General features: G+C 72.1%; 53 protein-coding genes (2 of these 53 running past the window's edge). 4 read left to right on the forward strand and 49 right to left on the reverse strand.

The window, feature by feature from the left end:
- From ABD297_RS07270 to efp, 28 genes are all read right to left on the reverse strand, one after another.
- Positions 1-246: the 5' portion of a DUF7847 domain-containing protein gene (locus tag ABD297_RS07270; protein ID WP_344254170.1), read on the reverse strand. 1,050 nt of this gene lie to the left of the window's left edge; the window shows 246 of its 1,296 coding nt (coding positions 1-246); its start codon is at positions 244-246; its stop codon lies beyond the left edge, outside the window.
- Between the two features lie 247 nt (positions 247-493).
- A complete protein-coding gene (locus ABD297_RS07275; RefSeq protein WP_344254171.1) occupies positions 494-1,054 on the reverse strand; it encodes a P-loop nucleotide/nucleoside kinase family protein in 561 nt (186 codons plus the stop codon).
- A 19-nt stretch (positions 1,055-1,073) separates the two neighbouring features.
- Positions 1,074-1,994, reverse strand: coding sequence for a GNAT family N-acetyltransferase (locus tag ABD297_RS07280; RefSeq protein ID WP_344254172.1), 921 nt, complete (start codon positions 1,992-1,994; stop codon positions 1,074-1,076).
- A 63-nt stretch (positions 1,995-2,057) separates the two neighbouring features.
- Positions 2,058-2,714 carry a ribulose-phosphate 3-epimerase gene (gene rpe / locus ABD297_RS07285; protein ID WP_344254173.1) on the reverse strand — a complete coding sequence of 219 codons (657 nt, stop codon included), beginning with the start codon at positions 2,712-2,714 and terminating at the stop codon, positions 2,058-2,060.
- A 29-nt stretch (positions 2,715-2,743) separates the two neighbouring features.
- A complete protein-coding gene (locus tag ABD297_RS07290) occupies positions 2,744-3,520 on the reverse strand; it encodes a class I SAM-dependent DNA methyltransferase (protein ID WP_344254174.1) in 777 nt (258 codons plus the stop codon).
- 80 nt (positions 3,521-3,600) lie between these two features.
- On the reverse strand, positions 3,601-5,148 hold the full coding sequence (locus tag ABD297_RS07295) for an RsmB/NOP family class I SAM-dependent RNA methyltransferase (RefSeq protein WP_344254176.1): 1,548 nt from the start codon (positions 5,146-5,148) through the stop codon (positions 3,601-3,603).
- Positions 5,141-6,088 carry a methionyl-tRNA formyltransferase gene (gene fmt, locus ABD297_RS07300; protein ID WP_344254178.1) on the reverse strand — a complete coding sequence of 316 codons (948 nt, stop codon included), beginning with the start codon at positions 6,086-6,088 and terminating at the stop codon, positions 5,141-5,143. Before fmt ends, ABD297_RS07295 begins: the two co-directional genes overlap by 8 nt.
- A gap of 1 nt (position 6,089) precedes the next feature.
- Positions 6,090-6,635 carry a peptide deformylase gene (def, locus tag ABD297_RS07305; RefSeq protein ID WP_344254179.1) on the reverse strand — a complete coding sequence of 182 codons (546 nt, stop codon included), beginning with the start codon at positions 6,633-6,635 and terminating at the stop codon, positions 6,090-6,092.
- A gap of 42 nt (positions 6,636-6,677) precedes the next feature.
- Positions 6,678-7,952: an MFS transporter gene (locus tag ABD297_RS07310; protein ID WP_344254180.1), complete on the reverse strand. Its 1,275-nt coding sequence runs from the start codon at positions 7,950-7,952 to the stop codon at positions 6,678-6,680.
- The gene (locus ABD297_RS07315) at positions 7,949-8,500 is read right to left on the reverse strand and encodes an ArsR/SmtB family transcription factor (RefSeq protein ID WP_344254181.1); all 552 of its coding nucleotides are present in this window, start codon (positions 8,498-8,500) and stop codon (positions 7,949-7,951) included. The genes ABD297_RS07310 and ABD297_RS07315 overlap by 4 nt, the downstream gene beginning before the upstream one ends.
- Positions 8,501-8,613: 113 nt before the next feature.
- Positions 8,614-9,873 (reverse strand): saccharopine dehydrogenase family protein, encoded by a 1,260-nt coding sequence (locus tag ABD297_RS07320; RefSeq protein ID WP_344254182.1) that lies wholly within the window; start codon positions 9,871-9,873, stop codon positions 8,614-8,616.
- Positions 9,874-9,915: 42 nt separating this feature from the next.
- Complete coding sequence (locus ABD297_RS07325; protein WP_344254183.1) at positions 9,916-11,958, reverse strand: primosomal protein N' family DNA-binding protein; 2,043 nt, start codon at positions 11,956-11,958, stop codon at positions 9,916-9,918.
- 16 nt (positions 11,959-11,974) lie between these two features.
- Positions 11,975-13,198 (reverse strand): methionine adenosyltransferase, encoded by a 1,224-nt coding sequence (gene metK, locus ABD297_RS07330; RefSeq protein ID WP_344254184.1) that lies wholly within the window; start codon positions 13,196-13,198, stop codon positions 11,975-11,977.
- 94 nt (positions 13,199-13,292) lie between these two features.
- Positions 13,293-14,531 carry a bifunctional phosphopantothenoylcysteine decarboxylase/phosphopantothenate--cysteine ligase CoaBC gene (coaBC, locus tag ABD297_RS07335; RefSeq protein WP_344254185.1) on the reverse strand — a complete coding sequence of 413 codons (1,239 nt, stop codon included), beginning with the start codon at positions 14,529-14,531 and terminating at the stop codon, positions 13,293-13,295.
- A gap of 26 nt (positions 14,532-14,557) precedes the next feature.
- Positions 14,558-14,821, reverse strand: a complete 264-nt coding sequence (gene rpoZ / locus ABD297_RS07340; RefSeq protein WP_030201887.1) for a DNA-directed RNA polymerase subunit omega — start codon at positions 14,819-14,821, stop codon at positions 14,558-14,560.
- Between the two features lie 101 nt (positions 14,822-14,922).
- A complete protein-coding gene (gene gmk, locus ABD297_RS07345) occupies positions 14,923-15,498 on the reverse strand; it encodes a guanylate kinase (RefSeq protein ID WP_425581146.1) in 576 nt (191 codons plus the stop codon).
- Between the two features lie 53 nt (positions 15,499-15,551).
- The gene (gene mihF, locus ABD297_RS07350; protein WP_030201881.1) at positions 15,552-15,869 is read right to left on the reverse strand and encodes an integration host factor, actinobacterial type; all 318 of its coding nucleotides are present in this window, start codon (positions 15,867-15,869) and stop codon (positions 15,552-15,554) included.
- A gap of 185 nt (positions 15,870-16,054) precedes the next feature.
- A complete protein-coding gene (locus tag ABD297_RS07355; protein WP_344254186.1) occupies positions 16,055-16,438 on the reverse strand; it encodes a hypothetical protein in 384 nt (127 codons plus the stop codon).
- 137 nt (positions 16,439-16,575) lie between these two features.
- Positions 16,576-17,418, reverse strand: coding sequence for an orotidine-5'-phosphate decarboxylase (pyrF, locus tag ABD297_RS07360; RefSeq protein ID WP_344254187.1), 843 nt, complete (start codon positions 17,416-17,418; stop codon positions 16,576-16,578).
- Between the two features lie 28 nt (positions 17,419-17,446).
- Positions 17,447-18,457, reverse strand: a complete 1,011-nt coding sequence (locus ABD297_RS07365; protein ID WP_344254188.1) for a dihydroorotate dehydrogenase — start codon at positions 18,455-18,457, stop codon at positions 17,447-17,449.
- Entirely contained in the window at positions 18,457-19,347 is an 891-nt protein-coding gene (locus ABD297_RS07370) for a dihydroorotate dehydrogenase electron transfer subunit (protein ID WP_344254189.1), read from the reverse strand. Before ABD297_RS07370 ends, ABD297_RS07365 begins: the two co-directional genes overlap by 1 nt.
- A complete protein-coding gene (gene carB, locus ABD297_RS07375; protein ID WP_344254191.1) occupies positions 19,344-22,676 on the reverse strand; it encodes a carbamoyl-phosphate synthase large subunit in 3,333 nt (1,110 codons plus the stop codon). The genes ABD297_RS07370 and carB overlap by 4 nt, the downstream gene beginning before the upstream one ends.
- A complete protein-coding gene (carA, locus tag ABD297_RS07380; RefSeq protein ID WP_344254192.1) occupies positions 22,676-23,872 on the reverse strand; it encodes a glutamine-hydrolyzing carbamoyl-phosphate synthase small subunit in 1,197 nt (398 codons plus the stop codon). The genes carB and carA overlap by 1 nt, the downstream gene beginning before the upstream one ends.
- A gap of 20 nt (positions 23,873-23,892) precedes the next feature.
- Entirely contained in the window at positions 23,893-25,230 is a 1,338-nt protein-coding gene (locus ABD297_RS07385) for a dihydroorotase (RefSeq protein ID WP_344254193.1), read from the reverse strand.
- Entirely contained in the window at positions 25,227-26,219 is a 993-nt protein-coding gene (locus tag ABD297_RS07390; RefSeq protein WP_344254194.1) for an aspartate carbamoyltransferase catalytic subunit, read from the reverse strand. The genes ABD297_RS07385 and ABD297_RS07390 overlap by 4 nt, the downstream gene beginning before the upstream one ends.
- Positions 26,216-26,740, reverse strand: a complete 525-nt coding sequence (gene pyrR / locus ABD297_RS07395; RefSeq protein ID WP_344254196.1) for a bifunctional pyr operon transcriptional regulator/uracil phosphoribosyltransferase PyrR — start codon at positions 26,738-26,740, stop codon at positions 26,216-26,218. The genes ABD297_RS07390 and pyrR overlap by 4 nt, the downstream gene beginning before the upstream one ends.
- 283 nt (positions 26,741-27,023) lie before the next feature.
- Entirely contained in the window at positions 27,024-27,437 is a 414-nt protein-coding gene (nusB, locus tag ABD297_RS07400; protein WP_147067836.1) for a transcription antitermination factor NusB, read from the reverse strand.
- Between the two features lie 16 nt (positions 27,438-27,453).
- Positions 27,454-28,017 (reverse strand): elongation factor P, encoded by a 564-nt coding sequence (gene efp / locus ABD297_RS07405; RefSeq protein ID WP_344254197.1) that lies wholly within the window; start codon positions 28,015-28,017, stop codon positions 27,454-27,456.
- A gap of 275 nt (positions 28,018-28,292) precedes the next feature.
- Between efp and ABD297_RS07410 the strand changes: the two genes are divergently transcribed.
- A complete protein-coding gene (locus ABD297_RS07410; protein WP_344254198.1) occupies positions 28,293-30,347 on the forward strand; it encodes a HelD family protein in 2,055 nt (684 codons plus the stop codon).
- Between the two features lie 35 nt (positions 30,348-30,382).
- On the opposite strand, the gene ABD297_RS07415 is transcribed toward ABD297_RS07410, so the two are convergent.
- The 16 genes from ABD297_RS07415 to ABD297_RS07490 all read right to left on the reverse strand — a co-directional run bounded on the left by ABD297_RS07415 (position 30,383) and on the right by ABD297_RS07490 (position 48,535).
- Positions 30,383-30,676, reverse strand: coding sequence for a hypothetical protein (locus tag ABD297_RS07415; protein ID WP_344254199.1), 294 nt, complete (start codon positions 30,674-30,676; stop codon positions 30,383-30,385).
- Between the two features lie 161 nt (positions 30,677-30,837).
- Positions 30,838-31,275 (reverse strand): type II 3-dehydroquinate dehydratase, encoded by a 438-nt coding sequence (aroQ, locus tag ABD297_RS07420; RefSeq protein ID WP_344254200.1) that lies wholly within the window; start codon positions 31,273-31,275, stop codon positions 30,838-30,840.
- A 27-nt stretch (positions 31,276-31,302) separates the two neighbouring features.
- The gene (gene aroB / locus ABD297_RS07425) at positions 31,303-32,424 is read right to left on the reverse strand and encodes a 3-dehydroquinate synthase (RefSeq protein ID WP_344254202.1); all 1,122 of its coding nucleotides are present in this window, start codon (positions 32,422-32,424) and stop codon (positions 31,303-31,305) included.
- The gene (locus ABD297_RS07430; RefSeq protein ID WP_344254203.1) at positions 32,421-32,951 is read right to left on the reverse strand and encodes a shikimate kinase; all 531 of its coding nucleotides are present in this window, start codon (positions 32,949-32,951) and stop codon (positions 32,421-32,423) included. Before ABD297_RS07430 ends, aroB begins: the two co-directional genes overlap by 4 nt.
- The gene (gene aroC / locus ABD297_RS07435) at positions 32,945-34,165 is read right to left on the reverse strand and encodes a chorismate synthase (RefSeq protein WP_344254204.1); all 1,221 of its coding nucleotides are present in this window, start codon (positions 34,163-34,165) and stop codon (positions 32,945-32,947) included. The genes ABD297_RS07430 and aroC overlap by 7 nt, the downstream gene beginning before the upstream one ends.
- Before the next feature lie 125 nt (positions 34,166-34,290).
- Positions 34,291-34,992: a prepilin peptidase gene (locus ABD297_RS07440; protein ID WP_344254205.1), complete on the reverse strand. Its 702-nt coding sequence runs from the start codon at positions 34,990-34,992 to the stop codon at positions 34,291-34,293.
- Positions 34,993-35,000: 8 nt separating this feature from the next.
- Positions 35,001-35,930 carry a shikimate dehydrogenase gene (locus ABD297_RS07445; RefSeq protein WP_344254206.1) on the reverse strand — a complete coding sequence of 310 codons (930 nt, stop codon included), beginning with the start codon at positions 35,928-35,930 and terminating at the stop codon, positions 35,001-35,003.
- Positions 35,924-37,192 carry an endolytic transglycosylase MltG gene (mltG, locus tag ABD297_RS07450; RefSeq protein WP_344254207.1) on the reverse strand — a complete coding sequence of 423 codons (1,269 nt, stop codon included), beginning with the start codon at positions 37,190-37,192 and terminating at the stop codon, positions 35,924-35,926. Before mltG ends, ABD297_RS07445 begins: the two co-directional genes overlap by 7 nt.
- Positions 37,189-37,695: a Holliday junction resolvase RuvX gene (gene ruvX, locus ABD297_RS07455; protein WP_344254208.1), complete on the reverse strand. Its 507-nt coding sequence runs from the start codon at positions 37,693-37,695 to the stop codon at positions 37,189-37,191. The genes mltG and ruvX overlap by 4 nt, the downstream gene beginning before the upstream one ends.
- A gap of 2 nt (positions 37,696-37,697) precedes the next feature.
- Positions 37,698-40,370, reverse strand: coding sequence for an alanine--tRNA ligase (alaS, locus tag ABD297_RS07460; RefSeq protein ID WP_344254209.1), 2,673 nt, complete (start codon positions 40,368-40,370; stop codon positions 37,698-37,700).
- Between the two features lie 403 nt (positions 40,371-40,773).
- Positions 40,774-41,820 carry an ABC transporter ATP-binding protein gene (locus tag ABD297_RS07465; RefSeq protein ID WP_344254210.1) on the reverse strand — a complete coding sequence of 349 codons (1,047 nt, stop codon included), beginning with the start codon at positions 41,818-41,820 and terminating at the stop codon, positions 40,774-40,776.
- Positions 41,817-42,887: an ABC transporter ATP-binding protein gene (locus tag ABD297_RS07470; RefSeq protein ID WP_344254212.1), complete on the reverse strand. Its 1,071-nt coding sequence runs from the start codon at positions 42,885-42,887 to the stop codon at positions 41,817-41,819. Before ABD297_RS07470 ends, ABD297_RS07465 begins: the two co-directional genes overlap by 4 nt.
- Positions 42,884-43,870 carry an ABC transporter permease gene (locus ABD297_RS07475; protein ID WP_344254213.1) on the reverse strand — a complete coding sequence of 329 codons (987 nt, stop codon included), beginning with the start codon at positions 43,868-43,870 and terminating at the stop codon, positions 42,884-42,886. The genes ABD297_RS07470 and ABD297_RS07475 overlap by 4 nt, the downstream gene beginning before the upstream one ends.
- A 115-nt stretch (positions 43,871-43,985) precedes the next feature.
- The gene (locus ABD297_RS07480) at positions 43,986-45,737 is read right to left on the reverse strand and encodes an ABC transporter substrate-binding protein (protein WP_344254214.1); all 1,752 of its coding nucleotides are present in this window, start codon (positions 45,735-45,737) and stop codon (positions 43,986-43,988) included.
- Between the two features lie 94 nt (positions 45,738-45,831).
- The gene (locus ABD297_RS07485) at positions 45,832-46,758 is read right to left on the reverse strand and encodes an ABC transporter permease (RefSeq protein ID WP_344254215.1); all 927 of its coding nucleotides are present in this window, start codon (positions 46,756-46,758) and stop codon (positions 45,832-45,834) included.
- A gap of 376 nt (positions 46,759-47,134) precedes the next feature.
- Positions 47,135-48,535: a replication-associated recombination protein A gene (locus ABD297_RS07490; protein WP_344254259.1), complete on the reverse strand. Its 1,401-nt coding sequence runs from the start codon at positions 48,533-48,535 to the stop codon at positions 47,135-47,137.
- Between the two features lie 20 nt (positions 48,536-48,555).
- On the opposite strand from ABD297_RS07490, the gene ABD297_RS07495 reads away from it, so the two are divergent.
- Together ABD297_RS07495 and ABD297_RS07500 are read left to right on the forward strand one after the other, a co-directional pair.
- A complete protein-coding gene (locus ABD297_RS07495) occupies positions 48,556-50,751 on the forward strand; it encodes an MMPL family transporter (protein WP_344254216.1) in 2,196 nt (731 codons plus the stop codon).
- Complete coding sequence (locus tag ABD297_RS07500) at positions 50,748-51,512, forward strand: GNAT family N-acetyltransferase (RefSeq protein WP_344254217.1); 765 nt, start codon at positions 50,748-50,750, stop codon at positions 51,510-51,512. Before ABD297_RS07495 ends, ABD297_RS07500 begins: the two co-directional genes overlap by 4 nt.
- A 64-nt stretch (positions 51,513-51,576) precedes the next feature.
- On the opposite strand, the gene ABD297_RS07505 is transcribed toward ABD297_RS07500, so the two are convergent.
- The 4 genes from ABD297_RS07505 to aspS all read right to left on the reverse strand — a co-directional run bounded on the left by ABD297_RS07505 (position 51,577) and on the right by aspS (position 56,183).
- Positions 51,577-52,011 carry a VOC family protein gene (locus ABD297_RS07505; RefSeq protein WP_344254219.1) on the reverse strand — a complete coding sequence of 145 codons (435 nt, stop codon included), beginning with the start codon at positions 52,009-52,011 and terminating at the stop codon, positions 51,577-51,579.
- A gap of 9 nt (positions 52,012-52,020) precedes the next feature.
- Positions 52,021-52,473 (reverse strand): helix-turn-helix domain-containing protein, encoded by a 453-nt coding sequence (locus ABD297_RS07510; protein ID WP_344254221.1) that lies wholly within the window; start codon positions 52,471-52,473, stop codon positions 52,021-52,023.
- Positions 52,474-52,490: 17 nt separating this feature from the next.
- A complete protein-coding gene (locus ABD297_RS07515) occupies positions 52,491-54,215 on the reverse strand; it encodes a peptide-N4-asparagine amidase (protein ID WP_344254222.1) in 1,725 nt (574 codons plus the stop codon).
- 138 nt (positions 54,216-54,353) lie between these two features.
- Complete coding sequence (gene aspS / locus ABD297_RS07520; RefSeq protein WP_344254223.1) at positions 54,354-56,183, reverse strand: aspartate--tRNA ligase; 1,830 nt, start codon at positions 56,181-56,183, stop codon at positions 54,354-54,356.
- Positions 56,184-56,311: 128 nt separating this feature from the next.
- Here aspS and ABD297_RS07525 point away from each other — a divergent pair, with 128 nt between their 5' ends.
- Complete coding sequence (locus ABD297_RS07525; protein ID WP_344254224.1) at positions 56,312-57,400, forward strand: acyltransferase family protein; 1,089 nt, start codon at positions 56,312-56,314, stop codon at positions 57,398-57,400.
- A gap of 99 nt (positions 57,401-57,499) precedes the next feature.
- Here the strand turns inward: ABD297_RS07525 and ABD297_RS07530 are convergent, their stop codons facing one another.
- Positions 57,500-57,671, reverse strand: partial view of an MFS transporter gene (locus ABD297_RS07530; protein ID WP_344254225.1) — the final stretch only. 1,325 nt of this gene lie beyond the right edge of the window; only the last 172 of its 1,497 coding nucleotides appear in the window; the start codon falls outside the window, past its right edge; the stop codon is at positions 57,500-57,502.

A 57,671-nucleotide genomic window follows, 5' to 3' on the forward strand; every position in this document is an offset into this window, starting at 1 on the left:
GCCGGTCGGCACCGGGTAGCCGGTTCCGGGCGCCGACGCGTGGGCGGGACCGGGAGGTGGTGGGGGCGGCGCGTCCGAGGTCGGGACGGCGCCGTGTGTCGGGGCGACCGGCGGCCCCCAGCCTGCGTCGGCGGTCGGGTCCGGGTCGCTCGTCGTCCCCATGGCGACGTCACTCAGTGCGTCGCGGCTCGCGTCGTCCGGTGGCGTCGACGCCCCCGGAGCGGTCCACCCCTGCTGGTCGCTCACAGTCTCCGAACCTCCCTGTCGGTCCGCGGCAATCTACCCCGCCCGGGCGCCTCGCGTGGCCATCGGAGCCGCGGTCGTCGCGTCCGTGTCGCCGGGTGCGCCCGACGGGTCGGCAGCACCTGGGCGCTGTCGACGAGAGTATGCCGTGTGCTGCGTTCCCGCCCGTCCTTCGCTCCCGTGGTCGCCGGGGAGCGCCGGCAGGCGGCAGAGCCGGTCGAGGCACCTCGGCGCGACCGGGACGACGCGTTCACCCGACCGATGGCGGCCACCGGCGGCGACGCCAGTCCTCCCACGTCGCGTGCCCGGTGGGCGGGTCGTCGACGGGTTCGCTGCCGTCGAGCTCCCCCGGTGTGGGGACCTCGATGTGGGCCGCCCACTGGGCGAGCTGCTCGTCCGACATGGGCCAGGTCGTGTGCGGGGCGTCGGCCTGGCGCCGATCGCGTCTGCGGCGCTGCTCGGCCGTGGTGAGCTCGACGTAGTGCAGCTCCACCCTCGCCCCGAGGTCGGCGGCCGCCTGGCGCAGCGCCGACCGCTCGTCGCGCCCCCAGAGGCCGAAGTCGATCACGACGTCGGTGCCGAGCTCGAGCGCCCGCAGCCCGATCTCGATGAGCCGTCCCTCGATGACGTCCGATGCCGACGACGGGTTGTCCTGTCCGTAGAGGGCTTTCATCCACTCGTCCTTCGTCAGGCGAAGCGCCCGGCGCTCGGTCTCGAGACGCCGGGCCGTGGTGGTCTTCCCGGTGCACGGCAGGCCCACCATCAGGAACAGCGTCGGTCTCGTCGTGCCGGCTCGCGCTCGACCCGTCATCGCGGATTCCTTCCCTGCCTCAGGCCGGCCGGCGGAAGTCGGTGACGGCGGGCAGCTCGAGGAAGCCCGCGGACGCGTACGTCGCCACGCCGCCGACGTTGCTGCTCGGTGTGCAGACGATCGCGGCGGAGGCGCCCATCTCCCTCAGGGCTGCTGCGGCGGCGACCGAGATGGCCCTTCCGTGCCCCTGCCCCCGGTGGTCACGGTGCACCCCGAGGGGTTCGAGCAGGCCGGGTCGGCCCAAGCCGGCCGACCACACGGTCACGGCGGCCACCGGCGCGCCGTTGCCGTCGTAGCCGACGAGGCAGCGGGCTCGGCGGTACGGGGATCCGGCGGCCATCACCTGCCACGCGGCCCGGGTGAACGTCGAACGCTCGAACGACGCGCGGTGCACCTCGACCCGGACCGACACCGGGTCCGACGGACTCCCGGAAGGCCCGCCGGTCACCTCGGTCGCGTGGGCCGCGTCGGACGGACCGACGACCTCGACGCGGAGCCCGCTGTCCTCCACCGGGTCGGTGAGGTCGCGACTCAGCGGCGTCCACGACTCGTCCGCGACCCAGCCGGCCGCGACCAGCGCCGCTCGCAGGGCGACGCCGGCGCGCGCTTCCACAAACGCCTCGCCCGGGGGGAGCACCCCTCGGGCCGGGTCGGACAGGTCCGCCAGCAGGCGCGAGGCGAAGGGCTCGTCCTCGTCGACGCTCGGCGAGACACCCAGGCGGACGAGGGTGGGACTGTCCAGAAGGCCCACTGCGACGACCTGCCCGTCACGGCGCCACACCCGCAGGTCCTCGGCCAGCCGGCTCGGGCCGACCTTCCAGTTCCACCCGAGGTCACCGGGGTGCAGCTGGACCGGGGCGCCGGGCCGTTGCCACGAGGCCACCGCCTCGGCGACCTCGTCCAGGGTGTCGACGGTGACGGCCTCGAGGGTGACGGACATGCGGTCATTGAACCCCGGGCCCAGGTCGGCGGCCCAAGGGTTTTCGCGCCGCCGACCCGCGCGTCAGTGCTGGTGGCCGGCGGCGAGCGCCCGCAGCTCGTCCACGGCGGCCGCGGCGTCCTCGGCCCCGTAGACCGCCGACCCGGCGACGAACACGTCGGCCCCGGCCTCGGCGCACTGCTCGATCGTGTCGGCGCTGACGCCGCCGTCGACCTGGATCCAGATCTCGCCGCCGTGACGGCGCACGGCCTCGCGCACCTCGCGCACCTTCGGCATCTGGTCGGCCATGAAGGACTGCCCACCGAAGCCCGGCTCGACGGTCATGACGAGCACCATGTCGAGGTCGGGCAGCAGGTCCTCGTAGGGCGCGAACGCCGTCCCCGGCTTGAGCGCCATAGAGGCGCGTGCCCCGGCGCTGCGGAGCGCCCGAGCCAGCGCTCGGGGGTCGCGCGCGGCCTCGATGTGGAAGGTCACCGACTGGCACCCAGCCTCGGCGTAGGACGGGGCCCACCGGTCGGGGTCCTCGATCATGAGGTGCGCGTCGATCGGGATGGGGCTCACCTTGAGCAGCGCCTCGACGACGGGCAGCCCGAGCGTGAGGTTGGGCACGAAGTGGGCGTCCATGACGTCGACGTGCGCCCAGTCGGCGCCGGAAATGCGCCCCAGCTCCGCCTCGAGGTTGGCGAAGTCGGCGGACAGGATGCTCGGTGAGATCTGCACGCGGACAGCCTAGGGCCGGGCCGGCGCCGTCAGTCGGCGACCTTCGTCCAGACCGACACGTGCGACTCGGACTCGGCGGTGAAGGGCGAGCGGTCCCAGCCGGCCCACCGGTCGCGCAGTCGCAGCCCGGCGATGCGGGCCATGAGGTCGAGCTCCGACGGCCACACGTAGCGGTGCGCCGACGCGGCATACCTCGCGACACGGCGACCGTCGGCGTCCTCCCCCGCCTGCGTGTAGTGGTGCGACACCGACAGCTGGGTCACGACGTCGACGGTGTCGAAGCCGACGTGACGGCTGCCGACGTGGAAGGGCACCGCGGTCTGTCCGGGCGGCATTCGCCGAAGCTGCGGCACGAACACCTCGATGGCGAACGACCCACCGGGAGCGAGCTGTTCGGCGACGGTGCGGAAGCACTGCACCTGCTCGTCCTGGCTCAGCAGGTTGGTGATGGTGTTGTAGACGAGATAGGCCAGTGCGTACCCGCTGCCGACCCTCGTCGTCGCCATGTCCCCGATGGTCACCGGCAGCCGGTCGCCTCCGGGCTTGCGTCGCAGCTCGGCGACCATCGCCTCCGAGAAGTCGATGCCGTGCACCTCGACGCCGCGGTCGGCGAGCGGGAGCGCCACCCTGCCGGTGCCGATGGCGAGCTCGAGCGCCGGGCCGTCGCCCGCGAGCTCCTCGAGCACGTCCACGGTGGGCCCGAGCGCGTCGGGCCCGAACATGTGGGCCGAGCCGGCGTCGTACGTCGGGGCGACGCGCTCGTCGAAGGGGCTGGGCTGGAGGTCACCGGTCGCGTATGCCGTCACGCCCCCACCCTGCCCACGGGTCCGTCCGTGCGCGAACGGTTTTCACGCCGGCGCACGACCGGCGTTGGCGCCCTCGTGCCCTACAGCTTGCGCAGCAGGGCGAAGAACATCGCGTCGGTGCCGTGGACGTGGGGCCAGAGCTGGACGTAGGGACCCTCGCCCAGCCCGGGGGGCTCGCGGCCGGAGGCGTCGACGAAGTAGGGCCGGGCGTCGACGAGCTCGACGTCGGCGCGGCGCTTGAGGATGTCGGAGACGACGAAGCGGGTCTCGTTGAGGTGGGGGCTGCAGGTCGCGTAGCCGACGAGACCCCCGGCCGCCGTCGCGTCGATGCCGGAGGTGAGCAGCTCGCGCTGGAGGCCGGCGAGGGCCGCGACGTCGTCGGGCCCGCGGCGCCACCGCGCCTCCGGACGGCGACGGAGCGCGCCCAGCCCGGTGCAGGGCGCGTCGATGAGCACGCGGCTGAATCCACCGGGCTCGAGCTCGCCGAGGTCACGCCCGTCGCCGTGGCGGACCTTGAGGCTCGTGTCGAGCTCCCGGGCCTCGGCGCGGGCCGCGGCCAGCGTCTGCCACACCAGGTCGGCACGGTGCTCGCTGATCTCGTTGGCCACGAACGGGATCCGTCGCTGGATGGCAAGCGCTGCGAGCAGCCCGGCCTTGCCGCCGGGACCGGCGCAGAGGTCGAGCCAGCGCTCGTGGCGGGCAGCCTCGCCGACGGTCTCGGCAGCCGCGAGCGCGAGGACGAGCAGCTGCGAGCCCTCGTCCTGCACGGCGGCACGACCGTCGCGGACCGCTTCGATGGCGCCCGGGTCACCCTCGGGGAGCGTCGCCCCGACCGGGCTGAGCCCGGAGCGGTCGGCGCCCGCGTCTTCGAGCTCGTCCACCGAGGCGAGGCCGGGCCGCGCGACGAGCGAGACCTTGGCCGGGGCGTTGTCGCTCTCGAGCAGCGCCGTCAAGGCGTCCTCGACATCGGCCGGGCCGGCCGTGCCGTGGCCGATGAGCGCTGCTCGCAGCGCCTTGGCGATCCAGACCGGGTGCGAGGTGCGCAGGGCCAGGCGCTCGACGGGGTCGCTGACTCCTTCGGTGACGAGCTCGGTCCAGGCGTCGGGCTCGCGCTCGCTGATGCGTCGCATCACGGCGTTGACGAAGCCGGCGGCCCCGGCACCGTTGACCTGGCGGGCCAGGGCGACGGTCTCGTCGACCGCAGCATGGGTGGGCACGCGCATGCCGAGGACCTGGTGGGCACCCAGGCGCAGGGTGTCGAGCACGTTGGCGTCGATCTTGTCGACGGGCCGGCCCGCAGCCGAGGCGATGATCGCGTCGTAGAGGCCGGAGAGTCGCGTCGCGCCGTAGACGAGCTCGGTGGCGAAGCCCGCGTCACGGCCGCTGATCCGCTTGTCGCGCAAGAGCTTCGGCAGCGCGAGGTTGGCATAGGCGCCGTCGGCGATCTCGCGCATCGCGGTGTAGGCGGCGAGCCTCGTCGGGTCGGTGCGCCGGGCGCGCTCGGACGGGCGCTGCTCGGAGCGGTGGCGCGCCGAGCGCTCGCGCGCGGGCGGCCGCTGGCGCTCGCCCCGACGCCCGTCGCCCGTCGGGCGCTCTGCGGGGCCGCCCCCGTGTCGCTCGTCACTCATCGCCGACCCGCTCCCCCGCCTCGATACGTGTGCCGCGTGCCCAGTCGGCTGCCGGCATCGGCTTCTTGCCGTGCGGCTGGACCGTGCCGAGACGGACCGGAGCCGTGCCCGTCCCGACGAAGACGGCCTTCTTCGTGACGACCAGGTCGCCGGCGGCGGGCGGCGCCTCGAGCGGCAGGTCACCGGTCGACGCGATCGTCACGGGCGAGACCTTGAGCCGCTCACCGCGGAACGTCGTCCAGGCGCCGGGCGCCGGGGTGCAGCCGCGCACCAGGCGGTCGACGGCGGTCGCCGGCCGCGACCAGGTGATCCGCGCGTCGTCGACCTCGATCTTCGGCGCGAGGGAGACCCCCTCGGCCGGTTGGGGCACCGCCACGAGGTCGCCGGACTCGAGCCCGTCGAGGGTGGCGACGAGCAGCCCCGCCCCGGCGGTGGCGAGGCGCTCCAGCAGGTCGCCCGCCGTGTCGGTCGGACGGATCGTCTCGGTCATGACGCCGAGGACGGGACCGGTGTCCAGGCCGCGCTCGATGACGAAGGTCGAGGCGCCGGTCATCTCGTCGCCCGCCATGATCGCGTGCTGCACCGGAGCCGCACCGCGCCACGCCGGCAGCAGCGAGAAGTGCAGGTTGACCCAGCCGAGACGCGGGATCGTCAGCGCGGACTCGGGGATGAGGTTGCCGTAGGCCACGACGGGGCACGCGTCGGGCGCCAGGGCGCGCAGCGCGTCGAGGAAGTCGGTGTCCCTGACGCGGGCGGGGGTCAGGACGGGCAGGCCCAGCTCCTCGGCCCGGCGCCGCACGGGTGAGGCCTCGAGCCGACGGCCCCGACCGGCGGGGGCGTCGGGACGGGTCACGACCCCGACGAGCTCGTGACCGGACGCGGCGATCGCGTCGAGGCTGGGCACCGCCGCCTCGGGGGTGCCTGCGAAGACGACTCTCATGTCACATCGCCCGGCCGAAGGTGGAGTGCGGGCTGATGCGCACCTCGGGCGGGTTGTCGGCGAACCACTCGGCCTCGCGGATGGCGCGCATCGCCTCGCGACGCGCCTCCGGGTCGAGCCGGTCGACGAAGAGGACGCCGTCGAGGTGGTCGGTCTCGTGCTGGACGCACCGGGCGAGCAGCTGGGTGCCCTCGAGCACCACGGGCTCTCCCCACATGTTCTGCCCCTTGGCGACGACCGACAGCGCCCGCTTCGTGTCGAACGCGAGCCCCGGGATCGACAGGCAGCCCTCCGGGCCGTCCTGCTCGTCGTCCGACAGGTCGAGGACGGGGTTGACGAGGTGTCCGAGCACCCCGTCGACCCAGTAGGTGAAGACCCGCAGGCCGACCCCGATCTGCGGGGCGGCCAGCCCCGCACCGGGTGCGTCGAGCATGGTGTCCTCGAGGTCCTTGACGAGGACGCGCAGCTGCTTGTCGAAGTCGGTGACCTCGGCGGCCTCGGTCCGCAGGACCGGGTCACCGAAGAGTCGGATGTCCTTGATCGACACAGGTCTCCAGGGGTGGGTGGAAGGCGGTGGGGCGCCGCCAGTCTAGGACCGCGACGTCGCGTCGGCCGCCGCGCCGGTGCTCACGGGGTCCTCGCTGCTGCGTCCGAGCTCGCGCACCGAGCGCGACAGCAGGGCCGTGAGCGAGATGGCGACGTAGACGCCGGCGCTGACGAGCATCAGCGTCTCGACGTCCACGGTCGTGGCGAGCCACCCGTAGATGAAGGTCCCGACGGGGATGGCCACGAACGAGCCCAGCGCGTCGTAGCTCGAGACCCGCGAGAGCACCGAGACCGGGATGTGCTCGTGCAGCGCCGTGCTCCAGCCGACGCCGAAGACCTCGACGGCGGCTCCGGCGAGGAAGAAGCCCACGGCGACGGGCACCACCGCCGGGGCGACACCGAGCAGCACCATGGGGACCGCCAGCACGCAGATGGCGAGCATCCCCACCCGCAGCGGGTGTCGCAGCCGCAGCCTGAGCATGACGAGCGTCATGAGCACGGTGCCGACGGCCTCGGCGCTCAGCACGAGCCCCCACCCGGCCTCGCCGATCGATGCGGTGGACTTCGCGACGAGCGGCCCCAGCACTCCTATGACACCCGAGTGGATGGCGTTGGTGAGCCCGAAGGCCAGCACGATGACCCACAGCCACTCGCGCCGGGTGAACTCTCCCCAGCCCTCACGCAGCTCGCGGACCATCGAGGTCCGTGGGGCGCGCGGCTCCGCGGAACGGCGCGCCAGACCGACGCGGGTCAGGCACACGGCCGCGACGGCATACGTCAGCGCGTCGACGGCGAGCGCCCAGCCGGGCCCGACGCTCACCACGAGGAGGCCCGCGACGGCCGGCCCGACGACCGAGAGGCCGCTCCGGCTGAACGACAGCAGCGCGTTGGCCTGCTGCAGGCGCGACCGGTCGACGACGAGCGGGACGACTCCCATGATGGCCGGCAGCGTGAAGGCCGAGACGGCGCCGTTGACGCCCTCGATGACGGTCAGCTGGGTCAGCGTGGCGTCGCCGCTGATGATGAGGTACGCGGCGAGCGCTTGTGTGAGGCACGTCAGCAGGTGCGAGACCTGGAGCACGACGATCCGCGAGAAGCGGTCGGCGACGACGCCTCCGACGAGCAGGAAGACGACCATCGTCAGGGTGCGCACGCCGAGCACCTGGGCGAGCGCGCCTGCGGACTGGTCGATGTGCAGCACCGCGAAGGCGAGCGCGACCGGGACCATCACGGACCCGGCGGTCGAGACGGTGCGAGCGGTGAAGTACCACGCGAAGCGGCGGTCCGACAGCGCCCCGAGCGAGTCCTTGGCCCTCATCGGGTGCCGCCCTTCGGGTCGGCCATCCGGAACGCCGCGACCGACAGGTTCGCCCGGACGGTCCCCTCGGTCCGCGGCGGGCGGGCGCTCGCGTGCAGCAGCCCGCTCGCCTCGGCGAGCAGGTCGAACACCCGCTCCCACACCTCCGGCTCGACCCACAGCTCCGCGTCGGTGAACTGGCCCCTCGCCCGCCCCGGCTGCCGCTCGCGCTCGGCGTAGCGGCGTGGGATGGCGTCGGCGAGCACGCGTGCGTAGGCCAGGCTCTCGTCGTCGCTCGATGTGCCGCCACCCTTCGGCCGCTCGGCGTCCCAGACGTGCCGGTACTTCTTGGCCTTGCCGCCGCGCACCGTCTCCTCAGCGGCCACCTCGAGCAGGCCCGCCGCGTGGAGCAGGCGCAGGTGGTAGCTCGCGTTGGCCTGGGTGATGTCGAGCTCGCGCGCGACCTCGGCGGCGCTCAGCTCCGCGCCGGTCAGCAGCGAGAGCATCTGCAGCCGCAGCGGGTGGGCCGTGGCGCGGAGCTCGCTGATCCGCCCTTCCTCCAAAGACATGTTTGGGAGTATGCCGCCCGGCCGACTTGACCGTCAAGCACTCCTTTGGAGGTCGAGGGATGAAGCGGGGCGAGGTTGGGTGCGGGGGTGCGGGCGGCCGGGCCGATGAGCGGTCAGGCGGTGGTGCGCTCGACGTCGAAGGTGAAGCCTTGGGCACGGAGCCGCTCGACGAGCACCTCACCGAGCGCGGTGGCGGGCGTACAGACCCCGGCGCGTCGCGGCAGGCCCTCGGCGAGGGCGAGGGCGAGCACCGTCTCGCCGAGCATGACGGCCGTGCCGCCGTAGCCGGGGTCGTAGTCGGCCCCGACCTTGGTGCGGTAGCGCGCGCCCGTCGTGGTCGTCGTGCGGATCTCGAGCCGGAAGCGTCCGGCGGCCTGCGTCTCGACGCTGGGGCCCTCACCGGGCTGGGGCAGGAAGCGGTCGATGACGGCCCGGGTGGGCCGGAAGGCCATGCCGGCGAGGACGCCGCCGAGGCCGACGGCCATCCCACCGGCGAGGACCGGCGACATCGGTCCGGAGCCGAAGTCCGTCGCCTCGCGGTAGCTCAGGTCCCGCCCGTAGGACCAGTCGGTCAGCGTGTTGGACAGGCGCACGATGCGGGTGTTGAACGCCGCCATGACGAACGGTCCGGACCAGCGCCCCGTCTCGGCGTCGCGGTCGACCGGCACGAGCCGGCGCAGGCGGTCCAGCACCCCCGTCGGCCGCTTCCTCCCGGAGCTGGGCTCCTCACCGCGGCGCGGGCTCAGGGCGTAGGTGTCGCCGAGCACCCGGCGTGCGTCCGCGTCGGCGCGGGCCGTGATCGCCTGCTGCCGCGCGGAGTCGACGGTGCCCCCGGAGAAGCCGCCCTTGAGCGACCGGACGAGCAGGGTCGTCTCGGCGAGCGTGCCCTCACCGTCGGCGGCGACCTGCTGCGCCGTGACGAGGACACCGAGGTCGGAGGGGATGGAGTCGAAGCCGCACGCGTGGACGATGGCCGCGCCAGTCTCCCGCGCTGCGGCGTCGAGCTCGTCGAGGGACCACCGGACGAAGAGCAGCTCACCGGTCAGGTCGGCGTAGTGCGTGCCCGACTCGGCGCAGGCCCGCGCGACGTCCTTGCCGTGGGTGGCGTAGGGCCCGACCGTCGTGGCGAGGACACGGGTGCGGGCGGCCAGGGCTCGCAGGCCCGGTGCGTCGGTCGCGTCGACCGCGACGAGCTCCCACGACGACGCCGCCGCGCCGAGCTCGGCACGCAGCGCCTCGAGCTTGGGCCGTGAGCGGCCGGCGAGGGCGATCCGCACGCCGGTGCCGGCGTGACGGGCGAGGTGGGCAGCGGTGAGGGCCCCGACGAAGCCGGTGGCGCCGTACAGGACGATGTCGAGCTCGCGATCGGGCATGCGGTCACTCTGCCACGCGAGCACCGATGCAGGCCGAGGCGCTCAGAACATGTCGAGCGGGTCGACCCGCACCGCCACGACCTCGGGCTCCTTGCGCGCCGACCGGAACGCCTTGAGCGCCAGCAGGGCCCGCGTCAGCGACTCGGTCCCCGACGCCGGGACGCGGACGAGGACGTGGTGGTCGGCAACGGAGCGCTCGGGCTCGCCGTCGGCAGGCGGACGACGAGGCGGACCCCCACCGGCAGAGAGCCGGACGGGCCCCAGCACCTGGGCGGCTGCCGGGAGGTCAGCCTGCTCGAGGGCCTCCTCGAGGGCGCGCCGACCACCTGTCAGCTGCGCCACCCGCACGGCCGGCGGCAGGCCGAGCTCGCGCCGTTCGGACAGCTCTCGCGCGGCGAGCCACGCCGGGTCCCACCGCACGAGCGCCTCGACCGCGGGCAGCGCCACCGCCTCCGGGGCACCGCTCAGCACCACGGCACGACCCTCCCGGGCGAGGGCCGCGGCAGCCAACCAGCGTCGGAGGGCCTCGAGCGGGGCGTCCAGCGTGGGCAGGTCGAGGCTGGCCCACGCGTCGAGCAGCAGCACCGCGGTGTAGCCACCCTCGGCGACCGGCTCGGCGCCGGGGGTGGCGATGACGAGGGACGGCTCGCGTCCGACGGTGGCCAGCACCTCACCCGAACCAGAGGTGTGGACCGGGAAGCCGGGGAAGGCGCGGCCGATCTCCTCGGCGGTGCGACGGGCGCCGGTGATCGACGAGCGCAGGCGACGGGAGCCGCAGTGCTCGCACTCGAAGCCCTGGCCGGCGAGCACGAGTCCGCACCACCGGCAGGCGGGAGCGGTCCCCGCGGCTCCGAGGGCCACCGGCCCCTGACAGCGCGCGCACCGCACCGGCGCGCGACACTCGGCGCAGCTGAGCGACGGCAGGTAGCCGCGACGCGGCACCTGCACGAGCACCGGACCGTCGACGAGGGCGTCCTTGGCCACGCGCCAGGCCCGCGACGGGATGTGCGCCCGGGCCGCCGGGCCGTCGCGCTCCTCGTCGAGACCCTCGCCGGCGATGGTGACCCGAGGGGCCGCCGCCCGCAGCAGGGCCGGCTCCGCCTCGACCGGCACGAGCGCCCCGGCCTCGACCTCGACCTGCACCCGCAGGCTGCGTCCGAAGCCACCCGCGAGCAGGGCGGCCCCGGTGGCGGCGGCTCTCAGGCCGAGGACGACCCCGACGTGGTGGTAGGGGGCACGGGGCTCGGCGAGCAGGTCGTCGCCGTCGTCCCACCATGCGACGAGTCCGAGGTCGTGCACCGGCGCGAAGGCAGCCGCGCGCGTGCCGATGACGACCTTGACGTGCCCCCGCAGCACCTTGAGCCACGCGGTGTATCTCGCCTGGGGACCCTGGTCGGCCGTGAGCCGCACGTGCCGGCCCTTGCCGAGCACGGCGGTCAGTGCCTCGTCGAGCCCGTCGACGTCGCGATGGTCGGGCACGACGACGAGGGCGCCGCGGCCGGCGGACAGCGCCGTGGCGGCCGCGACGGCCAGGGCGGCCGGCCAGTCCGCGTCGCCGCGGCGTCCCGGCAGAGCCGCCCACGCGGCGGCCGGGCCCTCCCCCGCTGCGACCCGGCGCAGCCACGCCGGGCCCGCGGGGTAGGCGTTCCACGGTCCCGGCTCCGGCGGCGGGAGCTCCTCCGACGCCGGCACCTCCAGGGCGAGGTTGCGCTCGGCCGTGGCGTGGCGCTTCGGGACGGCCAGGCGCAGCACGTCGCTGAGCGTGCCGGCATACCGGTCGGCGACGGCGCGGCACAGGGCGAGGACCTCGGGTGTCAGCACCGGCTCGGCACTGACGACGCGGCGCAGCGGCGTCAGCCGGCCGTCGTGCTGGGGCTGCTCTCGGCGCTCGACCACGAAGCCGTCGAGCTCACGGCCCGAGAAGCGCACGCGGACCCGCGCCCCCGGCACCGCGTCGGCGTCGAGCTCGTCGGGGACGGCGTACTCGAAGACGCGGTCGAGGTGGGCGAGGGGCGTCTCGACGACGACAGCAGCGACCGGCCCCGGGGCCGGTCGCTGCGTGCTCTCGTCGTTGTCGTCGCCCACGGGGGCGAACCTATCCTCAGCCGGAGACGGCGTTGCGCAGGGCCTCGACGCGGTCGGTGCGCTCCCACGTGAAGGGGTTCTCCACGCCGTCGGCCTTGGTACGGCCGAAGTGGCCGTAGGCGGCCGTCGGCCGGTAGATCGGGCGCAGCAGGTCGAGCGCGTCGACGATCGCCGCAGGACGCAGGTCGAAGACGTCGCCGATGGCCTGCTGGATCTTGTCGACCGGGACCGTCTCGGTGCCGAACGTCTCGATGTAGAGGCCGACGGGCTGGGCCTTGCCGATGGCGTAGGCGATCTGGACCTCGCAGCGGCGGGCGAGGCCCGCGGCGACGACGTTCTTGGCGACCCAGCGCATGGCGTAGGCGGCCGAGCGGTCGACCTTGCTCGGGTCCTTGCCGGAGAAGGCACCGCCGCCGTGACGGGCCATGCCGCCGTAGGTGTCGACGATGATCTTGCGGCCGGTCAGGCCCGCGTCGCCCATCGGGCCACCGATCTCGAAGCGACCGGTCGGGTTGATGAGCGCGCGGTAGCTGCTGACGTCGAGGTCGGTGCCGCTGTCGCGCAGCTCGGCGAGCACGGGCTCGATGACGTGGGCGCGGATGTCGGGCTCGAGCATGCCGTCGAGCGAGACGTCGGGCGCGTGCTGGGTCGAGAGGACCACGGTGTCGAGCGAGACGGCCTTGTCACCCTCGTAGGCGATCGTGACCTGGGTCTTGCCGTCGGGGCGCAGGTAGGCGAGCTCCTCGCTCTTGCGCACCTGCGTCAGCCGCTCGGAGAGGCGGTGCGCGAGGAAGATCGGCAGCGGCATGAGCTCGGCGGTGTCGTCGCAGGCGTAGCCGAACATCAGGCCCTGGTCGCCGGCGCCCTGCTTGTCGAGCAGGTCACCGACCTCGCCGGAGCGGTGCTCGTGGGCGGTGTCGACGCCCTGGGCGATGTCGGGCGACTGCGCGCCGATGGAGATCGAGACGCCGCAGGTGCGGCCGTCGAAGCCCTTCTGCGAGCCGTCGTAGCCCACCTCGAGGATGGTCTCGCGCACGATCCGGGGGATCTCGACGTAGGCCGTCGTCGACACCTCGCCGGCGACGTGGACGAGACCGGTCGTCACCATCGTCTCGACGGCGACGCGCGCCTGCGGGTCGTCCGCCAGGAGGGCGTCGAGGATCGAGTCGCTGATCTGGTCGCAGATCTTGTCCGGGTGTCCCTCGGTGACGGACTCGGACGTGAACAGACGTGCGGACACTTGCTCTCCCTCGGTCGGGTGCGGGGTTGGTGCGGGTGGTTCGGCGGCCCGTGGGCTGCGGATGGCAGGCCACGTTGGGGCGAGAGTCTAGTGCTCAGTCCAGCAGGGGCGAGATGGCGTCCCAGAGCGCGTCGGCCACGACGTCCTTGGACGCCGGACCGATGGTCGTCGCGCCGTCGGACGAGCGGTGCAGCAGGTGGACCGTCGTGTCGTCCTTGCCGAACGTCAGGTCGGCGCCGACCTCGTTGACCACCTGCAGGTCGCTGCCCTTGCGGGCGAACTTGGCGCGGGCGTGGTCCATGACCGAGCCGTGGGCGTCGCCGGTCTCGGCGGCGAAGCTCACGATGAAGGGCGAGGTCGCCCCCCTGGCCTCGCGCGCCGCCACGAGCCCGCGGACGATGTCGGGGTTCTCGACGAGGTCGACGCGCAGGCCCGCGTCGGGGTCGGTCGACTTCTTGATCTTGCTGTCGCTGACGGAGGCGGGCCGGAAGTCGGCCGGGGCCGCGGCCATGACGACGACGTCGGCGCCGCTCGCTGCGTCCTCGACCTCACGCTGGAGCTCCAGGGTGGTCTCGACGCGCACGACGTCGATGCGGTCGGGGACGGGCACCGACACGTTGGCGGCCACGAGGGTGACCTTGGCGCCGCGCTCGGCCGCGGCGCGGGCGATGGCCACGCCCTGCTTGCCCGACGAGCGGTTGCCGAGGTAGCGCACGGGGTCGAGCGGCTCACGCGTGCCGCCGGCCGACACGACGACCCGGCGGCCCTCGAGGTCGCGTGCTCGTGCCCCGGACGCAACGGGGGCGTCACCCGACACGATGGCCAGGCACGCGGCATACAACGCCTCGGGCTCGGGGAGGCGGCCGGCCCCGGTGTCCTTGCCCGTCAGGCGGCCCACGGCCGGGTCGATGACGTGCGCACCGCGCGAGCGCAGCGTCGCCACGTTGGCCTGCGTGGCCGGGTGCTCCCACATCTCGGTGTGCATCGCCGGCGCGAACGCGACCGGGCACCGCGCCGTCAGCAGCGTGTTGGTCAGCAGGTCGTCCGCCAGGCCGTGGGCGGCCTTGGCCAGGACGTCCGCCGTGGCGGGGGCGACGACGACGAGGTCGGCCGACTGGCCGATGCGCACGTGCGGCACCTCGTGGACCGAGGTCCACACGTCGGTGCTGACCGGCTTGCCCGACAGGGCCGACCAGGTCGGCGCCCCGACGAAGTTGAGCGCCGCCGCCGTGGGAACGACCGTCACGTCGTGCCCGTGCTCGGTGAAGAGCCGGAGCAGCGAGCACGCCTTGTAGGCGGCGATGCCGCCACTCACCCCGAGCACGACGCGCATCGGCTGCCCTGGCCTCGTCGTGGTGCTCAGGCCTCGGTCGGCGTCGAGGTCAGCAGCCCCTCGTTGATCTCGCGCAGCGCGATCGACAGCGGCTTCTCGTGGACCTCGGTCTCGACGAGCGGGCCGACGTAGTCGAGCAGGCCCTCCTGCAGCTGGGAGTAGTAGGCGTTGATCTGGCGCGCGCGCTTGGCGGAGTAGATGACGAGCGCGTACTTCGAGTCGGCAACGGTCAGGAGGTCGTCGATCGGCGGGTTGGTGATGCCGATGGGAGCAGCCTGGGTACCGGACACAGTGATCTCGTTTCGTTGGTTTCAGCGTGCGTGTGGTGTGCGCCGAGCCGCCGCGGGCACAGCGGTCGTATGCCGTGGGCCGGCACACATCAGGTCGGGACTCACCGGTCGGCGCGTCCCGATCTCATCAATGATACGAGTTCTTCGCTGGCCCGACGAACATCGTCGTTGACGACGACCTCGTCGAACTCGCTCTGCGCGGCCAGCTCGGCGCGGGCCGTGTCCAGCCGACGCTCCCGCTCGGCCTCGCCCTCGGTGCCGCGGCCGACGAGACGGCGCACCAGCTCGTCCCAGCTCGGCGGCGCGAGGAAGACGAACAGGGCGTCCGGCCACGTCTCGCGCACCTGACGGGCACCCTGCAGGTCGATCTCGAGCAGGGCGTCGCGGCCGCTGGCGATGATCCGCTCGACCGGTCCGCGCGGGGTGCCGTACTTGGCCGCGCCGTGGACGACGGCGTGCTCGAGGAACTGGCCCGCCTCGACGAGCCGGTCGAACTCGTGGTCCTCGACGAAGTGGTAGTGCACCCCGTCGACCTCGCCGGGCCGGGGCCTGCGGGTCGTCATCGAGACCGAGAACCACACGGCCGGGAAGTGGGTGCGGACGTACTCCGCGATCGTGCCCTTGCCCACGGCGGTCGGGCCGGCCAGGACGGTGAGCCGACCCCGCGGACGCTCCATCGGCTCCATCGGCTCCTGCGGCGGCTGGGGGGCAGAGGTCGCGTCTGCCGCCATCACGGCTTCTCGAAGCGGTGCAGCAGCGCCGCGACCTGGTTGGCCCCGAGGCCGCGGACACGGCGGGACTCGGCGATCCCGACCTCGGCCATGATGGCCTTGGCCCGCACACGACCGACACCGGGCATCGACTCGAGCAGCTCGGTGACCTTCATCTTGCCGATGACGGCGTCGACCTTGCCGTCCTCGAGGACCTCGGCGAGCGAGCCGCTGGAGTACTTGAGCCGGTTCTTGACCGCGGCCCGCTCCCGACGTGCGGCGGCAGCCTTCTCGAGTGCTGCGGCCCGTTGCTCGGGGGTGAGCGGTGGAAGCGCCACGGTCTTCGGTCTCCTTGCTGCCTTCGGGTGCGCCCCGCGCCCCCGTCGTGTTCACGTCTCGTCCTTGTCCTCGCCCGAACCTAGCGATCGGGCGAGGGCCGCCGCAACGCGGGGCCGCTGCGACGGCGCGCCGTTCGGGTGTCCGTGCGACGTCCGGGTGGCATCCAGGGTCCGTCGAGCCGCGGTCAGCGCGACAGGTCGACCTGGCACGTCTCCTTGGCGTGGACCTCGATGCGCTTGGCCGAGGCCTCGAAGCCCTGAAGCTGCTTCGTCAGGCTGGCGAGGTCGGGGTTGGCCACGGTGAACTTCTGCACGAGGGTGTGCAGCGAGGCCCAGTCGGGCTTCACCTCGTCGGGGGCGCTCGCCTCGACCTCGGCCACGGAGGCGGCGAAGCGCGAGGCGGCCGCGGGGTCCTTGAGGGGCGCGATGCCGCCCTTCCAGTCGGCCTGCACCGAGCGGAGCACGTCGCAGTACGACCCGGACGACGACGAGCAGCCTGCGAGGGTCGTCCCCGAGAGGAGCAGCGCGACGAGCACCTGGGCGCCCCTGCCCCTGCTGGTCGTCGACATGCCCACCACCGTATGCCGTGTGCTCGGCGCCGTCCTGCGAGTTCACCGAAAGCTCGTGGCCCCGCCGACGCCATCCGCGGCCGCCTGAGGGGCAGTCAGCCCGGCCCGGTCGGCTCGGCGCAGCGAGCCCTGGCGCCTCAGGCCCGGAGCGACTCGAGGACGCGCTCGGTCTGCGCGACGAGGCGGGCGGCGTCCGGGCCCGCCGAGAGGATCTCGCGGCTCGACGCGGCCAGCACCTGGGCCCGGGCCGCCCCGAAGGTCGCGGCGAGCGACTCGACGGTCCCGCCCTGGGCCCCGAAGCCGGGAGCCAGCACGGGAGTCGCGGCCTCGACGAGGTCGAGCCCGAGGTCGTCGACCGCGGTGCCGACGGTCGCACCGATGACGAGCCCGATGCTGCCGAGCTCTCCCCTGCCGCGGGCGGGCGCGTTGTCGGCACCGGCACCGTGCACGATCGAGGCGGCGACCGACTCGTCGTCCCGGACGGCGTGCTGGACGGAGGCGCCCTCGGGGTTGGAGGTGAGGGCGAGCACGAAGAGGCCGCGCCCGCACTGCTCCGCCAGGTCGATGGCCGGGCGCAGCGACTCGTAGCCCAGGTAGGGGCTCACGGTGAGGGCGTCCGGCGGCGCCACGGCATACGGCCCCAGGTAGGCCTCGGCGTAGGCGGCCATCGTCGAGCCGATGTCACCGCGCTTGGCGTCGAGGATCGTGAGGGTCCCTGCCTCGCGCAGCTCGGTCAGCACCCGCTCGAGGACGGCGAGCCCCTTGCTGCCGAAGACCTCGAAGAAGGCCGACTGCGGCTTGACGGCCGCGACCCTGCCGGCGAAGGCCTCGACGCAGGTCAGCGCGAACCGCTCCAGCCCGCCGAGGTCGTAGGGCAGGCCCCACGACTCGACGAGCGCCCGGTGCGGGTCGATCCCGGCGCACAGCGGCCCGTGGGCCGTCATGGCGTCCTGCAGGCGGGCCCCGAAGGCCTGGGTCATCGTCGGTCTCCTCCGTGGTGTGGTCTGGTCAGCGGCCGTGCGCCACGGCGACGGCGTCGGTGAAGCGCTCGAAGCCCTTCGCCGAGAGCAGCTCGCAGAGCTCGCGCAGCACCCGCACCGGCGCGGACGGGTCGTTGAAGACCGCGGTGCCGACCTGGATCGCGCTCGCACCCGCGGCGACGAGCTCGAGGGCGTCGCGTCCGGTGCGCACTCCCCCGACGCCGATGATCGGCACCGTCGGCAGACGGCCTTCGAACATCGCCTGACGCACCTGCCAGATCGCCCGCACGGCCACGGGACGGATGCCGGGCCCGGAGAGCCCGCCCGTCACGCCGCCGAGCTGCGGGCGCATGCGGTCGGTGTCGATGACCATGCCGAGCAGGGTGTTGATCATCGTCAGGCCGTCGGCCCCGGCCTCGACGCAGGCGGAGGCGATGGCGGTGATGTCGCTGACGTCGGGGCTGAGCTTGGCGAAGACCGGCAGGTCGCGGGGCAGCTGCTCGCGCACCCGGGCGATGACGTCGGCCGAGGCCATCGGGTCACAGGCGAAGACGAGGCCGCGGTTGGCGACGTTGGGACAGGAGATGTTGACCTCGACGCCGACGACCGCGTCGAAGGCCTCGCTCTCCCGCAGCGTCGTCGCGACGTGGGCGTACTCCGCGCTCGAGCTGCCCGCGATCGAGGGCAGCACCCTCGCCCCGACCGACTTGAGCCAGGGCAGGTCGTCGTCGACGAACGCGTCGATGCCGGGGCCCTGCAGGCCGATCGAGTTGAGCATGCCCGAGGGGGTCTCGGCCATGCGCGGGGTCCCGCGGCCGGACCGGGGGTCGGCCATGACCGACTTGGTGACGAAGGCGCCGAGGTCGGCGACGTCGAAGAAGCGGTGCAGCTCCCTGCCGTTCGCGGCGCAGCCGGAGGCGGTCATGAGCGGGTTCGGGAGACGGTGGCCGCCCCCGAGGTCGACCGAGAGGTCTAGGGCGTGGTCGACGGCGTGGTCGAGGGTGGTGTCGACGGCGTGGGCGACGGGCAGGTCGACCATCAGTGACCACCCACCTTCGGGGCACCGACCGCGTCGTCGGGCACCCGGGCGTGGCCTCCGTCGAAGGCGTCCCAGCGCACGGCGTCACCGCGGAAGACGGGTCCCTCGACGCACGAGCGCACCATGCGGGTCCGGCCGTCGGAGCCGACGACCGGCATGACGCAGGTCATGCACACCCCGACGCCGCACGCCATCGACTCCTCCACGGCGACCTGGGCCACCGCGCCGTGAGCCTGCGCGACGCGGGTGATCGACTCGAGCATTCCCATGGGCCCGCAGCCGTAGACGACTCCGGCACGGGTGCGGTCGATGATCTCGGGCAGCGGGTCGCTGACCCAGCCCTTGTGTCCTGCGGACCCGTCGTCGGTGGTGACGGTGACGCCGTCGCTGCTGCGGCGGGCCTCGACGACGCCGAAGAGCTTGTCCTCGCTCGCGGCGCCGAGCACCATCTCGACGTGGCAGCCCCGCTCGCGCAGCTCGCCGGCGAGCCAGAAGAGCGGAGCGCTGCCGTAGCCGCCGCCGACGAGGACGCACGCGACGGGTTCGGTCGGGAGCGGGAAGGCCTTCCCGAGCGGCCCGACGACGTCGATCGTGTCGTGCGGCGCCCGCTCGACGATCCAGCGGGTGCCGACGCCGACGGCGGACACGACGATCTCGACGGTGCCGCCGTACGTGCCGCTGGGGCTGACCTTGTGGATCGAGAACGAGCGCCGGAGCAGCGTGCCCGACGTCTCGCCGCCGACGGCGAGGGCGACGAACTGGCCGGGCCGGGCGAGCTCGGCCACGCCGGGGGCGACGAGGGTGATGTGCTGGTACGCGCCGACCCGACGCGTCGCGATGACCTCCGCCACCTCCTGGGTGACCCGGGCCCGCAGGGAGCGCTCGCTCATGCGGTGGCTCCCGTCGCGACCAGCGCCTCACGCCGACCGTAGAGGTCGAGGTCGCGGGCGTGGTCCTGCAGCGACTTGACGCGGATCTCCTCGGTCAGCCCGGCCTCGATGCCGAGGACGGCCGCGGCGAGCGTGGCGATCGTGGTGATGATCGGCTTGTCGGCGCTCGTCGTGGCGGCCCGGATCGCGTAGCCGTCGGCGCGGGCGTCCTGGCCGGACGGCGTGTTGACGACCATCTGCACGGTGCCGTCGAGGATGAGGTCGACGATCGACTTCTCTCCAGGGGCGTCCCCGTCGCGCTCGGTGATCTTGCGGACCACGGTGGCCTCGATGCCGTTGCGCTTCAGCACGGCCGCGGTGCCCCGGGTGGCGAGGATGGTGAAGCCGAGGTCGACGAGGCGCTTGACCGGGAAGAGCATCGCGCGCTTGTCGCGGTTGGCGACCGACACGAAGATCGCGCCGGAGCGGGGCAGGGCCGAGCCGCTGCCCTGCTGGGCCTTGGAGAAGGCCGAGCCGAAGTCGACGTCGATGCCCATGACCTCGCCGGTCGAGCGCATCTCGGGACCGAGCAGCGAGTCGACGGCGACGCCCTCCTTGGTGCGGAAGCGCTTGAAGGGCAGCACGGCCTCCTTGATGGACACCGGGGCGTGGTCGGGCAGGCGGCTGCCGTCGCCGGTGGCGGGCAGCAGGCCCTCCTCGCGCAGCTCTGCGATGGAGGCGCCGAGCATGACGCGAGCCGCGGCGCTCGCGATCGGCACACCGGTCGCCTTGGCCACGAACGGCACGGTGCGCGAGGCGCGGGGGTTGGCCTCGATGACGTAGAGGATGTCCTGGGCCAGGGCGAACTGGACGTTCATGAGGCCGCGCACGCCGATGCCCTCGGCGAGCTTGCGCGTCGCGACGCGCACCCGCTCGAGCTCGCCGTCACCGAGGGTGGCGGGCGGCAGGGTGCACGAGCTGTCGCCCGAGTGGATGCCGGCCTCCTCGACGTGCTCCATGATCCCGCCGAGGTACATGTCCTCGCCGTCGAAGATCGCGTCGACGTCGATCTCGATCGCGTCGTCGAGGAACCGGTCGACGAGGATCGGGTGGTCGGGAGAGGCCTCGGTGGCCTTCTCGACGTAGGTGACGAGCGAGTCGTCGTCGTAGACGATGACCATGCCGCGACCGCCGAGCACGTAGGACGGGCGCACGAGCACCGGGTAGCCGATCTCGCGGGCGATGACGAGCGCCTCGTCGGAGCTGTAGGCCGTGCCGTGCTTCGGCGCGATGAGGCCCGCCCTCGCGAGCACCTGACCGAAGGCACCACGGTCCTCGGCGAGGTGGATGGCGCCGGGCGAGGTGCCGACGATCGGCACGCCTTCGTCCTCGAGGGCCTGGGCGAGGCCGAGCGGCGTCTGGCCGCCGAACTGGACGATGACGCCGGCGATCGGGCCGGCCTGGCTCTCGGCGTGGATGACCTCGAGGACGTCCTCGAGGGTCAGCGGCTCGAAGTAGAGTCGGCTGCTCGTGTCGTAGTCGGTCGAGACCGTCTCGGGGTTGCAGTTGACCATGACCGTGTCGAAGCCCTTGTCCCGCAAGGAGAACGACGCGTGCACGCAGGAGTAGTCGAACTCGACGCCCTGCCCGATGCGGTTCGGCCCCGACCCCAGGATGATGACCGCCGGTCGCTCGCGCGGCTCGACCTCGGTCTCCTCGTCGTAGGAGCTGTAGTGGTAGGGCGTGCGCGCGGCGAACTCCGCCGCGCAGGTGTCGACGGTCTTGTAGACCGGGCGCACCCCGAGGGCGTGACGCACCCCGCGGACCACGGCCTCCGGCATACGGCGAACGGACGCGACCTGGGCGTCGCTGAAGCCGTGGCGCTTGACGAGGCGGAGCAGGTCGGGCGTCAGCTCGTCGGCCTCGGCGAGCATCGCCGCGACATCGTTGACGAGGGCGATCTGGTCGAGGAACCACGGGTCGATCCCGGTGGCCTCGTGGACCTCCTCGACGGTGCACCCGCCACGAAGAGCCTGCTGCACCAGCACGATCCGTCCGTCGGTGGGCACCTTGGCCTCGTCGAGGGCACGCTCGGCCGCGACCTTGGTGATCTCGCCGTCCCAGTGGAAGCTGGCCCCCTTCTTCTCGAGGGAGCGCAGCGCCTTCTGCAGCGCCTCGGTGAAGTTGCGCCCGATCGCCATGGCCTCGCCGACCGACTTCATCGTCGTCGTCAGCGTCGGGTCGGCGGCCGGGAACTTCTCGAACGCGAAGCGCGGCACCTTGACGACGACGTAGTCGAGCGAGGGCTCGAAGCTCGCCGGCGTCTCCCGGGTGATGTCGTTGGGCACCTCGTCCAGGGTGTAGCCGATGGCCATCTTCGCGGCGATCTTGGCGATCGGGAAGCCGGTCGCCTTGGAGGCCAGCGCCGACGAGCGTGAGACGCGCGGGTTCATCTCGATGACGATGATGCGCCCGTCACGCGGGTTGACCGCGAACTGGATGTTGCAGCCGCCGGTGTCGACCCCGACCTCACGGATGATCGCGATGCCGATGTCGCGCAGCCGCTGGTACTCCCGGTCCGTCAGGGTCAGCGCGGGCGCGACGGTGATCGAGTCGCCCGTGTGAACGCCCATGGGGTCGAGGTTCTCGATCGAGCAGACGACGACGACGTTGTCCGCGTGGTCGCGCATGACCTCGAGCTCGTACTCCTTCCAGCCGAGGATGGACTCCTCGAGGAGCACCTCCGTCGTCGGGGAGTACTGCAGGCCCTGACCACCGATGCGGCGCAGGTCGGCCTCGTCGTAGGCGAAGCCGGAGCCGAGCCCACCCATCGTGAACGAGGGCCGGACGACGACGGGGTAGCTGAGCTCGTCGGCGGCCGCGAGCAGCTCGTCCATGGTGTGGCAGATGATCGAGCGCGCCGACTCGGCGCCGCAGCGCTCGACGACGCCCTTGAACTTCTCGCGGTCCTCGCCGAGGTTGATCGCGTCGACGTTGGCACCGATGAGCGGGCAGCCGTACTTCTCGAGAACCCCGTTGTCGTGCAAGGAGATCGCGCAGTTGAGGGCGGTCTGGCCGCCGAGGGTCGCGAGCACCGCGTCAGGGCGCTCCTTGGCGATGATCGCCTCGACGACCTCGGGGGTGATCGGCTCGACGTACGTCGCGTCGGCGAACTCGGGGTCGGTCATGATCGTCGCCGGGTTGCTGTTGACGAGGATGACGCGGATGCCCTCCTCACGCAGCACACGGCACGCCTGGGTGCCGGAGTAGTCGAACTCGCAGGCCTGGCCGATGACGATCGGCCCGGAGCCGATGACGAGGACGCTCTTGATGTCATCACGCTTCGGCATCAGTGGGTCCCTTCGCTCGCCGAACGGTCTTGATGGGCAGTCTGTCGGTTGGTCATGAGCTCCAGGAAGCGGTCGAAGAGGTAGGCGGCGTCGTGGGGGCCGGCTGCGGCCTCCGGGTGGTACTGCACCGAGTAGGCAGGCAGGTCAAGGCATTCCAGCCCCTCGACGACGTCGTCGTTGAGGCACACGTGGGAGACACGCACGCGGCCGTATGCCGTGTCGCTCTCCTTGTCGAGTGGGGCGTCCACCGCGAAACCGTGGTTGTGGGCGGTCACCTCGACCTTCCCGGTCGTGCGGTCCATGACCGGCTGGTTGATGCCGCGGTGGCCGTACTTCAGCTTGTAGGTGCCGAAGCCGAGGGCGCGTCCGAGCAGCTGGTTGCCGAAGCAGATGCCGAAGAAGGGGATGCCGCGGTCGAGCACCTGTCGAAGCAGCGCCACCTCGTGCTCGGCCGTGGCCGGGTCACCGGGACCGTTGGAGAAGAAGACCCCGTCGGGGCCGGACTCCCCCACCGCCAGGACGTCCTCGATGGTCGCGGTGGCCGGCAGCACGTGCACCTCGATGCCCCGCTGCGCCATCAGCGCCGGCGTCATCGCCTTGATGCCCAGGTCGATGGCCGCGACGGTGAAGCGCGTGTCGCCGACGGCCGGGACGGCATACGGCTCGGTGGTCGAGACCTCGGCGGCGAGCGCGGCCCCGGCCATCTGCGGGCTCGTGCGGACGGCGTCGAGCAGGTCGGCGTCGGGACGGTCGGCGGCGTCACCGCTGAAGATGCCGACGCGCATCGCGCCACGCTCGCGCAGGTGCCGCGTCAGGGCGCGCGTGTCGATGTCGCAGATGCCGACGACGCCTTGGTCGGCCAGCTCGTCCTCGAGCTCGCGCGTGGCGCGCCAGTTCGAGGAACGGATCGCGGGGTCGCGTACGACGTACCCGGCGGCCCAGATGCGGGTGCTCTCGTCGTCCTCGGTGTTGACGCCGGTGTTGCCGACGTGGGGCGCTGTCATCACGATGACCTGGCGGTGGTAGCTCGGGTCGGTCAGGGTCTCCTGGTAGCCGGTCATGCCGGTGGAGAAGACCGCCTCGCCGACCGTCTCGCCGAGGGCGCCGTAGGAGGCCCCGCGGAAGGTGCGGCCGTCCTCGAGGACGAGGGTCGCGGCAACTCGCTCGCGACGCTGCCTCCCCTCGCGGCTTGGCACGGTCAACGGTGTCTGGGTGGTCACAGGTCTGCTCCCGAGGTCGTCGCGTTCGTCAGTTCTCGTCGGGTGCCCGCGCCGTTGCGGACGTCGTGGGTGACGCGGCCCTGATGGACCGTCGCCAGGACGGCTCCTCGCAGGGTGCGCCCGTGCCACGGGTTGTTGCGCGAGCGGCTGCGGCTCGCGGCGGCGTCGACAGTGACCTCGCGGTCGGGGTCGACGAGGGTGATGTGGGCGGGGCTGCCGACGGCGAGCTCCCTTCCCTGGTGGGCGAGCCCGCCGATGCGGGCCGGCGCGCTCGACATGACGCGGGCGACGTCGGCCCAGTCGAGCAGCCCCGACCGCACCATGACGTCGCTGACGACCGAGAGCGCCGTCTCGAGTCCGAGCATGCCGAAGGCCGCGTCGACGAAGGCGTGCTCCTTGTCGTGCCGGGCGTGCGGCGCGTGGTCGGTGGCGACGGCGTCGATGGTGCCGTCGGCCAGGGCCGCCCGCAGCGCCTCGACGTCCTCGGAGGGCCGCAGCGGCGGGTTGACCTTGTAGACGGGGTCGTAGCCGAGGAGCAGGTCCGTGGTCAGGGCCAGGTGGTGCGGCGTGACCTCGGCGGTGACGTCGATGCCCTGGGCCTTGGCCCAGCGGATCACCTCGACGGTGCCCGCGGTCGAGACGTGCGCGACGTGGACCCGCGAGCCGGTGTGGCGGGCCAGCATGACGTCCCGGGCCACGATCGACTCCTCGGCGATCCCCGGCCAGCCGGGCAGGCCGAGCCGGCCGGACACCTCGCCCTCGTGGCAGCAGGCCTCCCGCCCGGCGAGGCTCGGGTCCTGGGCGTGTTGGCTGATGACACCGCCGAAGGGCTTGATGTACTCGAGCGCCCGGCGCATGATCCGGGCGTCATGGATGCAGTGGCCGTCGTCGCTGAAGACGCGCACCTTCGCCCGCGAGCGGGCCATGAGCCCCAGCTCGGCCAGCTCCGCGCCCTCGAGGCCCTTCGTGACGGCGCCCACGGGGACGACCTCGGTCAGACCGCACGCCCGGCCGAGGTCGAGCACGCGCTCGGCGGCCTCGGCGGTGTCGGTGACGGGGCTCGTGTTGGCCATCGCGAAGACCGCGGTGAAGCCACCGGCGGCGGCCGCGGCCGATCCCGTGGCGATGGTCTCGGCGTCCTCGCGTCCGGGCTCGCGCAGGTGCACGTGCAGGTCGACGAGGCCCGGCAGCGCGACGAGCCCGTCGGCGTCGAGCACCTCGGCGCCGGTCGGGACCGAGACCGACCCGACCTCGGTGATGACGGCGTCCTCGACGAGCAGGTCGGCCGACTCTGCGCCGAGCAGGCGGGCGCCGCGGATCACGAGGCGGGTCATCGGACGGCTCCTTCGGTGGCGGCGACAGGCGCAGGGGTGTCGTCCCCCGCGAGCAGGTGGTAGAGCACGGCCATCCGGACCGCGACACCGGCGGAGACCTGGTCGAGCACGACGGACTGCGGCGAGTCGGCGGCCTCGGGCGCGATCTCGAGGCCGCGGTTCATCGGGCCGGGGTGCAGCACGAGCACGTCGTCGTTGCGGGCGACGAGCCGCTCGAGGCGGTCGCGGGTCAGGCCGTAGCCGACGGTGTACTCGCGCGCCGTCGGGAAGTAGCCGCCGCTCATCCGCTCACGCTGGACGCGCAGCATCATGACGGCGTCGACGGGCCCGTGCTCGCCCTCGCCGTCGAGGATCGGGTCGAGGTCCCAGCTCGTCGCGAAGCCGTCGGCCGCACTCCACGCCGCGATGCCGCTCGGCATGAGGGTGGGCGGGGCGACGACGGTGACGCGCGCACCGAGGGTCTTCAGGGTGATGACGTTGCTGCGGAAGACCCGCGAGTGGGTGAGGTCGCCCACGATGACGACGTGCTTGCCGTCGAGGTCACCGAGGCGCGTCCGCAGGGTGTAGGCGTCGAGCAGGGCCTGCGTCGGGTGCTCGTGGGTGCCGTCCCCCGCGTTGATGACGCTGCACCGCACCCACTGGGCCACCTGCTGGCAGGCGCCCGAGGCGTTGTGGCGGATGACGAGCGCGTCGACGGCCATCGCGTCGACCGTCATGGCCGTGTCGCGCAGGCTCTCGCCCTTGCTCGTCGACGAGCCCTTGGCCGAGAGGTTGATGGTGTCGGCCGACATCCACTTGCCTGCGATCTCGAACGAGCTGCGCGTGCGCGTCGAGTCCTCGAAGAAGAAGTTGATGACGGTGCGTCCGCGCAGGGTCGGCACCTTCTTGACCTCACGGCGCTGGAGGTCGTGCATCGAGGCCGCGGTCTCGAGGATGTCCTCGACCTCGGCGCGGCTGAGGTCGGCCGAGGAGATGAGGTGCTTGCTCACCGGGCGTCACCGCCGCTGATGCGCACGACGTCGAGGCCGTCGACCTCGGCGACCCGGACGTGCACGCGCTCGGTGCTCGACGTCGGGAGGTTCTTGCCGACGTGGTCGGCCCGGATGGGCAGCTCGCGGTGGCCCCGGTCGACGAGGACCGCGAGCCGGACCGCCCGGGGGCGACCGAGCTCGGAGAGCGCGTCCAGCGCCGCCCGGATCGTGCGGCCGGAGTAGAGCACGTCGTCCACGAGGACGACGACCTTGTCGTCGATGCCGCCGTCGGGGATCCGGGAGCGGTGGGCCGTGCGCACCGGGTTGCGGCGCAGGTCGTCGCGGTGGAGCGTGATGTCGAGCTCACCGACCGGGACGGGGTGGCCCTCCACCTGCTCGATGCCGGCCGCGAGACGGCGCGCGAGGGGTACGCCGCGGGACGGGATGCCGAGCAGCACCAGCCCCTCGCTGCCCTTGTTGCGCTCGATCACCTCGTGGCCGATGCGCCGCAGCGCCCGGGAGATGTCGCCCTCGCTCATGACGTCGCGAGCGTCCTCGGGGATGCTCGAGCGGTCGGTCGATGACGGGACAGATGCACTCAGGTCAGGGCAGGTCACAGCCGCTGGACCTCCTTCCCCGCCTCACAGGACGGTGGTTAAAGGATGTCTTCGCGGTGGAGTCTAACGCGGCGCCGGGCTCGGCCCGACACCGGTCCAGTCCTCGGCACGCCGCGCCGCCGGGAGGCACGGACCGACCCGGAAAACACGAAGCCACCCGCGTGCGGGTGGCTTCGTGCGCTGTGTGTTGCGGGTGCGGCGTCGGTCAGACGATGGTCGCCTTGACCTCTGCGAGCCGGCCGAGCAGGCCGTTGACGAAGGCCGGCGACTCGTCGGTCGACAGCTCGGTCGCGAGCGCCACGGCCTCGGAGATCGCCACGGCGTCGGGGATCTGGTCGTTCCACAGCACCTCCCACGCGCCGAGGCGCAGGATCGCGCGGTCGACGGCGGGCATCCGCTCGAGGGTCCAGCCCTGGCTGTAGTCGGTCAGCGCCGCGTTGATGTCGTTCCACCTGGCCACCACGCCGCGCACGAGCTCCGCCGTGTAGGGGTTGTTCGCGGCCCGCGACTCGCTGTCGGTCAGCCGCTCGTCGAGGAGCGTCTCGGCGTTGAGGCCGCGCTGGTCCGCCTCGAAGAGGATGTCGAGGGCCCGGGTGCGGGCCTTGCTGCGTGCTGCCAAGGGAGTTCGCGTCCGCTCAGTCGTTGACGCGGCCGAGGTACGACCCGTCGCGGGTGTCGACCTTGACGCGCGTACCGGTCTCGAGGAAGAGCGGCACGTTGATCTGCGCGCCCGTCTCGAGGGTGGCGGGCTTGGTGCCGCCGGTGGAGCGGTCGCCCTGCAGGCCCGGCTCGGTGTGGGTGATCTCGAGGACGACCGACGCGGGCAGCTCGACGTAGAGGGGCAGGCCCTCGTTGGTCGCGACGAGCGCGTTCTGGTTCTCGAGCAGGTAGTTGGCGGCGTCGCCGACGACGGTCTCCGACACGTTGAGCTGGTCGTAGGTGTCGGTGTCCATGAAGACGAAGTCGGTGCCGTCCTTGTAGAGGTACTGCATCGTGCGCTTGTCGACGTTGCTGGTCTCGACCTTGGTGCCGGCGTTGAACGTCTTGTCCACGACCTTGCCGGACAGGACGGCCTTGAGCTTGGTGCGCACGAACGCGGGGCCCTTGCCGGGCTTCACGTGCTGGAACTCGACGACGGACCAGAGCTGTCCCTCGATGTTGAGCACCATGCCGTTCTTCAGGTCGTTGGTCGAAGCCATCGTCACAAACCACTTTCGTATGCCGGCCGGCCCGGTCGCGTGCCCCTGGGCACGCGAGAGCCCCGGACGTCTCGTTGTCTTGGGGAGTTGCCGCACGAGTCTAGCCGGGGCGCCACCGGATCGCGGAATCGCACACCGGCGCGACGCGTGCGGCCGGTGTACCCTGACCCGTTCCCCTCCCCCGCAACACACCGACCAGGTCATGACCCACCGGCATCCGGTCCCGGCGGGTTGCCCCCGTGCCGGTGTGTGTCCCGCCGCAGAAAGGGTTTCGCGTGAGCGCCGACGGACTCGACTCCGAGCTGGCCGAGGAGCAGGCCTACCTCGACGGGGCGCGCGCCCAGCTCACCCGGATGCGCGAGCTGGCCGAGTCGCTCGACGCGTCCAAGGCGAGCGACGCCCTCTCGGGCGAGGTGCTCGGCTGGGTGCTGGCCCGGCGCATCGCCTCGCTGCGGGACGACCCGCGCACCACCTTGTTCTTCGGCCGGATCGACGTCGATCCGGCCGACGGGCCGGCCGAACGGTTCCACATCGGTCGGCGGCACGTCACCGACGAGGCCGGCGACCCCGTGGTCGTCGACTGGCGCGCCCCGATCTCGACCGCCTTCTACCGCGCGTCGAAGCTCGAGCCGATGGACGTCGTGCTGAGGCGCCGGTTCGGCGTCGACCGGGGTCGGCTCACGGCCCTCGAGGACGAGCACCTGCGCGAGCCCGCGCCGACCGGGGGTGGCGACGCGCCCGGCCCCGGCTCGATCCTCGCGGCCGAGATCGAGCGACCGCGCACCGGCCCGATGCGCGACATCGTCTCGACCATCCAGCCGGAGCAGGACGAGATCGTGCGCAGCGACGTGGCTGTCAGCGTCTGCGTCCAGGGTGCGCCGGGCACCGGCAAGACCGCCGTCGGGCTGCACCGGGCGGCGTGGCTGCTGTACTCCTTCCGCGAGCGCCTCGACCGCTCGGGGGTGCTCGTCGTCGGACCCAACCGCGCGTTCCTCGACCACATCGGCGCCGTGCTGCCGTCGCTCGGCGAGGTGCGGGTCGGCCACGCGACGATCGAGACCCTGCTCGACCACGGCCGGGTGCGCGCGGACGAGCCGGCCGCCGTCGCGACCCTCAAGGGCGACGCCCGACTGGCGACGGTCCTGCGCCGGGCGGTGTGGTCGAGCCTCGTGCGTCCCACGGAGGCGCTCGTGGTGCCGCGCGGCGTGCGCAAGTGGCGCGTGCCGGCATACGAGGTCGCGGAGATCGTCGACGAGCTCGCGGCGCGGGGCGTGCGCTACTCCGCGGCTCGCGACCTGCTCCCGCAGCGTCTCGCCCACCACGTGCTCCTCGAGATGGAACGTGCGGGCGACGCCCCCGACGACCGGGTCCAGGACGCCGTCGCGAAGTCCGCCACGGTCAAGAAGTACGTCTCGTCGGTGTGGCCCGCGCTCGACCCGCAGGGAGTGCTGCACCGGCTCTGGTCCGACGCCGAGGCCCTGTGCGCCGCGGCCGGCGATGACCTCACCGAAGATGAGCAGCGAATGTTGCTGTGGGACAAGCCGGTTCGCACCAAGGGCGCTGCGCGATGGTCTCGAGCGGACATGGCCCTGCTGGACGAGGCCGACGACCTGCTGCGGCGCGTGCCGAGCCTCGGGCACGTCGTGCTCGACGAGGCCCAGGACCTCTCCCCCATGCAGCTGCGCGCCGTCGGCCGCCGCTGCTCCACCGGCTCCGTGACCGTGCTCGGAGACATCGCGCAGGGCACGACGCCGTGGGCGACGGCGTCGTGGGAGGAGGCGATGCGCCACCTCGGCAAGGACGACCACGACCTCGTCGTGCTCGACCGCGGCTTCCGGGTCCCGGCCGTCGTGATCGAGTACGCCGCGCGGCTGCTGCCCGTCATGGCTCCCGGGCTCGGCGCTCCCGTGTCGGTGCGCGACAACCCGGGCCGCCTCGAGATCCGCCCCGCAGCACCGGCCGACCTCGACGCAGAGGTGGTGCAGGCGGTGGAGCGGGCCGCGGGCGCAGCCGGGTCGGTCGGCGTCATCGTGCCCGACGCCTACGTCGAGCGCGTCTCCTCCTCGCTCGCGTCACGCGGCATCTCCCACGGACGGCTCGACCGCGACCACGGCGACGACGAGGACCACCAGGTCGAGGTCGTGCCCGCGAGCGTGGCCAAGGGCCTCGAGTTCGACCGCACGGTGGTGCTCGAGCCGGCTGCCATCGCGGCGGCCGAGCCCGACGAGCGCACCGGTCTGCGGCGCCTTTACGTCGTGCTCACCCGAGCCGTGTCGGAGCTGACGATCGTCCACTCCGAGCCGCTCCCCGAGGTCCTCGGCGCCGCCTGACACCGCCGGCCGCACGGCGAGCCGGGGGGCACCGGTCAGTGCAGGCCCCGGTGGGCCGCCCAGCGCTCGGCAGCCCGGTCGGCCGCGGCCGCGATCAGTGACGCCAGCTCGGGCCGGTCTGGGACGGAGAAGGAGACATAGGCGCCCCGGCCACCCTCGACGGGTCGGCCGTACGCCTTCGCTGCGAGGTGCCCGTCGGGGAGCATCCGCACGTTGATCGTGTCGAGCCGGAAGGCCTGTCCGCGGCGGGTGTCGTTCCAGCGCAAGGACTCCGGGATGGTCACGTTGATCGCCATCGCGCTGACGACGAGCCCCTCGTCTCCGCTCACCCGAGAAGACTCCCACGCCCTCCCACCTTCGACGGCTCGAGAAGGGTGCCGCCTTCTCCCGCCGGTCCGACGACGCACAGCGACTCCGTACGTTCACGGCTGGTGGAGACCGGAGCATCCCCTCCGCGGACATCGCGACGTCCGCAGGAATCGGCGGGGCCTCAGACGAGCGCGCGCAGCGCCAGCAGGTAGGACTGGAGCCCGAACCCGGCCACCGTGCCGGTCGCGACCCCGGCGACGACGGACGTGTGCCGGAACTCCTCGCGTGCCGCCGGGTTGGACAGGTGCACCTCGACGAGGCTCCGGCCGCTCGTGGTCACGATCGCGCAGGCGTCGCGGACGGCGTACGAGTAGTGGGTGAACGCACCGGGGTTGAGCACGACGTCGGCGCCGACGTCGACGGCCTCGTGGAGCCAGTCGATGAGCTCGCCCTCGTGGTTGGTCTGGCGGCAGTCGGCGACGAGCCCGAGGTCACGGGCCTCGCGCTGCACGGCCGCGTGGACGTCGTCGAGCGTGTCCGAGCCGTAGACCTCGGGCTCACGCGTGCCGAGCCGGCCCAGGTTGGGGCCCGACAGGACGAAGACCGTGGGTGCCGTCATGCCCGCGAGTCTAGTGAGCCGGACCGCTCAGGACGGTGAGGTGCCGCGGCGCGACACGAGTCCGTAGGCGGCCTGCAGGAGGGCGTCGTCGGGGCCCGCCAGACGACTCGGCCGGGCCAGGCCGTCGAGCACGACGAAGCGCAGCGTCGAGCCGCGGGACTTCTTGTCCCGGCGCATGGCGGTCAGCAGCTCGTCCCAGCGGCCGGCGGCATACGTCGTCGTCAGCCCGAGCGACTCGAGCACCGACCGGTGCCGGGCCACGAGCGCGTCGCCCTCGGGACCGGCGAGGTGGCCGGTGAGGCGGGCGAGCTCTGCGACGTAGACCATGCCGACGGCCACGGCCTCGCCGTGCCGCCAAGTGTAGTGCTCGACCTGCTCGATGGCGTGGCCGAAGGTGTGGCCGTAGTTGAGGATCTCGCGCAGCGAGCTCTCGCGCAGGTCGGCGGCGACGACGTCGGCCTTGACCCGGACGGCCCGCTCGATGAGCTCGCGCAGGTGCGGGTTCGCCGCACCGCGGGCGGCGGTCGGGTCGGAGGCCACCGCGTCCTCGACGAGGTCGAGGACGACGGGGTCGGCGATGAAGCCGCACTTGACGACCTCGGCAAGCCCGGCCACGAGGTCCGCCTCCGGCAGGGTCGCCAGCACGTCGACGTCGCACAGCACACCGGCGGGCGGGTGGAAGGCACCGACGAGGTTCTTGCCCTCAGCGGTGTTGATGCCGGTCTTGCCGCCGACGGCCGCGTCGACCATGCCGAGCAGGGTGGTCGGCACCTGCACGACCTGCACGCCGCGCAGCCACGAGGCGGCGACGAAGCCGGCGAGGTCGGTGACGGTGCCGCCGCCCACCCCGACGACGGCGTCGGTCCGGGTGAAGCCGGCGACGCCGAGCTGAGCCCACAGCGAGGCCGCGACCTCGGCCGTCTTGGCTGCCTCGGCGTCGGGCACCTCGGCGACGTGCACGGCATACCCCAGGCCCTCGAGGGCGGAGGTCACGCGCGCCGTCAGCTCGGGCAGGGTCGGCGGGTGCACGACGAGCACGCGGTCGACGTCGGCGCCGAGCAGGTCACCGACCCGGTCCAGCACTCCCGACCCGATGACGACGTCGTAGTCGCCGCCGACCGAGATGGTCGTCGGAGCGTCTGCGGTCACGCGCGAGCCGCCTCGAGCTCGGCGACGACGACGTCGACGACCTCCTCGGGGGTGCGGCCGGCAGTGTCGACCCGCACGGTCGCGACGCGCTCGTAGGTGGGGCGCCGGTCGTTCATCATGCGCACCCACGAGGCGCGCGGATTGACCGACAGCAGGGGGCGGGAGCGGTCGAAGCCGATGCGCTTGCTGGCGTCGGCGATGGCGACGTCGAGGAACACCACGGCGTGGCCGGCGAGGGCGTCCTCGGTGAGCGGGTCCATGACCGCTCCCCCGCCGAGCGACACGACGCCCGACTCCTCGGCGAGCGCGCGGGCGACCTCGGCCCGCTCGAGGTCGCGGAAGACCGGCTCGCCGTCGTCGACGAAGATGTCGGAGATCGAGCGGCCCTGGGCCGCCTCGATCGCCGCGTCGACGTCGTGGAAGGCCACCCCCAGCCGGGCCGCGAGCGCCTGCCCGACGGTGGTCTTGCCCGCACCGGGCGGCCCGACGACGACCGCCACCGGTCGCGTGCTCGAATCGTTCACCACGTGCGCAGCCCCTTCCGGATGCCGTCGAGGTATGCCGTGTGGTTGCGTGCGGTCTCCGTGACCGAGTCGCCGCCGAACTTCTCCAGACAGGACGCCGCGAGGACGAGCGCCACCATCGCCTCGGCGACGACCCCGGCGGCCGGCACGGCGCACACGTCGGAGCGCTGGTGGATGGCCGTGGCGGCCTCACCCGTCGCGACGTCGACCGTCGACAGTGCGCGTGGCACTGTGCTGATCGGCTTCATGGCGGCACGGACCCGGAGCACCTGACCGGTCGACATGCCGCCCTCGGTGCCCCCGGCGCGACCGGTGCGGCGGGTGATGACGCCGTCGACGAGCTCCATCTCGTCGTGCGCCTCGGACCCGCGACGGCGCGCGGTCTCGAAGCCGTCGCCGACCTCGACCCCCTTGATCGCCTGGATGCTCATCAGGGCCTGCGCGAGCTGTCCGTCGAGCTTGCGGTCCCAGTGGACGTGCGAGCCCAGGCCCGGCGGCACGCCGTAGGCGAGGACCTCCACGACACCGCCAAGGGTGTCGCCGTCCTTCTTGGCCGCGTCGACCTCGGCGACCATGGCGGCCGACCCCTCGGGGTCGAACGCGCGCACCGGGTCGGCGTCGAGCCGCTCGACGTCGTCGGGGGTCGGGAGAGCCGCGTCGGCAGGCACGGCGGCGGTGCCGATCGAGACGGTGTGCGAGACGAGGCGGATGCCGTAGGACTGCTCGAGGAAACGGGCCGCGATCTCGCCGAGGGCGACGCGGGCAGCGGTCTCACGCGCAGAGGCGCGCTCGAGCACCGGGCGGGCATCCTCGTGGCCGTACTTCTGCATGCCGACGAGGTCGGCGTGCCCCGGCCGCGGACGGGTCAGCGGCTTGTTGCGCGCGACCTCCTTCTCGGCGTTGACGTCGTCGGACGCGGCATACGCCTCGTCGCTGACGGCCTCGGGGCTCATCACCGTGGTCCACTTCGGCCACTCGCTGTTGCCGATGCGGACGGCGATGGGCGAGCCCAGCGTCAGGCCGTGTCGCAGCCCGCCGAGGAACTCGACCTCGTCCTGCTCGAACTTCATCCGGGCGCCGCGGCCGTAGCCGAGGCGCCGGCGGGACAGGGCGGCCTGCAGGTCCTTCGCGCCGACCTCGACCCCCGCGGGGAGGCCCTCGATCATGGCGACGAGTGCGGGCCCGTGCGACTCACCGGCCGTCAACCAACGCAACATGGCTCGATCCTCCCATGCGCGCCGAAGCCGCCCCGGACCCGCCCGCTCCGCGGGACCGCAGCCCGTCCGCCGGTCGTCCTGGTGTCCGTCCCGGTTTCCCCCGGCGCCGTTGGACGCCGCGGCGGTCAGAACAGCGGCTGCACCTGCACGACGAGCGACAGCAGCAGGCCGAGCAGCATCCACGGCCCGAAGGCGATGTCGTCCTTACGCGAGCCACGACGCAGCACGAGGCGGGCGACCCCGTAGACGCCCGCGAGCACGAACGCGGCATACGAGGCGACGAGGGTCGTCGACACCCCGACGTAGCCGGTCGCGAGCCCGACCAGGCCGGCGAGGGTGACGTCGCCGTAGCCGAACCCGCTGCCGAGCAGGGCGGCCACGACCGCGAGGACGAAGTAGATCCCCCACAGCACGGCGCCGGTGACCGCCGCACGACGCAGGGCCTCCCAGTCCCCCGACGCCCACGACGCGAGGGCGAGCTGGCCGACGAGCAGCGGGTAGGCCGGCCGCGTCAGGCCGCGGGGCAGGCGGTGGACGTCGGCATCGATCCAGGCGAGTGCCACGGCGACGAAGGCGAAGCCGAGGTAGGCCGGGGTCAGGGCCCACTGCGAAAGCGGGCCGAAGCGCCAGCCGAGCAGGCCCCAGAGCAGCGCGACGGCAGCGGGCACGACGAACGACGACACCCGCGGCAGGGGTCCCGTCTCGTCCTCGATGCGGTAGCCCCCCGTGGCCAGCCGGCGTCGCAGGACCTCTCCCACGACGCCACCTGCCACGACGAGTGCGGCGACGAACCACCACGGGGCGCCGACGGAGGGGGCCCACGTCATCGGAGGGATCACCGCTGGGACCCACGCTCACGCGGGAGCAGGTGCCCGCTCGTGTGTCCGGTCGACCGAGCGCTCGTGTGCAGCGCTGCCCGGAGGGCGGCCGCCATCGCGTCGAGGGGAGCCTCACGGCCCGTCATGAGGCGCACCTGCTCGCCGGCCTGGTGCAGCAGCATGTCCGTGCCCTCCGCGACGGCCCAGCCCCGCGCGCGGGCGGCCCGCTGCAACGGCGTCTCCCCGCCGCCGTAGACGACGTCCAGCACGACCGGGGGCCGGCTGCCGGAGCGCGCCTGCGGGAGCCGGTCGAGGTCGGGGGCCGACTCGGGGGGCACGGTGCTGACGATTGCGGCGACATCGGCCGCCGCCGCCCACTCGCCCATCCCCACGGTCTCGACGTGCAGGCCGGCCGAGGCCGCCTGGTCGAGCGTCTCGGGGCGCACGCGGTCACGGACCATGAGCACGACCCGGGCCTCGGACCCCGTCGCCGCCGCGGCGACGGTGACCGCGGCCAGGGCCGACCGCGCCGTGGCACCCGACCCGACGACGAGGACGTCACCGGGCTCGTCGCAACCGGCGTTGCGCAGGGCCATGGTGATCCCGTGCACGTCGGTGTTGTGGGCGGTCCACCCGACCGTGCCGTCGGCGTCCCGCACGAGCGTGTTGGCGGCGCCGGTGGCTGCCGCGACCGGGGTGACCACCGTCGCCCTGCGCAGGGCGACCTCCTTGAGCGGCATCGTCAGGGACAGCCCGACCCACGACCGGTCGAGCCCGGCCAGGGCGGCGTCGAACGCCGCCTCGTCGACCTCACGCCGGTCGTAGGACCAGTCGCGCAGCCCGAGCGCCGCGTAGGCCGCGCGGTGCAGCACCGGGGAGAGCGAGTGCCCGATCGGGCTGCCCCACACCGCACAGTGCCGGGCCACGCCGATCTGCTCGTTCAGCACTTGCCCTTGTTGTCGGTGCACCACTTCTGGAACTCGGCGACGTTGCGCTGGTGCTCGGCGTAGGTGGTGGCGAACTTCGTCTCGCCCGTGTCGAGGTTGACCGTGACGAAGTAGAGCCACGGACCGACCACGGGGTTCGCGGCCGCCTTGAGGGCGCTGTCACCGGGGTTGGAGATGGGGCCCGGGGGCAGCCCGGGGAAGCGGCGCGTGTTGTAGGGGTTGCTGCTGTCGAGCATCTCCTGAGTCGGCACGCCCCGCTTCTTGAAGATGTAGTTGACCGTCGAGTCGAAACCGAGGGACATCTTGGCGGCGAGCCGGTTCTCGACGACGCGGGCGACCTTGGAGCGGTCGTCCTCGTTCTGGGCCTCGCCCTCGATGAGGCTCGCGATCGTGACGACGCGCTCCATCTTGTCGGGCGCGATCTGCAGGTCGTCGAGGCGCTTCGTCGACTCGGCGACCATCTGCTTCAGCTGGTCGAGCGCCGAGCTGGACGGACCGAACTCGTAGCTGGCCGGGAAGAGGTAGCCCTCGATGTTGCCCTTGGCCGACGGCGGCAGGCCGAGCTGGTCGACCTGCTTGGCGGCGGCGACGTACTGGTCCACCGGGATGTTCGAGGCCTTCGAGAGCCTGGCGTAGATCTCGTCGGCCCAGAGGCCCTCGGGGATGACGACGCGGGTGACGAGGCGGTTCTTGGGGTCCAGGAGCAGGGCGAGCGCGTCGGCGGCCTTCATCTGCCGCTTCATCGTGTAGACGCCCGGCTGGATGCCGGCGCTCCTCGGGTCGTTGTTCGCGGCCTCGACGAACGCCTTGCTCGACTTGACCACGTCGGCGTCGGCGAGGGTCTTGCCGATGGCGGTGCCCCCGGAGCCGCCCTCGATGGTCACGCGGACCTCACCGGTGCCCGGGCCCGGGTAGTCGTTGGACTCGAGGAAGCCCTCGACGACGGGCCGCAGGGCCTTGTAGGCGACGGCGACGCCACCGCCGATGACGGCGAGGGCGAGCACGATGACGACCAGGCGTCGCAGGACCGAGGGCTTGCCGCGTGCAGGCTTGCCGGCAGCGCCGTCCCGGGCACCGCGGCGCTTGCCGCGACCGCGACCACGCCGGCGGGCCGCGAGCTCCTGCTCGCGCATCTCGCGGCGGCTCGAGGGGGTGGCGCCCGGCGCGGCCCCTTCAGGCGGGTGGCCGGCGTCGAGGTGCTCGACCCCGTCGACGGTGTCCTCGTGGTCGCCGAAGATGGATGACTCGAGATGGTCCTTCATCGACGACGTTCCTTCTTCCGTTTGCCCCCCGGCGTGACGGTCTCCCCCGGTGGGCGGCCCGACAGCGACTCGGTGTCGAGAGCCGACTGCAGGATGAGCACTGCGGCTGCCTGGTCGACGACGGCCCGTTGCCCCCGACCCGGGACGCCGCTGTCGCGTAGTCTGCGGTGCGCGTCCACGGTGGTCAAGCGTTCATCGACCATCCGCACCCCCACCGTACCCAGTCGGCCCGCGAGCCGACCGGCGTAGTCCCGCGCGATGCGCGCCGCCTCGCCCTCCTCGCCGGAGAGCAGGCGCGGCAGGCCCACGACGACCTCGATGGCATCGAGCTCGTGCACGAGGGCCACGATCGCCTCGACGTCGCTGTCGGTCTCGACGTCCCGGGGCAGCGTGCGGACCGGGTGGGCCAGGACCCCCGTGGCGTCCGACGCGGCGACGCCGACGCGGGCGTTGCCCACGTCGACGCCGACACGTGCCCCGGTGCGGGAACGAGGGTCGGTCAAGGTCAGGCGCCCCGGTTGCGCAGGTGGTCCTCGACGGCGCCGAGCGCGGCCGAGACGCGCGTCGGGTCGCTGCCGCCGCCCTGGGCCAGGTCGTCCTTGCCGCCGCCACCGCCCCCGAGCGCCTGGGCCGCGAGCTTGACGAACGCGCCCGCCTTGAGGCCGGCCTCGCGGGCCCGCTCGTTCGTCGCGACGATGACGACAGGTCGACCGCCGGCCACCGACGCCATCGAGACGAGCACGGGTCGGTCGTTGCCGAGGCGTCCGCGGACGTCGGTGACGAGCTTGCGCAGGTCGTCGCCCGTGACACCGTCACCGGCGTCGTGGCTCACGAAGGTGACACCGGCGATGTCGCGGGCGGACTGCACGAGACCGGTCGCGGCACCGAGCACCTGGCTCTGTCGCACCGCCGCGATCTCCTTCTCCGCGTCACGGAGCCGGGCGAGGATCGCCGCGATGCGGTCGGGCAGCTCGTCACGCCGCACGCCGAGGGTGTCGGTGAGCTGGCTGACGATCGTCGCCTCGCGGGCGAGGTGGGAGTAGGCGTCGGCGCCGACGAGCGCCTCGACGCGGCGCACGCCGGAGCCGATCGAGCTCTCGCCGAGCAGCTTGACGACGCCGATCTGCCCGACGCGCGGCGTGTGCGTGCCGACGCAGAGCTCGCGCGACCACTCGCCGATGGAGACGACGCGCACGCGCTCGCCGTACTTCTCGCCGAAGAGCGCCATAGCGCCGAGCTTCTTGGCGGCGTCGATGTTCATGATGTCGGCGGTCACCGGCAGGTCGTCGAGCAGCACGGCGTTGATCCGGCCCTCGATCTCGCCCATCGCCGCGGCCGGGACGGCCTGCAGCGACTTGAAGTCGAAGCGGAGCCGGCCGGGCGAGTTCTCCGACCCGGCCTGCGTCGCGGTGTCACCGAGCTCGTCGCGCAGGGCCTGGTGGACCATGTGCGTCGCGGTGTGGGCGCGCGAGATCGACCGTCGGCGCGCGACGTCGACCTCGGCCTCCGCGTCGGCCCCGACCCCAGCCTCGCCCTCGAGCACCGTGGCCCGGTGCACGACGAGGCCGGTGATCGGACGCTGGACGTCCGTGACCTCGATGAGCGCGCCGTTGGCGAGGCGGATGCGGCCGTGGTCGGCCTGCTGGCCGCCCGACTCCGCGTAGAGGGGCGTGCGGTCGAGGACGACCTCGATCTCGTCGCCGGGACCCACACGGTCGACGACGACGCCGTCGCGGATCAGGCCTCGGATGCGCGTGTCGGTCAGGGTCTGGTCGTACCCGGTGAACTCGACGTCGCGCCCGAGGGTGTCCGAGAGCTGGCGGTAGACGCTCGTGTCGCCGTGCGCCGACTTCTTGGAGCGGGCGTCGGCCTTGGCGCGGTCGCGCTGCTCCCCCATGAGCCGGCGGAAGCCGGGCTCGTCGACCTGCAGTCCCTGCTCGGCCGCCATCTCGAGGGTCAGGTCGATCGGGAAGCCGTAGGTGTCGTGCAGGGCGAACGCCTCGGCGCCGCCGAGGGTCGTGGCCCCGGAGGACTTGGCCCGCGCCACCGCGGTGTCGAGGATGGTCGTCCCGGAGCTCAGCGTGCGCCGGAAGGCCTCCTCCTCGGCGTACGCGACCTGGCTGATCCGGCTGAAGTCGGTCTCGAGCTCGGGGTAGGACGCCTTCATCCGCTCCATGCTGACGGGCAGCAGCTGCTCGAGGGTGGGGGCGTCGACACCGAGCAGGCGCATGGAGCGCACGGCGCGGCGCAGCAGGCGGCGCAGCACGTAGCCGCGGCCCTCGTTGCCGGGGGTCACCCCGTCACCGATGAGCATGAGCGAGCTGCGCACGTGGTCGGCCACGACGCGGAACCGCACGTCGTCCTCGTGGTCCGCGCCGTAGCGGAGGCCGCTCAGGTCCTCGGCCGCCGCGATGACGGGGAAGACCTCGTCGGTCTCGTAGATGTTGTCGACGCCCTGGAGCAGGAACGCGACGCGCTCCAGACCCATGCCGGTGTCGATGTTGCGCTTGGGCAGGTCCCCGACGATGTCGAAGTCCTCCTTGGACCGGACGTTCTCGAGCTCGTACTGCATGAACACGAGGTTCCAGAACTCGAGGTAGCGGTCGCCCGCCTCCCAGTCGCCGTCGGCACCGAACTGGGGGCCGCGGTCGAGCAGGATCTCGGAGCAGGGGCCACCGGGACCGGCGACACCCATGTTCCAGTAGTTGTCCTTGCGCCCCAGGCGAACGATGCGGTCGTCGGACAGGCCCGCGACCTTCTTCCACAGCGCGATCGCCTCGTCGTCCTCGTGGTAGACGGAGGCGTAGAGGTCCTTCTCGTCGAAGCCGAGGCCGCCCTCGGACTGGCTGCGCGTGATCAGCTCCCACGCGAGCTGGATGGCGCCTTCCTTGAAGTAGTCGCCGAAGCTGAAGTTGCCGTTCATCTGGAAGAACGTGCCGTGGCGCGTGGTCTTGCCGACCTCCTCGATGTCGAGGGTGCGCACGCACTTCTGCACGCTGGTGGCGCGGCTGAACTGCGGGGTCTCCTGGCCGAGGAAGTACGGCTTGAACGGGACCATGCCGGCGTTGACGAACAGCAGGTTCGGGTCGTCGTGCACCAGCGGGGCGCTCGGCACGATGGTGTGGCCGTGGCTGCCGAAGTACGAGAGCCAGCGACGCCTGATCTCAGCGGTTTCCATGATGGGTCCTTGGGGTCGACGGTGGTCTGCGGGGAGGCCTGTCCCCCGGTGGCGGGCGGACAGGCGGGCGGGGCGGGGTCAGCCTCGCGCCTCAGCGGGGCGCGGCTGGCCCCCGGGGAGCTCGCCTCGCCGGCGGCAGTCCGTCCACACGGGTGCGCCTGGGTCCCTTCTGGGCCACGTTCATCGTCCTTCGGTCGTCGGCGCACGCTCGCGCCGAGGTCCTTCAACCCTAACGGACCCCGTCGGGCGAGTCCCACCACCTTTGACCCGGTATGCCGTGTGGCGGCGCCCGCCGCGTACCTGCGGTCGGGAGCGCCGGCCGTCGTCACCCACGTATGCCGCTGGGCCGGCCCCGTGCGGGAGCCGGCCCAGCGGCATACGTCGTGCTCGTGCCGGTCGGCCGTCAGGCCGGGACCTCGGCGACGAGGTCGGTCTTGACCTCGGGGAAGTGGCACGCCTGCAGGTGCACGCCACCCTCGCGGAACGCGCGGGTGGACTCCTCCGTCGTCGCGCTGAGCAGCGGCGGCTCCACCTGGGCGCAGATGTCCTGCGCCTTCCAGCAGCGGGTGCGGAAGCGGCAGCCGCTCGGCGGGTCGATGGGGCTCGGCACGTCACCGATGAGGCGGATGCGCTCCTTGGGGGCGATGCCGCGGGCGACGTTGATGTCCGGGGCCGCCGAGAGCAGCGCCTGGGTGTACGGGTGCTCGGGAGCCTCGTAGATCTTCTTCTTGTCGCCGTACTCGACGATCTTGCCGAGGTACATCACCGCGACCTGGTCGCAGAAGTGACGCACGACGCCGAGGTCGTGCGCGACGAAGATGAACGCCAGGCCGAGCTCGTTGCGCAGCTTGGCCAGCAGGTTCATCACCTGGGCCTGGATCGACACGTCGAGGGCCGAGACCGGCTCGTCGGCGATGATGAGCTTCGGCTCGACGGCCAGGGCGCGGGCGATGCCGATGCGCTGGCGCTGGCCACCGGAGAACTCCGACGGGTAGCGGTTGATGTGCTCGGGGTTGAGCCCGACGAGCTCGAGCAGCTCCTGGACGCGGGCCTTCTCCTTGCCCTGGTGCAGGCCGTGCACGCGCAGCGGCGTGCTGAGGATGGCGCCCACCGTCTGCCTCGGGTTCAGCGAGGAGTACGGGTCCTGGAAGATCATCTGCACGTCGCGGCGGATGTCGCGCAGCTCGTGCTCCTTCAGGTGCGTGATGTCACGGCCGCCGAACTCGATCGAGCCACCGGTGGGCTCGTCGAGACGCGTCACGAGGCGCGACGTCGTCGACTTGCCGCAGCCGGACTCACCGACGAGGCCGAGGGTCTGGCCCTCCTTGACCGTGAAGCTGATGCCGTCGACGGCCTTGACCGTCGCGCGGACCATCCGCAGGCCCTGGACCTCACGGAACGGGAAGTGGCGCTGGAGGTCGGTGACCTTGAGCAGGGTCTGGTCGCTCATCGCTCTCCCTCGTCGTGCTTCAGGGTGGCCACGGGATCGGCCAGGTGGCAACGGATCTCGCGGTTGGTCAGGCCGAGCGTGGCGCGCCACTCGGGCAGCACGGTCCAGCAGGCGTCGCCGTCGACCTGCGACTTGAACTCGCAGCGCGGGTGGAAGGAGCAGCCGTTCGGCAAGTTGAGCAGGCTCGGCGGCGTGCCCTTGATCGCCCGGAGCTCCTCGAGGTCCTCGGAGTGCGAGGGCAGCGACTGCAGCAGACCGTAGGTGTAGGGGTGCGACGGCTGGGCCAGCACCTCCTTGGCGCTGCCCTTCTCGACGCCACGACCGGCATACATCACGAGGATGTCGTCGGCCGTCTCGGCGACGACCGCGAGGTCGTGCGTGATGAGGATGACGGCCGAGCCGAACTCCTTCTGGAGGTCGTTGACGAGGTCGAGGATCTGCGCCTGCACGGTGACGTCGAGCGCGGTCGTCGGCTCGTCGGCGATGAGCAGCTTCGGGTTGTTGACCAGGCCCAGGGCGATCATCGCGCGCTGGCGCATGCCGCCGGAGAACTCGTGCGGGTAGGAGTTGGCACGCCGCTGCGGGTTGGGGATCCCGACGAGGTCGAGCATCTCGACGGCGCGCTTCAGCGCGACCTGCTTGCTCACCTTGTGGTGGGCGCGGTAGGCCTCGGCGATCTGCTTGCCCACCTTGTGGAACGGGTGGAGCGAGCTCTGGGGGTCCTGGAAGACCATCGCGGCCTTGGTGCTGCGGATCCTCTGGAAGGTCGAGGCCGGCGCTCCGACGAGCTCGATGCCGTCGAGCTTGATGCTGCCGGTGATCTGCGTGCGCTTCGGGTTGTGCAGCCCGAGCACCGCCATGCTGCTGACCGACTTGCCCGACCCCGACTCGCCGACGATGGCGAGGGTGCGCCCGAGCCGGGCCTGGTAGGTGAGGTTCGAGACCGCCTTGACGACCCCCTCCTCGGTAGGGAAGGCGACCGAGAGGTCGCTGACGTCGAGGACGACGTCTCCGGGGTCGCGGGCCTCGGAGGACTGGGTCGAGATGGTGTTGACGGTGGCGGTCACGACAGCCTCACTCGCGGGTCGATGAAGGAGTAGGCGATGTCGACGACGAGGTTCATGATGACGACGACGACCGCTCCGATCAGGACGGTGCCCATGATGACCGGCAGGTCGAAGGACTTCAGGGCGGCCAGGCCACGGCGGCCGATGCCGTCGACACCGAAGATCTGCTCGGTGATGAGCGTGCCGGTCAGCAGGGCCGCGATGTCGAGACCGAGGATCGTGGCGATGGGGCTCATCGCGGCGCGGAAGCCGTGCTTGAACAGGACCGTCCGCTCGTTGATGCCCTTGGAGCGCGCCGTGCGGATGTAGTCCATCGACAGCGTCTCGATCATCGAGTTACGGGTGTAGCGCACGTACGACGCCGACGTGACGAGCCCGAGGATCAGTGCGGGCGCGAGCATGCCCATGAAGTACGGGCCCACCCCCGCCGATATCGCGGAGTACTGCGGCAGCACGTTCCAGAGGATCACGGGGTAGAGCGCGACGAGGAGCGCGAGCACGTAGTACGGGATCGAGCCGAGCACCTGAGAGGCACCGACGAGCCCGCGGTCGGCCGCGGAACCACGGCGCACGGCCGCGATGATGCCGAGCGTGACGCCGACGGTGACGAACACGACGGCGGCCATGAGGGCCAGCACGACGGTGTTCGGGAAGCGCGTGAAGAGCTCGTCGTTGACGGAGCGACGCGTCACGAAGGAGAAGCCCAGGCACGGGGCGCCGCAGTGGACGGTGTCGCCGGCGTAGAGGAAGTCGCGCCCGACGAACAGACCCCTGAAGTAGTCGAAGAACTGCACCGTCAGCGGCTTGTCGAGCCCGAGGCTCTTGGTGATGGCGGCGAGTCGCGTGGCGTTGCAGCGGGTCTCGGGACACATGGCCTGGGCCGGGTCGGACGGGCCCGCGAAGAACAGCAGGAACGCCGAGACCAGCGTGGCCAGGATGACGCTCAGGGCGAGAGCCAACCGCCTGAGGATGTACGTGAGCACGTTTTGCCTTCCAAACGAGGTGGGCGCCGGTGGTGGGGGCCCGGGAAGTCCCGGACCCCCACCACGGCGGTCAGTTCAGTTCCTGCGCCCCCGTGGGGACGCCGTCACTGCCGACTCAGGAGTCGAGCCACACGTCCGTGAGGTCCGGCATGCCCTTGTTCGGGTTGTTGTGGACGTTCTTGACCTTCGTGCCGAAGACCGAGTTGCCCTTGTCGTTGTTGTCCGGGATGGCCAGGAGGTAGTTCTCCGTCAGCCACTTGTCCATCTTGCCCCACTCCGGGCCCTGCTCCGTGATCGAGAGCTGCTGGATGCGCTTGATCTCGGCGTCGATCTTGGCGTCGGAGAAGTTGCCGAAGGTCGTGCCACCCTGCGACAGCGCGATGGTGCCGAAGGTGGGCGGGATGATCGAGTCGGCGGACGGCCAGTCGAAGCACCAGCCGCGCGGCGACTGGAGCATGTTGTACTTGCCCTTCGGGTCGCCGACGAGCTTGCGACGCTCGGCGTTCGGGACACCGATGTCCTGGACCTTGAAGCCGGCGGCCTCGAGCTTCTGCTTGCGGACCTGGTTGACCTTCTGCGCGATGTCGTCGTCGTTGGTGTAGTAGTAGATGAGCTCGAAGGGCTTGTCGGGGCCGTAGCCGGCCGCGGCGAGCATCTTCTTGGCCTCGTCGGCGTTGCCGTCGCCCTGGCCGTTCATCTTGAAGCCGGGAGCGGCCTCGGCGGTGTAGTCGAGGTGACCGGCGATCTGCGGCGGGATGATCGTGCTGGCGGGCGAGAACGAGTGCGTCGTCTCGCCGGCGGCCTTGTGGATCGAGTCGAAGGGCCACGCCACGGCGATCGCCTTGCGGACCGGCAGCGGGATCTTGCGGGCGTCCAGGTTGACCATGAGCACGCAGGAGGAGGGACCCTCCTCGAACTGGGCCTTCTTGTCGCCCTCGATCTGCGGGATGAGCGAGGAGTCGATCGGGTCCCAGTTGAGGCTCGTGGCGTCGTCGCCGTTGGAGGCGAGGATGGCCGTCTGCGTCTTGATGGTGTCGACGCCCCACTTGAAGTGGAAGCCGTCGGGGTAGTTGTGGCGCGCCGGGTCGGTGGCCGGGTCCCAGTTGGGGTTGCGCTTGAGGACCAGCTCGGTGCCGGGGGTGTACTTGTCGAACATGTACGGGCCGGTGGCGAGCGGGTGCAGCTGGTAGTCGGCCTTCTTGTCCTTCGCCTCGGGGATCGGCGTGAACTGGTTGAAGGAGACGAAGTAGGGCAGCGTCTCGAAGCGCTTCTCGAGGTGGAAGACGACGGTCTTGTCGTCGGGGGCCTCGACACCCTTCCAGTTCTTGTCACCCTTGTAGGGGCCCTGGTAGTCGGCGCCACCCTTGAAGAACTCGCGCTGGTACGTCGGGCCGTTGGCGGCGAGGTCGGGGTCGAACGAGCGCTTGGCCGCGAAGACGATGTCGGCGGCCTTGACCGGCGTGCCGTCTTCGTACTTGATGCCGTCCTTGAGCGTGAAGGTCCACGTCAGGCCGTCCTCGGACTGCTTGCCCAGGTCGGTGGCGAGGTCCGGCACGAGCACCTGCTTGCCGTCACGAGAGACGTAGGTCGTCAGGGCACGGTTCGTCAGCGAGAAGATGACGGCCGTGTCCTGGTAGAACTGGTCGCTCGGGTCCATGTTGGCCGGCGTCGAGGTGTAGGGCACCGTGAGGATGCCACCCTTCTTCGCACCGGGGATCTCCGGGGCCGGGCCCTTGGCGTTGGGGTCGAGGGCGGCACCCGCCTGGTCGACCTTCCCACCGGTGCCGTTGGTACCACCCGGCGTGCCGTTGTTGGCGGCAGGTGCGCCGCAGGCCGCGACGAAGCCGAGGGAAGCCGCGGCTCCCACGGTCAGGACTTTGGTCCAGCGCATTGTTGTTTGCTCCCTTTTGCTTGTCCCGGCGTTTTGCCGGGAACATCTGGTGGCCGAGACCCGGATGGGGTCAGCGGCGGCTGGTGGGGTCGAACGCGTCGCGGATCGAGTCGCCGAGCAGGCTGAGGGCGAGGACGAGCAGCGAGAGGCCGATGACCGACGGCCACAGCCACAGGGGGTACGTGGCGAAGAGGTTCTGCGCGTCGGCGATGGTGCGACCCCACGAGGCTGTGGGCTCGACCAGTCCGGCGCCGAGGTAGCTCAGCGTGGCCTCGTAGGTGATGTAGGCGGGCACCGCGATGGAGGCCGAGACGATGATCGGGCCGACGAGGTTGGGCAGGATCTCGCGGAAGAGGATCGAGCGGGTCGGCACGCCGATGGCCCGGGCCGCCTGGACGAACTCGCGCTCGCGCAGGCTCTTGACCTCGCCGCGCACGAGGCGGGCCAGACCCATCCAGCCGAAGACCACGAGGATGACGATGAGCACCCAGAAGCGGATCGTCGAGGTCTCCTCTGGCGTCAGGTCGCCACCGGCCGCGAGGCGCTTCTGCATGATCGGGATGACGGCCAGCACGAGGAGCAGGATCGGCAGCGACAGGAAGAAGTCGATGACCCAGGAGATGATCTTGTCGGCGAGGCCGCCGAGGTAGCCGGCGACGAGTCCGAGGGTCACACCGACGATCGTCGAGGCGAACGCCGCGACGAAGCCGATGATGAGCGACGGGCGGGCGCCGTAGGCCCAGCGGGCGAAGAGGTCACGCCCGAGCCGCGGCTCGACACCGAGCCAGTGCGCCGAGCTGGCGCCGACCGTCGGGAGGCCGTTGAAGTCGACGAGCTCGGTGTGCACCGTGCCGACGTCGGCCTTGACCTTGGTGATCGGGTCGACGGCCTCGAGCGAGACGAGCAGCGGCGCGAAGATCGCGACGATGATGAACAGCAGGATGATGACGGAACAGATGATCGCGACCTTGTCCCGCTTCAGCCGGGCCCAGGCCACCTGCCCGGGGGACCGACCGGTCCGTACGTCCTGGTGCTCAGGCGCCGCTGTCGGAGACTTTTCCTCGGATACCTCGGTCAGCGTTCCTGCTGAGGGCTCCGGCATGGCGTTCAACGCGTTGTCTCCATCCTTGTGGGATCACATCCGGTCCGGGGTCTGCGTCACCCGAACCGCCCTCAAGGGCACACCAGATCTTCCGGATGGCACCCCCGCCGGGACGTCGTGAGCCTGCCACAGAGTTTCGTGCCGTCCAAGCATCGAGATACGCATGGATGACAAATCGTTACCGACCGGCACGTCCGGCCACATAATGTGCGTCCACGCGTCACAGGCCCGAAACAATCCCCGACCGGAGGCCGTTTCGGGTCACCTGGGCTCACGGCCGACGGGTGCGTCCCAGCCGTCCGGAGAGCCATTCCCAGCGGGCGCGGAGCCGCTCCTCGAAGCCGCGGTCGGTGGGTCGGTAGTAGCTGACCGAGTCGTGCAGGTCGTCGGGCAGGTACTGCTGGGCCGCGACCCCGTCCGGCTCGTCGTGGGCGTAGACGTAGCCCGTGCCGTGGCCGAGGCGCTCGGCCCCGGCGTAGCCGCTCCCCCGCAGGTGCGCCGGCACGACACCGCCGCGCCCGGCGCGCACGTCGGCGATCGCCTCGTTGATGCCGAGGTATGCCGCGTTGGACTTGGGTGCCATGGCGTTGTGCACGACGGCCTGCGCGAGGATGATCCGCGCCTCCGGCATGCCGATCTGGGCGACGGCGTGCATCGCGGCCACGGCCGTCTGCAGGGCCGTCGGGTCTCCCATGCCGACGTCCTCGCTCGCGGAGATGACGATCCTGCGTGCGATGAAGCGCGGGTCCTCCCCCGCCTCGAGCATCCGGGCGAGGTAGTGCAGGGCAGCGTCGACGTCGCTGCCGCGCATCGACTTGATGAGGGCGCTCGCCACGTCGTAGTGCTGGTCGCCGGCCCGGTCGTAGCGCACGGCCGCCTGGGCGACGGCCTGCTCGACGTGGGCGAGCGTGATCTCGAAGGGGTCGTCGGACAGCCGCCCTGCGGGCTGGGCGTCGAGGGCGACGCCGGCGGCGGCCTCGAGCGAGGTGAGGGCACGACGGGCGTCACCACCGGCGATGCGGACGAGGTGCTCGGTGGCGTCGGCCGCCAGGGTGTGCTCGCCGTCGAAGCCGCGCTCGTCCGTGAGGGCTGCTGCCAGCAGCTCGCCGATCTCTTTGTCTGACAGGGACTCCAGGGTGACGAGCACCGAGCGCGAGAGCAGCGGGGAGATGATGCTGAACGACGGGTTCTCGGTCGTGGCGGCGACGAGGATGACGGTGCGGTTCTCGACGCCGGGCAGCAGGGCGTCCTGCTGGGCCTTGGTGAAGCGGTGGATCTCGTCGAGGAAGAGCACGGTCTGGCGCGAGTAGAGGTCGCGCTCCCGGACGGCCGACTCCATGACGGAGCGGACGTCCTTGACCCCCGCCGTGACGGCCGACAGCTCGACGAACCGGCGCTCGGCGGCCGTCGCGACGAGGTGCGCCAGCGTCGTCTTCCCGGTGCCGGGCGGCCCCCAGAGGATCGCCGACAGGGGGCCGGCTGCGCCGCCGGACCCCTCGATGAGCCGGCGCAGCGGACTCCCGGGCCGCAGCACCTTGGCCTGCCCGCGCACCTCCTCGAGTGAGCGTGGGCGCATCCGCACGGCCAGCGGGGCGACCCCGGCCGAGGCCGGTTGCTCGCCGCGGTCGGCGGCGGAGGCCGCACCGAAGAGGTCCGCCGGACTGTCTGACATCACTGTGGAAGGCTATCCGCGTGCAGAACCCCTCACCCGCGGACCCGGCGCCGCGCACCCGTCTGGGCCGTCTCGGAGCGCTCATCGCCCGACACCCCCGCACCTGGGTGACGGCCTGGGCTGCCATCGCCGTCGTGTGCTTCGCCGTCGCCGTCGGGGGCGTCACCGGGGAGTCGCTCTTCGAGCGCCTCCACTCCGGAGCGCCGACCGTGGACTCCGAGGCCTCTCGCGCGCAGGACGTCATCGCCCAGAGCCAGCCGGCCCTCGAGACCCTGACCATGCAGGTGACCGGCGCCGACCTCACCGACGCGAGGACGGTGCAGGACGGCGCAGCCGCGACCCGCGCGGTCGGTGAGGTCAAGGGGGTCAAGAGCGTCCGGTCGCCGCTGCTCGCCCCGCAGGGCCTGACCGACCCCTCGGTCGCCCCGCTCCTCAAGGGGGGCACGCCGGCCGCCGGTGGCTTCGTCACGGTCGTCGACTTCGTGCCGGGCCTCGACAAGGCGGCACAGGACACGGCCGAGTCCGAGGCCGAGACGCGCCTGCTCGCGGTGGCGACGACGATGCATGCGCAGGGTTCGGTGGGCAGCACGAGCAAGGTCATCAAGGCCATCACGAGCACCGTGGAGCACGACCTGCTGCGCGGCGAGGGCATCGCCCTGCCGCTCACCTTCCTCGTCATGTTCTTCGTCTTCGGCGGCTTCGTCGCCGCAGGCATGCCGATCGTCGGCGCGGTCGTGTCGATCGGCGGGGCCCTGCTCTCGCTCTTCGGCTTCTCGCACGCCGTCGAGCTCGACGCCACGGTCGTCAACATCGTGACGCTGCTCGGGCTCGGGCTGTCGATCGACTACGGCCTGCTGACGGTGAGCCGCTTCCGCGAGGAGCTCGCCCACCGTGAGCACGATGTGCCGACGAGGGAGGAGGTCGCCCGCGCCACCGAGCGCACCGTGGCCACCGCCGGACGGACCGTGCTCTTCTCCGGTCTCACCGTCGCGATCGCGCTGGCCGGTCTGCTCGTCTTCGAGGCCTCGATCATGCGAGCCATCGGCGTCGCCGGTGTCAGCGTGGTGCTCGTCGCGATGGTCGTGGCCATCACGCTCGTCCCCGCTCTGTGCGTGGTCGGGGCAAAACGCCTGTCGCGCAAGGCGGTCGAGCAGACGTCCGACGTCGGCGTCTTCTCCCGGCTCGCCGTCGGGGTGCAGCGCCGCCCGGTGCTCGTCATCGTCGGGGTCGTCGTCGTCCTCGTGACGCTGGCGCTGCCGACGCTCTCGATGAAGCTGACGTCGTCGGGTACCGAGCTGCTCCCCAAGGACGCACCGCAGCGCGTCTTCTTCGAGCAGCTGGACCGTGACTATCCCGCGCTCTCGGCGCCCGAGGTGACCGTCGTCGCGGCCTCCTCGGACACCGCTGCCGTCACCGCCTGGGCCCAGCAGTTCCGCTCCCGCCCGGGCGTCGAGGCGATCGCCGTGCAGCCGCTCGGCTCGGAGCACCAGCGGGTCAACATGCGCGTCGCCGGTCGGCCGACGTCCGACGAGGCCCAGGACCTCGTGACGACGGTGCGCGCCACGCCGGCCCCGTTCGAGACCCTGACGACCGGCCAGGCCGCGGGCCAGATCGACTTCCTCGACTCCATGTCCGCCCGGGCGCCGTATGCTGTCGCCCTCGTCGGGCTCGGCACGTTCGTCCTGCTCTTCCTCATGACGGGGTCGGTGGTCGTGCCGGTCAAGGCGCTGCTGCTCAACGTCATCTCGCTCGGCGCCGCTCTCGGGGTCGTGGTGTGGATCTTCCAGGAGGGCCACCTCGAGGGACTGCTCGGTTTCAGCTCGGTCGGTGCCGTCGAGTCGATGGTGCCCTTCCTCGTCCTCGCCTTCGGTTTCGGCCTGTCGATGGACTACGAGGTCTTCCTGCTCTCGCGGATCGTCGAGTTCCACCGGCACGGCGCCGAGAACGACCGCGCGGTCTCCCTGGGCCTGCAACGCACCGGACGCATCATCACGTCGGCGGCGCTGCTCATCGTCATCGTCTTCGGCGGTTTCGTCGCGGGCGACATCCTCATCATCAAGCAGATGGGGGTGGCGCTCGTGGCGGCCGTCGTCATCGACTCCACCCTGGTGCGGATGCTGCTCGTGCCCGCCACGATGACGCTGCTCGGCCGGCTCAACTGGTGGGCCCCGGCGCCGCTGCGTCGGCTGCACGACCGCTTCGGGATCACCGAGTGACCGCTGTCCTCACCGGGCACGGGCTGCACGACCTGCTGGGCGCCGTCGAGGGGCACCCGTTCGTGCGGTGCGAGGTCACCGACGAGCTGGCAGCGACGTGGTGGCGGGCTGCCGGGGCCGTCGCGTTCCAGCGGACGCGCAAGGCGGTGCAACGCACCGTCAACGTCCTCGGTGACGACGCCGGGTCGACGGTGCTGCTCGACCACCTTCCGCAGATCGCGGCGACCGTCGCCCCCGGGCGGCGGGCCCTGTCGGTCAGCGTCCCGCAGCACCTCGAGCCCCTGCTGCGAGAGCGCTACCGCGTGCTCGACGGAGGCGACTGGGAGTGGTTCCACACCACGGTCGCCCCCGCCGAGCACCCGTCCCACGAGCGCGTGGTGCCCCTCGACGACGTCGCCCGGGCCGGTGAGGTCGGCGCCTTCCTCGAGACGCACTCCCCCACTGCCGACACCGAGCCGGGGCGGGGCGAGCGCTGGTTCGGCGTCGAGGAGCCCGACGGGTCGCTCTGCGCGGCCGCCGCCTGGGGGGTCACTCGCGGCGGTGCACCGCACCTGTCGTCGGTCGCGGTCGACTCCCGACGGCGCGGTCAGGGCCTGGGCCGCACCATCGTCGGTGCGGTGACCCGGCAGGCCGTCCTCGAGAGCGGGGTGGCCACCCTCGGGATGTACTCCCACAACACGGTGGCGCGCGGCCTGTACCTCTCCCTCGGCTACGACCGCCTCTGCGCGTGGTCGAGCCGGCCGGTCCTCGTCGGCCCCTGACGCCCACCCGACGCATACTGCCGACGGGGCCTGCCGACCTTCCCCGCTGAGGTGGCCGCCGTCCTCAGACGAAGTCGGCGGCGACGACCTTGCGGCCGGCCTCCTGCACGAGGACCACCCAGTTGCCTGAGTTGTCGCGGCACACGGCCTCGGTGCCGTAGGGCCTGACGGACGGAGGCTGCAGGAACTCCACGCCCTTGGCGGTCAGCTCGGCGTACGTCTTCTCGCAGTCGTCGACCGAGAGACCGAGCCCGTTGAGGCCGCCGGCGTCGAGGGCCCGCCTCATCGCCGTGACGAGATCGTCCGGGAACGGCGGTCCGGGGATCGCGAGACTGACCTGCAGCTCGGGCTGGTTGGGGTGCACGACCGTGCACCAGCGGTAGCCGTCACCGAGGGTGATGTCGTCCTTCTCCTCGAAACCGAGGACGTCGACGTAGAAGCGCTTCGACTCGTCGATGTCCTTCACGAAGACACTGACGATGGAGATGTTGGTGATCATGCCGCCACGTTAGGACGCGCCCGGCGGGTCCTGCTTCTCCTGCGTTGCGCAGCGCTCGGCCAGACCCCACATGAAGATGACGCAGCCGGGGATGTGCGGACCTCCCGATGCGGCATACCTCGCCTGGAAGCTGCTCGGCGTCTCCCCCACGACCGCCCGGAAGCGGCTGCTGAACGACCCGAGGCTGGTGAACCCGACGGCGTGACACACCTCGGTGACGGTGAGGTTCGACGAGCGCAGCAGGTCCTGGGCCCGCTCGATCCGCCGCTTCGAGACGTACTCGAGCGGCGTCACACCGTAGGTCGAGCGGAAGAGGCGCAGGAAGTGGTACTTCGACAGGCGCGCCTCGGCCGCGAGCGCGTCGAGGTCGAGCGGCTCGGAGTAGTGGCGGTCCGCATGGTCCCGTGCGCGGCGCAGGTGGACGAGGACGTCGTCGGGGGCGCGTCGTTCCACGGTGGTCACCCCCTCATCGTCGCCCCTCAGCGGGCCATGTCGGTGACGAACGTGCCGTTGACCGCACGCAGGCGGTGCTCCCAGGACACGACCCGTCCGGGGCTGCGCTCGGTCAGGGTCGAGCGGGCGCTGGTGTCGGCCGTCGCGTGCCGCTGGTCCCGGGGCACTCCGTAGATCCAGGCGGCGCGACCGTCGAAGGACGAGGTCTCGGTGCGGCTCGACAGGCGTGCCCCGCCGCGGGTCGTCGAGCTCGCGCGCTCCCACGAGATCGCGAGGTCACCGGTCACGTCGTAGCCACCCGCGATGTCGGCGCGCGGGTGGAAGCCCAGGACCCCGTCCTTGTCCCACCGGTGCGTCGTCCGCTCGACGGTCGGTGTGCCGTTGCCGTGGCTCGTGGCCACCGACTGGGTGTCGGTCCACGATGCCCGCAGGGTGTCGTCGGCCTCGTCGTCGGTCCACGAGTGCGTCGAGGTGTTGCCCAGGGTCCGCGTGACCGTGGTCGTCACCGGACCTCGGGACGTCGACAGCGTCCCGCTCACGCGCAGCTCCCGCGTCGCCCGCAGGTCGACGTGGCCGGCACGGTCGCCCGCCCCCGTGACCGTGCTCGTGACGACCGGCTCGGGTGCGTATGCCGTGTCCGTCGTCCCCGACACCACGCCGCGACCCGCGTCGCGCCAGACGCGGAAGCGGGGTGCCAGCGTCCACCCGTCCTGCCCCGGCGGCAGGCCGACGACCGAGAGCCGGACGTCGTGCGGCCGGCCGTCGTCGAGGCGCGCCAGGAACGGCGTCAGGTCGTAGCCGAGCGGCGGGATGTCGAAGGCCTTGGGCGAGGGGATGGCGTACCAGAGGAAGGGGTTGCTCCAGCCGCCCGTGTAGACGACGGGGTAGGGCGCCGCGATCCCGGCGAGCTGCCCGTCGATGCGCACGTCGACCTCGCGGTAGGGCAGACCGTCCGGGCACGAGTAGCCCGTGCTCGCAGGGGCGCTCGTGTCCCAGAACTCCTCGCAGCCACCGCCGGACCCCGTGGCGAAGACGTCGGCGAGCAGGCGGGTCGAGTTGCGCGGCACGGTCAGCGACCCGACGAGGTCGGTGCCGTCGCGGGACGTGCCGGCCAGCGGGAGGACGGCGTCGGAGGTCTGCGCCGCCGGGGCTCCGCGGCCGGTCGTGTAGAAGTCGAGGTCGACCGTCACGTGGATGACGCCGGTGTAGGTGGCGTCGACGACGTTGCCGATGTAGGCCTGCACCTGCTGCGGGTCGGCGAGCAGCGGTGCCAGGTCGGTGACGTCCTTCTCGACGTGCCAACGGATCCCGTCGACGCTGGGCTCGGGGGTCGAGAGCGTCAGCATCCGCACTCCCCCGACGTCGACGTGGCCTATGCGGTCGAACTGTCGGCCGGCCACCGAGCCGTCGAGCCGCATGACGACCTTCGACCACGGACCGGCGCACCCGGGCGGCGGGGTGTAGTCCCGCGAGTGCACGTCGAAGTCGGCGAACGCGGCGTCGACGACGCGCACGGTGCAGTGCCGCGTGCTCGGCACCGCGACCGGCGGCTCTGGGGTGCGGGGGTCGTCCCAGTCGCTGCCGAACTCCGCAGGCGGGGTCGCGCTGCTCGTGACCGCAACGGCCGACGCCCGGCCGGACCCCCCGGCAGAGACTTCGGCGGACGCCCCGACGGACGCCGAGGCGCCACCGACGACGAGCAGGGCTCCCACGGACGCAGCGAGGAGGGGACGCATTCGACGCAGGCGCATGTCTCCGCACGTTAGGAGCCGCCCGGTCAAGGTAGGGCAAAGACCCGGGCTGCTGACGGCATACGCCATCGACCTCACCGGCGTGGAGGGTCGCCGTCACCCGGTGACGACGACCCTCCACGGTCGGGACGAGCGGGCTCAGCTCCTGGTGGGGCTGACCTCGGGCGCGCCCTGCGGGGCGGGAGCGGTGGCCGCGGGCTTGGCGTCGACCCCGGCCTCCTTGCGCTGCTCGGGGGTGATCGGCGCGGGGGCGGCCGTCAGCGGGTCGTAGCCGCCGCCCGACTTCGGGAAGGCGATGACGTCGCGGATCGAGTCGGTGTGCGCGAGCAGCGAGACGATGCGGTCCCAGCCGAGTGCGATGCCGCCGTGCGGCGGGGCGCCGAAGGCGAACGCCTCGAGCAGGAAGCCGAACTTCTCCTGCGCGTCCTCCTCCGACAGGCCCATGACCTTGAAGACCCGCTCCTGGACGTCGCGCTGGTGGATACGGATCGAGCCGCCACCGATCTCGTTGCCGTTGCAGACGATGTCGTAGGCGTAGGCGAGAGCGGGACCGGGGTCGGTGTCGAACGTGTCGAGGAACTCCGGCTTGGGCGAGGTGAAGGCGTGGTGGACGGCCGTCCACGCGCCGGCACCGACGGCGACGTCCCCGGAGGCGACGGCGTCGGCAGCGGGCTCGAAGAGCGGGGCGTCGACGACCCAGAGGAAGCTCCAGGCGTCCTCGTCGATAAGGCCGCAGCGGCGACCGATCTCGAGGCGGGCGGCCCCGAGGAGGGCGCGCGAGGGCTTGGCCGCACCGGCGGCGAAGAAGATGCAGTCGCCGGGCTCGGCCCCGACGTGCGCCGCGAGACCGTCGCGCTCGGCGTCGGTGAGGTTCTTGGCGACCGGGCCGCCGAGCTGGCCGTCCTCCTGGACGAGGACGTAGGCGAGGCCGCGGGCGCCGCGCTGCTTGGCCCACTCCTGCCAGGCGTCGAGCTGCTTGCGCGGCTGGCTCGCGCCACCCGGCATGACGACGGCCCCGACGTAGTCGGACTGGAAGACGCGGAAGGTCGTGTCCTTGAAGTAGTCGGTGCACTCGACGAGCTCGTTGCCGAAGCGCAGGTCGGGCTTGTCCGAGCCGTAGCGGGCCATGGCCTCGTGGTAGGTCATCCGCTGGAACGGTGCGTCGAGCTCGACCCCGATGAGGCGCCACAGCGCCGCGATGATCGACTCGCCGAGCTCGATGACGTCGTCCTGGTCGACGAAGCTCATCTCGATGTCGAGCTGGGTGAACTCCGGCTGGCGGTCGGCACGGAAGTCCTCGTCGCGGTAGCAGCGGGCGATCTGGTAGTAGCGCTCCATGCCGGCGACCATGAGCAGCTGCTTGAACAGCTGCGGGCTCTGCGGGAGGGCGTACCAGGAGCCGGGCGCGAGGCGGGCCGGGACGAGGAAGTCGCGCGCGCCCTCGGGGGTCGAGCGCGTCAGGGTCGGGGTCTCGATCTCGACGAAGTCGCGGGCGCCGAGGACCGCGCGCGCCGCGGCGTTGACCTTGGAGCGCAGGCGGATGGCGGCACCGGCGGAGCTGGCGCCGGGGCGGCGCAGGTCGAGGTAGCGGTGCTTGAGGCGGGCCTCCTCGCCGACGGTGACGCGCTCGTCGATCTGGAAGGGCAGCGGCGCCGCGGGGTTGAGCACCTCGAGCTCGCTGACGATGACCTCGATCTCGCCGGTCGGCAGGTCGGGGTTGGCGTTGCCCTCGGGGCGGGTGCGCACCTCGCCGGTCACCTTGACGCAGTACTCGTTGCGCACGTCGTGCGCGCCACCCTCGGCGAGGACCTCGTCGCGGGCCACGACCTGGGCCACGCCGGAGGCGTCGCGCAGGTCGAGGAAGGCGACACCGCCGTGGTCTCGACGCCGCGCCACCCAGCCGGTGAGGGTGACGGTCTGGCCTGCGTGGTCGGCACGGAGTGTGCCGGCCTCGTGAGTGCGGAGCACGGAGGGTCCTTCCGGGACGGGTTTCGGGCGGCCGCGGGGCCGCCTGGGGCGAGCGGGGCACCCGGACCACGGTCGGGTCGCGGGCACCGAGGACCAATCCTAGACCGCCTGCACCTAGGCTCTTTGCCGTGCAGCACTCCCGCAACCGCGACCTCGACGGCGTCCGAGGACTCGCGATCCTCCTCGTCGTCGCCGCGCACTCCGGCCTTCCCGTGCGCTGGGGCGGCCTGTCGGGCGTGACGCTCTTCTTCGTGCTGTCCGGCTACCTCATCACGAGCCTGTTGCTGCGCGAGTGGGCTCGGTGGGGGTCGATCAGCCTGTGGCGGTTCTGGGGGCGTCGAGCGCTACGACTGCTCCCCGCGCTGGTGCTCCTGCTCGCGCTCGCCCCGGTCGTGCTGTGGGCCACGGGTGACGACCGGCTGTCGACCTACCCCACGGCGGCCCTGGCCTCGCTCTTCTACGTCGGCAACTGGGTGCGCATCTCCGGCACCGACCTCGGGGTGCTCAACCACCTGTGGTCGCTCTCGGTCGAGGAGCAGTTCTACGTCGTGTGGCCCGCCCTGTTCATCGGCCTCATGACGTGGTGGCGCAGCCGGGCGCTCGCCGTCGTGCTCAGCCTGGCCGCGCTCGCGACCTTCTACTCGGTGTGGACCGTCGGCGCCGCGATCCGCCTCGACATCTCGACCGAGACCAACGCGTTCGCCCTGCTGCTCGGGGTGGGCCTCGCCTTCGCGCTCGCCGAGGTGTGCGCGCGGGGCTGGGAGCTGCCGGCGGCGAACCCGGTCGTGCCCTTCGTCGTCATGGTGGCCGTGTCGGCCTTCCCCAGCCACGGGATCGAGGTCGACCACCCCCTCTTCCGTCCTCTCGGAGCCGTCTACGCCGTGCTGGGAGTCTGGCTGGTGTATGCCGCCGTGTCGGGTCACTCGAAGGTCGTGGGCTCCCGCGTCATGGTCTTCTTCGGCACGGTCAGCTACGCCCTCTACCTCTGGCACCAGACGTTCATCAACAGCCTGCTGCTCGGCGAGCACTCCACGCCGCGCAACCTCGTGCTCATCGCGGCGGCGGTCGTCGTGTCGTGGCTGTCCTGGGTGCTCGTGGAGCGGCCGGTCGGCCGCTTGCGCGGGCGCCTGCGGCTCGACCAGCCCTCGCACCGCCAGCAGGAGTTCGTCGACCGGCAGGCCGCAGCGGCACGTCCGCGGGCCGCCCCCACGGCGTAGCCCCGTCAGCGCGGCCCCGGTCTCGTCGAGGACAACCGGACCGGACCGGACCGGTGCGGGACGCGAGCGCGTGGGCGCGACGGTTCCGAGGTGCGCGGCCTAGGCGGTGCCTCCCGCGGTGGCAGGGAGCGGGAGGTCCTCCTGCGCCCCGTGCTCCTCGACGCTGCGGGAGTCGGTGAGGGTGCGCGCACCCCACGTGACCACGGCCCCGACGACGAGGGCCAGCACGGCATACGTCACCTGCTCGCCGCCGACGAAGGACGCGACGAGG

Origin of the sequence: Terrabacter carboxydivorans, from assembly GCF_039532035.1 — a bacterium.
Classification (GTDB): Bacteria; Actinomycetota; Actinomycetes; order Actinomycetales; family Dermatophilaceae; genus Terrabacter; species Terrabacter carboxydivorans.

Bases quoted from the DNA above. Each gene is read 5' to 3' on its own strand.
- ABD297_RS07275 (WP_344254171.1), bottom strand. From the start codon at position 1,054: ATGACGGGTCGAGCGCGAGCCGGCACGACGAGACCGACGCTGTTCCTG.
- ABD297_RS07280 (WP_344254172.1), bottom strand. From the start codon at position 1,994: ATGTCCGTCACCCTCGAGGCCGTCACCGTCGACACCCTGGACGAGGTC.
- ABD297_RS07295 (WP_344254176.1), bottom strand. From the start codon at position 5,148: ATGAGTGACGAGCGACACGGGGGCGGCCCCGCAGAGCGCCCGACGGGC.
- fmt (WP_344254178.1), bottom strand. From the start codon at position 6,088: ATGAGAGTCGTCTTCGCAGGCACCCCCGAGGCGGCGGTGCCCAGCCTC.
- ABD297_RS07310 (WP_344254180.1), bottom strand. From the start codon at position 7,952: ATGAGGGCCAAGGACTCGCTCGGGGCGCTGTCGGACCGCCGCTTCGCG.
- ABD297_RS07315 (WP_344254181.1), bottom strand. From the start codon at position 8,500: ATGTCTTTGGAGGAAGGGCGGATCAGCGAGCTCCGCGCCACGGCCCAC.
- ABD297_RS07320 (WP_344254182.1), bottom strand. From the start codon at position 9,873: ATGCCCGATCGCGAGCTCGACATCGTCCTGTACGGCGCCACCGGCTTC.
- coaBC (WP_344254185.1), bottom strand. From the start codon at position 14,531: ATGCGCGTCGTGCTCGGGGTGAGTGGCGGCATCGCCGCCTACAAGGCG.
- gmk (WP_425581146.1), bottom strand. From the start codon at position 15,498: ATGGAGCGTCCGCGGGGTCGGCTCACCGTCCTGGCCGGCCCGACCGCC.
- ABD297_RS07355 (WP_344254186.1), bottom strand. From the start codon at position 16,438: ATGTCGACGACCAGCAGGGGCAGGGGCGCCCAGGTGCTCGTCGCGCTG.
- pyrF (WP_344254187.1), bottom strand. From the start codon at position 17,418: ATGACCCAGGCCTTCGGGGCCCGCCTGCAGGACGCCATGACGGCCCAC.
- ABD297_RS07365 (WP_344254188.1), bottom strand. From the start codon at position 18,457: ATGGTCGACCTGCCCGTCGCCCACGCCGTCGACACCACCCTCGACCAC.
- ABD297_RS07370 (WP_344254189.1), bottom strand. From the start codon at position 19,347: ATGAGCGAGCGCTCCCTGCGGGCCCGGGTCACCCAGGAGGTGGCGGAG.
- carB (WP_344254191.1), bottom strand. From the start codon at position 22,676: ATGCCGAAGCGTGATGACATCAAGAGCGTCCTCGTCATCGGCTCCGGG.
- ABD297_RS07385 (WP_344254193.1), bottom strand. From the start codon at position 25,230: ATGACCCGCCTCGTGATCCGCGGCGCCCGCCTGCTCGGCGCAGAGTCG.
- pyrR (WP_344254196.1), bottom strand. From the start codon at position 26,740: ATGAGCGAGGGCGACATCTCCCGGGCGCTGCGGCGCATCGGCCACGAG.
- efp (WP_344254197.1), bottom strand. From the start codon at position 28,017: ATGGCTTCGACCAACGACCTGAAGAACGGCATGGTGCTCAACATCGAG.
- aroQ (WP_344254200.1), bottom strand. From the start codon at position 31,275: ATGACGGCACCCACGGTCTTCGTCCTGTCGGGCCCCAACCTGGGCCGG.
- aroC (WP_344254204.1), bottom strand. From the start codon at position 34,165: ATGTTGCGTTGGTTGACGGCCGGTGAGTCGCACGGGCCCGCACTCGTC.
- ABD297_RS07440 (WP_344254205.1), bottom strand. From the start codon at position 34,992: ATGACGTGGGCCCCCTCCGTCGGCGCCCCGTGGTGGTTCGTCGCCGCA.
- mltG (WP_344254207.1), bottom strand. From the start codon at position 37,192: ATGAAGGACCATCTCGAGTCATCCATCTTCGGCGACCACGAGGACACC.
- alaS (WP_344254209.1), bottom strand. From the start codon at position 40,370: ATGGAAACCGCTGAGATCAGGCGTCGCTGGCTCTCGTACTTCGGCAGC.
- ABD297_RS07465 (WP_344254210.1), bottom strand. From the start codon at position 41,820: ATGAGCGACCAGACCCTGCTCAAGGTCACCGACCTCCAGCGCCACTTC.
- ABD297_RS07490 (WP_344254259.1), bottom strand. From the start codon at position 48,535: ATGTCAGACAGTCCGGCGGACCTCTTCGGTGCGGCCTCCGCCGCCGAC.
- ABD297_RS07505 (WP_344254219.1), bottom strand. From the start codon at position 52,011: ATGATCACCAACATCTCCATCGTCAGTGTCTTCGTGAAGGACATCGAC.
- ABD297_RS07515 (WP_344254222.1), bottom strand. From the start codon at position 54,215: ATGCGCCTGCGTCGAATGCGTCCCCTCCTCGCTGCGTCCGTGGGAGCC.